This is a genomic window from Streptomyces sp. NBC_00727, assembly GCF_045161745.1.
In the GTDB taxonomy this organism is placed as follows: domain Bacteria; phylum Actinomycetota; class Actinomycetes; order Streptomycetales; family Streptomycetaceae; genus Streptomyces.
In genome coordinates this window covers 2,978,625-3,034,826 of the sequence record NZ_CP108981.1, presented here as the reverse complement: position 1 = coordinate 3,034,826, position 56,202 = coordinate 2,978,625, and the positions used below count along the sequence as shown (strand labels likewise).

General features: G+C 70.0%; 56 protein-coding genes and 1 pseudogene (2 of these 57 running past the window's edge). 32 read left to right on the top strand and 25 right to left on the bottom strand.

Going from position 1 to position 56,202, the window contains the following annotated elements:
* From hemC to OG242_RS13540, 9 genes are all read left to right on the top strand, one after another.
* Positions 1–451: the end of a hydroxymethylbilane synthase gene (gene hemC / locus OG242_RS13580; RefSeq protein WP_405898422.1), read on the top strand. It extends 512 nt beyond the left edge of the window; only the last 451 of its 963 coding nucleotides appear in the window; its start codon lies off the left edge, out of view; the stop codon is at positions 449–451.
* Complete coding sequence (locus OG242_RS13575; protein WP_405898421.1) at positions 448–2,115, top strand: uroporphyrinogen-III synthase; 1,668 nt, start codon at positions 448–450, stop codon at positions 2,113–2,115. Before hemC ends, OG242_RS13575 begins: the two co-directional genes overlap by 4 nt.
* Positions 2,116–2,226: 111 nt before the next feature.
* Complete coding sequence (hemB, locus tag OG242_RS13570; RefSeq protein ID WP_405898420.1) at positions 2,227–3,228, top strand: porphobilinogen synthase; 1,002 nt, start codon at positions 2,227–2,229, stop codon at positions 3,226–3,228.
* Between the two features lie 397 nt (positions 3,229–3,625).
* Positions 3,626–4,300, top strand: coding sequence for a hypothetical protein (locus tag OG242_RS13565; protein ID WP_405898419.1), 675 nt, complete (start codon positions 3,626–3,628; stop codon positions 4,298–4,300).
* Entirely contained in the window at positions 4,297–6,450 is a 2,154-nt protein-coding gene (locus tag OG242_RS13560) for an N-6 DNA methylase (protein WP_405898418.1), read from the top strand. The genes OG242_RS13565 and OG242_RS13560 overlap by 4 nt, the downstream gene beginning before the upstream one ends.
* A 36-nt stretch (positions 6,451–6,486) precedes the next feature.
* Entirely contained in the window at positions 6,487–8,100 is a 1,614-nt protein-coding gene (locus tag OG242_RS13555; protein WP_405898417.1) for a type I restriction-modification system subunit M, read from the top strand.
* Positions 8,097–9,314: a restriction endonuclease subunit S gene (locus OG242_RS13550; protein WP_405898416.1), complete on the top strand. Its 1,218-nt coding sequence runs from the start codon at positions 8,097–8,099 to the stop codon at positions 9,312–9,314. Before OG242_RS13555 ends, OG242_RS13550 begins: the two co-directional genes overlap by 4 nt.
* Positions 9,311–12,547, top strand: a complete 3,237-nt coding sequence (locus OG242_RS13545; protein WP_405898415.1) for a type I restriction endonuclease subunit R — start codon at positions 9,311–9,313, stop codon at positions 12,545–12,547. The genes OG242_RS13550 and OG242_RS13545 overlap by 4 nt, the downstream gene beginning before the upstream one ends.
* A 449-nt stretch (positions 12,548–12,996) precedes the next feature.
* A complete protein-coding gene (locus tag OG242_RS13540) occupies positions 12,997–13,986 on the top strand; it encodes a MarR family transcriptional regulator (protein WP_405898414.1) in 990 nt (329 codons plus the stop codon).
* A gap of 322 nt (positions 13,987–14,308) precedes the next feature.
* Here the strand turns inward: OG242_RS13540 and OG242_RS13535 are convergent, their stop codons facing one another.
* Positions 14,309–14,464, bottom strand: a complete 156-nt coding sequence (locus tag OG242_RS13535; protein ID WP_405901784.1) for a hypothetical protein — start codon at positions 14,462–14,464, stop codon at positions 14,309–14,311.
* Between OG242_RS13535 and OG242_RS13530 the strand changes: the two are divergent.
* Positions 14,424–14,570 (top strand): annotated as a pseudogene (locus OG242_RS13530) (hypothetical protein); the annotation flags it as partial. The gene OG242_RS13535 and the pseudogene OG242_RS13530 overlap by 41 nt on opposite strands.
* Here OG242_RS13530 and OG242_RS13525 read toward each other — a convergent pair.
* Positions 14,545–14,892, bottom strand: a complete 348-nt coding sequence (locus OG242_RS13525; protein ID WP_405898413.1) for a hypothetical protein — start codon at positions 14,890–14,892, stop codon at positions 14,545–14,547. The pseudogene OG242_RS13530 and the gene OG242_RS13525 sit on opposite strands and share 26 nt — an antisense overlap.
* Positions 14,893–15,009: 117 nt before the next feature.
* Between OG242_RS13525 and OG242_RS13520 the strand changes: the two genes are divergently transcribed.
* On the top strand, positions 15,010–15,798 hold the full coding sequence (locus OG242_RS13520; protein WP_405898412.1) for a DUF4253 domain-containing protein: 789 nt from the start codon (positions 15,010–15,012) through the stop codon (positions 15,796–15,798).
* Positions 15,799–15,881: 83 nt separating this feature from the next.
* Here the strand turns inward: OG242_RS13520 and OG242_RS13515 are convergent, their stop codons facing one another.
* A complete protein-coding gene (locus OG242_RS13515) occupies positions 15,882–16,121 on the bottom strand; it encodes a DUF397 domain-containing protein (protein ID WP_405898411.1) in 240 nt (79 codons plus the stop codon).
* The gene (locus OG242_RS13510; protein ID WP_405898410.1) at positions 16,118–16,942 is read right to left on the bottom strand and encodes a Scr1 family TA system antitoxin-like transcriptional regulator; all 825 of its coding nucleotides are present in this window, start codon (positions 16,940–16,942) and stop codon (positions 16,118–16,120) included. The genes OG242_RS13515 and OG242_RS13510 overlap by 4 nt, the downstream gene beginning before the upstream one ends.
* A 113-nt stretch (positions 16,943–17,055) precedes the next feature.
* Here OG242_RS13510 and OG242_RS13505 point away from each other — a divergent pair, with 113 nt between their 5' ends.
* Positions 17,056–17,484 (top strand): ATP-binding protein, encoded by a 429-nt coding sequence (locus OG242_RS13505; RefSeq protein ID WP_405898409.1) that lies wholly within the window; start codon positions 17,056–17,058, stop codon positions 17,482–17,484.
* Here the strand turns inward: OG242_RS13505 and OG242_RS13500 are convergent.
* Positions 17,459–17,806, bottom strand: coding sequence for a hypothetical protein (locus OG242_RS13500; protein ID WP_405898408.1), 348 nt, complete (start codon positions 17,804–17,806; stop codon positions 17,459–17,461). The two genes, OG242_RS13505 and OG242_RS13500, sit on opposite strands and share 26 nt — an antisense overlap.
* A gap of 90 nt (positions 17,807–17,896) precedes the next feature.
* Between OG242_RS13500 and OG242_RS13495 the strand changes: the two genes are divergently transcribed.
* A complete protein-coding gene (locus tag OG242_RS13495) occupies positions 17,897–18,310 on the top strand; it encodes a DUF3224 domain-containing protein (protein WP_405898407.1) in 414 nt (137 codons plus the stop codon).
* On the opposite strand, the gene OG242_RS13490 is transcribed toward OG242_RS13495, so the two are convergent.
* Positions 18,304–19,005 carry a DUF4232 domain-containing protein gene (locus OG242_RS13490; RefSeq protein WP_405898406.1) on the bottom strand — a complete coding sequence of 234 codons (702 nt, stop codon included), beginning with the start codon at positions 19,003–19,005 and terminating at the stop codon, positions 18,304–18,306. The two genes, OG242_RS13495 and OG242_RS13490, sit on opposite strands and share 7 nt — an antisense overlap.
* Positions 19,006–19,339: 334 nt before the next feature.
* Here OG242_RS13490 and OG242_RS13485 point away from each other — a divergent pair, with 334 nt between their 5' ends.
* The gene (locus OG242_RS13485; protein WP_405898405.1) at positions 19,340–20,671 is read left to right on the top strand and encodes a helix-turn-helix domain-containing protein; all 1,332 of its coding nucleotides are present in this window, start codon (positions 19,340–19,342) and stop codon (positions 20,669–20,671) included.
* 42 nt (positions 20,672–20,713) lie between these two features.
* Here OG242_RS13485 and OG242_RS13480 read toward each other — a convergent pair whose 3' ends face one another.
* Complete coding sequence (locus OG242_RS13480) at positions 20,714–21,979, bottom strand: choice-of-anchor A family protein (RefSeq protein WP_405898404.1); 1,266 nt, start codon at positions 21,977–21,979, stop codon at positions 20,714–20,716.
* A gap of 144 nt (positions 21,980–22,123) precedes the next feature.
* Here OG242_RS13480 and OG242_RS13475 point away from each other — a divergent pair, with 144 nt between their 5' ends.
* Positions 22,124–23,359, top strand: coding sequence for a phospholipase D-like domain-containing protein (locus OG242_RS13475; RefSeq protein WP_405898403.1), 1,236 nt, complete (start codon positions 22,124–22,126; stop codon positions 23,357–23,359).
* Positions 23,360–23,426: 67 nt separating this feature from the next.
* Here the strand turns inward: OG242_RS13475 and OG242_RS13470 are convergent, their stop codons facing one another.
* Together OG242_RS13470 and argS are read right to left on the bottom strand one after the other, a co-directional pair.
* Positions 23,427–23,840, bottom strand: a complete 414-nt coding sequence (locus OG242_RS13470) for an ATP-binding protein (RefSeq protein ID WP_405898402.1) — start codon at positions 23,838–23,840, stop codon at positions 23,427–23,429.
* A gap of 160 nt (positions 23,841–24,000) precedes the next feature.
* Complete coding sequence (gene argS, locus OG242_RS13465; RefSeq protein ID WP_405898401.1) at positions 24,001–25,779, bottom strand: arginine--tRNA ligase; 1,779 nt, start codon at positions 25,777–25,779, stop codon at positions 24,001–24,003.
* 134 nt (positions 25,780–25,913) lie between these two features.
* On the opposite strand from argS, the gene lysS reads away from it, so the two are divergent.
* On the top strand, positions 25,914–27,674 hold the full coding sequence (lysS, locus tag OG242_RS13460) for a lysine--tRNA ligase (protein ID WP_405898400.1): 1,761 nt from the start codon (positions 25,914–25,916) through the stop codon (positions 27,672–27,674).
* Positions 27,675–27,728: 54 nt separating this feature from the next.
* Here the strand turns inward: lysS and OG242_RS13455 are convergent, their stop codons facing one another.
* The 3 genes from OG242_RS13455 to OG242_RS13445 form a co-directional block, all read right to left on the bottom strand.
* Positions 27,729–29,021, bottom strand: coding sequence for a DUF2637 domain-containing protein (locus OG242_RS13455; RefSeq protein ID WP_405901598.1), 1,293 nt, complete (start codon positions 29,019–29,021; stop codon positions 27,729–27,731).
* A gap of 160 nt (positions 29,022–29,181) precedes the next feature.
* Positions 29,182–30,045, bottom strand: coding sequence for a DUF3558 domain-containing protein (locus tag OG242_RS13450; protein WP_405898399.1), 864 nt, complete (start codon positions 30,043–30,045; stop codon positions 29,182–29,184).
* 191 nt (positions 30,046–30,236) lie between these two features.
* Positions 30,237–31,124, bottom strand: a complete 888-nt coding sequence (locus OG242_RS13445; RefSeq protein ID WP_405898398.1) for a DUF3558 domain-containing protein — start codon at positions 31,122–31,124, stop codon at positions 30,237–30,239.
* Positions 31,125–31,295: 171 nt separating this feature from the next.
* Here OG242_RS13445 and OG242_RS13440 point away from each other — a divergent pair, with 171 nt between their 5' ends.
* On the top strand, positions 31,296–32,489 hold the full coding sequence (locus tag OG242_RS13440) for an RtcB family protein (RefSeq protein WP_405898397.1): 1,194 nt from the start codon (positions 31,296–31,298) through the stop codon (positions 32,487–32,489).
* A 40-nt stretch (positions 32,490–32,529) separates the two neighbouring features.
* Here OG242_RS13440 and OG242_RS13435 read toward each other — a convergent pair whose 3' ends face one another.
* The 4 genes from OG242_RS13435 to OG242_RS13420 form a co-directional block, all read right to left on the bottom strand.
* Complete coding sequence (locus OG242_RS13435) at positions 32,530–33,417, bottom strand: hypothetical protein (RefSeq protein WP_405898396.1); 888 nt, start codon at positions 33,415–33,417, stop codon at positions 32,530–32,532.
* 159 nt (positions 33,418–33,576) lie between these two features.
* Entirely contained in the window at positions 33,577–34,335 is a 759-nt protein-coding gene (locus tag OG242_RS13430) for an SDR family NAD(P)-dependent oxidoreductase (RefSeq protein WP_405898395.1), read from the bottom strand.
* Positions 34,336–34,404: 69 nt separating this feature from the next.
* Positions 34,405–34,740: a YnfA family protein gene (locus OG242_RS13425; RefSeq protein WP_405898394.1), complete on the bottom strand. Its 336-nt coding sequence runs from the start codon at positions 34,738–34,740 to the stop codon at positions 34,405–34,407.
* Positions 34,741–34,939: 199 nt separating this feature from the next.
* Entirely contained in the window at positions 34,940–36,424 is a 1,485-nt protein-coding gene (locus OG242_RS13420) for an FAD-dependent oxidoreductase (protein WP_405898393.1), read from the bottom strand.
* 142 nt (positions 36,425–36,566) lie between these two features.
* Here OG242_RS13420 and OG242_RS13415 point away from each other — a divergent pair, with 142 nt between their 5' ends.
* Both OG242_RS13415 and OG242_RS13410 read left to right on the top strand, forming a co-directional pair.
* Positions 36,567–37,142, top strand: a complete 576-nt coding sequence (locus tag OG242_RS13415) for a TetR family transcriptional regulator (RefSeq protein WP_405898392.1) — start codon at positions 36,567–36,569, stop codon at positions 37,140–37,142.
* Between the two features lie 47 nt (positions 37,143–37,189).
* Positions 37,190–37,672, top strand: coding sequence for a MarR family winged helix-turn-helix transcriptional regulator (locus OG242_RS13410; protein ID WP_405898391.1), 483 nt, complete (start codon positions 37,190–37,192; stop codon positions 37,670–37,672).
* A 13-nt stretch (positions 37,673–37,685) separates the two neighbouring features.
* On the opposite strand, the gene OG242_RS13405 is transcribed toward OG242_RS13410, so the two are convergent.
* The 6 genes from OG242_RS13405 to OG242_RS13380 form a co-directional block, all read right to left on the bottom strand.
* Positions 37,686–38,420, bottom strand: coding sequence for a Mut7-C RNAse domain-containing protein (locus tag OG242_RS13405; RefSeq protein ID WP_405898390.1), 735 nt, complete (start codon positions 38,418–38,420; stop codon positions 37,686–37,688).
* A 42-nt stretch (positions 38,421–38,462) separates the two neighbouring features.
* Entirely contained in the window at positions 38,463–39,302 is an 840-nt protein-coding gene (locus tag OG242_RS13400) for an NAD(P)H-binding protein (protein WP_405901597.1), read from the bottom strand.
* A gap of 128 nt (positions 39,303–39,430) precedes the next feature.
* The gene (locus tag OG242_RS13395) at positions 39,431–39,970 is read right to left on the bottom strand and encodes a GNAT family N-acetyltransferase (RefSeq protein WP_405898389.1); all 540 of its coding nucleotides are present in this window, start codon (positions 39,968–39,970) and stop codon (positions 39,431–39,433) included.
* Between the two features lie 37 nt (positions 39,971–40,007).
* Positions 40,008–40,829 carry a DUF6597 domain-containing transcriptional factor gene (locus OG242_RS13390; RefSeq protein WP_405898388.1) on the bottom strand — a complete coding sequence of 274 codons (822 nt, stop codon included), beginning with the start codon at positions 40,827–40,829 and terminating at the stop codon, positions 40,008–40,010.
* 11 nt (positions 40,830–40,840) lie between these two features.
* A complete protein-coding gene (locus tag OG242_RS13385; protein WP_405898387.1) occupies positions 40,841–41,107 on the bottom strand; it encodes a hypothetical protein in 267 nt (88 codons plus the stop codon).
* A 329-nt stretch (positions 41,108–41,436) separates the two neighbouring features.
* Positions 41,437–42,033, bottom strand: a complete 597-nt coding sequence (locus OG242_RS13380) for a hypothetical protein (RefSeq protein ID WP_405898386.1) — start codon at positions 42,031–42,033, stop codon at positions 41,437–41,439.
* Positions 42,034–42,163: 130 nt separating this feature from the next.
* Between OG242_RS13380 and hemL the strand changes: the two genes are divergently transcribed.
* From hemL to ccsB, 7 genes are all read left to right on the top strand, one after another.
* Positions 42,164–43,480, top strand: coding sequence for a glutamate-1-semialdehyde 2,1-aminomutase (gene hemL, locus OG242_RS13375; RefSeq protein ID WP_405898385.1), 1,317 nt, complete (start codon positions 42,164–42,166; stop codon positions 43,478–43,480).
* Entirely contained in the window at positions 43,477–44,175 is a 699-nt protein-coding gene (locus tag OG242_RS13370) for a histidine phosphatase family protein (protein WP_405898384.1), read from the top strand. The genes hemL and OG242_RS13370 overlap by 4 nt, the downstream gene beginning before the upstream one ends.
* A 180-nt stretch (positions 44,176–44,355) precedes the next feature.
* Positions 44,356–45,618 carry a hypothetical protein gene (locus OG242_RS13365; RefSeq protein WP_405898383.1) on the top strand — a complete coding sequence of 421 codons (1,263 nt, stop codon included), beginning with the start codon at positions 44,356–44,358 and terminating at the stop codon, positions 45,616–45,618.
* A 67-nt stretch (positions 45,619–45,685) separates the two neighbouring features.
* On the top strand, positions 45,686–46,294 hold the full coding sequence (locus OG242_RS13360; RefSeq protein ID WP_405898382.1) for a TlpA family protein disulfide reductase: 609 nt from the start codon (positions 45,686–45,688) through the stop codon (positions 46,292–46,294).
* A 25-nt stretch (positions 46,295–46,319) separates the two neighbouring features.
* Positions 46,320–47,060, top strand: coding sequence for a cytochrome c biogenesis CcdA family protein (locus OG242_RS13355; protein WP_405901596.1), 741 nt, complete (start codon positions 46,320–46,322; stop codon positions 47,058–47,060).
* Positions 47,061–47,066: 6 nt separating this feature from the next.
* Positions 47,067–48,788 carry a cytochrome c biogenesis protein ResB gene (locus OG242_RS13350; RefSeq protein WP_405898381.1) on the top strand — a complete coding sequence of 574 codons (1,722 nt, stop codon included), beginning with the start codon at positions 47,067–47,069 and terminating at the stop codon, positions 48,786–48,788.
* A complete protein-coding gene (gene ccsB / locus OG242_RS13345) occupies positions 48,785–49,873 on the top strand; it encodes a c-type cytochrome biogenesis protein CcsB (protein WP_405898380.1) in 1,089 nt (362 codons plus the stop codon). Before OG242_RS13350 ends, ccsB begins: the two co-directional genes overlap by 4 nt.
* 72 nt (positions 49,874–49,945) lie before the next feature.
* Here ccsB and OG242_RS13340 read toward each other — a convergent pair whose 3' ends face one another.
* Both OG242_RS13340 and OG242_RS13335 read right to left on the bottom strand, forming a co-directional pair.
* Entirely contained in the window at positions 49,946–50,329 is a 384-nt protein-coding gene (locus OG242_RS13340; RefSeq protein WP_405898379.1) for a PLD nuclease N-terminal domain-containing protein, read from the bottom strand.
* A 73-nt stretch (positions 50,330–50,402) separates the two neighbouring features.
* Positions 50,403–51,212, bottom strand: a complete 810-nt coding sequence (locus OG242_RS13335) for a class I SAM-dependent methyltransferase (protein ID WP_405898378.1) — start codon at positions 51,210–51,212, stop codon at positions 50,403–50,405.
* Positions 51,213–51,301: 89 nt separating this feature from the next.
* On the opposite strand from OG242_RS13335, the gene OG242_RS13330 reads away from it, so the two are divergent.
* From OG242_RS13330 to OG242_RS13310, 5 genes are read left to right on the top strand one after another with little or no spacing between them, the layout of a single operon-like run.
* On the top strand, positions 51,302–52,036 hold the full coding sequence (locus tag OG242_RS13330) for a GntR family transcriptional regulator (RefSeq protein WP_405898377.1): 735 nt from the start codon (positions 51,302–51,304) through the stop codon (positions 52,034–52,036).
* A 36-nt stretch (positions 52,037–52,072) separates the two neighbouring features.
* A complete protein-coding gene (locus OG242_RS13325) occupies positions 52,073–52,411 on the top strand; it encodes a hypothetical protein (RefSeq protein ID WP_405898376.1) in 339 nt (112 codons plus the stop codon).
* Positions 52,412–52,461: 50 nt separating this feature from the next.
* Entirely contained in the window at positions 52,462–53,919 is a 1,458-nt protein-coding gene (locus OG242_RS13320) for a menaquinone biosynthesis decarboxylase (protein WP_405898375.1), read from the top strand.
* Positions 53,916–54,833 carry a menaquinone biosynthesis prenyltransferase MqnP gene (mqnP, locus tag OG242_RS13315; RefSeq protein ID WP_405898374.1) on the top strand — a complete coding sequence of 306 codons (918 nt, stop codon included), beginning with the start codon at positions 53,916–53,918 and terminating at the stop codon, positions 54,831–54,833. Before OG242_RS13320 ends, mqnP begins: the two co-directional genes overlap by 4 nt.
* A gap of 42 nt (positions 54,834–54,875) precedes the next feature.
* The gene (locus tag OG242_RS13310; protein ID WP_405901595.1) at positions 54,876–55,544 is read left to right on the top strand and encodes a UbiX family flavin prenyltransferase; all 669 of its coding nucleotides are present in this window, start codon (positions 54,876–54,878) and stop codon (positions 55,542–55,544) included.
* Between the two features lie 10 nt (positions 55,545–55,554).
* Here the strand turns inward: OG242_RS13310 and OG242_RS13305 are convergent, their stop codons facing one another.
* Positions 55,555–55,692 carry a hypothetical protein gene (locus OG242_RS13305; protein ID WP_018524972.1) on the bottom strand — a complete coding sequence of 46 codons (138 nt, stop codon included), beginning with the start codon at positions 55,690–55,692 and terminating at the stop codon, positions 55,555–55,557.
* 132 nt (positions 55,693–55,824) lie between these two features.
* Between OG242_RS13305 and OG242_RS13300 the strand changes: the two genes are divergently transcribed.
* Positions 55,825–56,202 carry the 5' portion of an Lrp/AsnC family transcriptional regulator gene (locus OG242_RS13300; RefSeq protein ID WP_405898373.1) on the top strand. Its footprint extends 78 nt past the window's final position, so only the first 378 of its 456 coding nucleotides appear in the window; it begins with the start codon at positions 55,825–55,827; its stop codon lies off the right edge, out of view.

Genomic DNA, 56,202 nt, shown 5'->3' with positions numbered 1-56,202 from the left:
TCTCGCCGCGGCCGGGCTCAGCCGCCTCGGCCGCAGTGGTGAGGTGACCGACTTCCTGTCGGTCGACACCGTGCTGCCCGCTCCCGGCCAGGGAGCACTGGCGATCGAGTGCGCTGCGAGCAGCGCCGACCTCGCCGCCGCGCTCGCCGAGCTCGACGACCCGTACACCCGGGCCGCCGTGACCGCCGAGCGTGCCCTGCTCGCCGCCCTGGAAGCCGGCTGTTCCGCACCCGTGGGTGCGCTGGCCGACCTCCTCGCCGACGGTCAGGCTGTCAACGAACTGCGCCTGCGCGGTGTCGTCGGTTCCACCGACGGTGCCTCGCTGGTGCAGATGTCCACCACCGGTCCCGTTCCCACGTCGCACGACGACGCGGCGGCGATCGGTCGCGAACTCGCGGCCGAGATGCTTGCCAAGGGTGCGGCCGGTCTTATGGGGGAGCGAGCACTTTGAGCCCCACCGGCCCCGCCGCATCCGATTTCCCGGTCCAGTCCGCAGGGCACGTCACCTTCCTCGGTGCCGGTCCCGGCGATCCGGGACTGCTGACCCTGCGCGCCGTCGAGGCGCTTGCGAGCGCGGACGTTCTTGTCGCCGAACCGGATGTTCTCGGCGTCGTCCGCTGCCATGCGCGGGCAGGCGTAAGCACGCCTGAGCTGACGGTTGTTGACGCGCAGTCAACAGCCGCCGGGGTGCCCGTTCTCAGGGACGCGGCCAATCTTGTCATGGAGGCCGCGAAGGGCGGCAGGCGGGTCGTCCGTGCCGTGGCCGGCGACCCCGGCCTGGACGGGAACGCGGCCGGCGAGATGCTGGCCTGCGCCTCGGCCGGCATCCCCTTCGAGGTCGTCCCGGGCATCGCCAACGCCGTGGGGGTGCCCGCGTACGCCGGGGTGCCGCTGCGGGACGCGCAGGGCGCGGACGTACGGTTCGTCGACGCCCGTACGGCCACCGACCGCTGCTGGAGCGAGGTCGGCGCGAGCGACGCCACGTGCGTCCTCTCGACGTCGCTGGACACGGTGGCCGCCGCCGCCGGGGAGCTGGTCGCGGCGGGCCGCAAGCCCGACACCCCGCTGACCGTGACGGCCGCCGGCACGACGACGCGCCAGCGCACCTGGACGGCGACCCTCGGGACGATCGCCCAGGTCTTCAAGCAGGGCAAGGTGCTCCCGTCGCCGGAGGGGCACCAGCCGGTCATAGCCGTGGTCGGGGAGCGCAGCTCCGCCGCCCAGCGCGACCAGCTCGCGTGGTTCGAGTCCAAGCCGATGTTCGGCTGGAAGGTGCTCGTGCCGCGTACGAAGGAGCAGGCGGCGTCGCTCTCCGACCAGCTGCGTTCCTACGGTGCGGTGCCGCACGAGGTGCCGACGATCGCTGTCGAGCCGCCGCGTACGCCCCAGCAGATGGAGCGCGCGGTCAAGGGCCTGGTCACCGGCCGGTACGAGTGGATCGCCTTCACCAGCGTCAACGCCGTGAAGGCCGTCCGGGAGAAGTTCGAGGAGTACGGGCTCGACGCCCGGGCCTTCGCGGGGATCAAGGTCGCGGCCGTCGGCGAGCAGACCGCCGCCGCGCTGATCGACTTCGGTGTGAAGCCGGACCTGGTGCCCTCGGGCGAGCAGTCCGCGGCCGGGCTGCTTGAGGACTGGCCGCCGTACGACCCGGTCTTCGACCCGATCGACCGCGTCTTCCTGCCGCGCGCCGACATCGCCACGGAGACCCTGGTGGCCGGGCTGATCGAGCTGGGCTGGGAGGTCGACGACGTCACCGCGTACCGCACGGTCCGCGCCTCGCCGCCGCCGGCCGAGACCCGCGAGGCGATCAAGGGCGGCGGCTTCGACGCGGTGCTCTTCACCTCGTCCTCGACCGTCCGCAACCTGGTCGGCATCGCCGGCAAGCCGCACAACGTGACGGTCATCGCGTGCATCGGCCCCGCCACGGCGAAGACCGCCGAGGAGCACGGGCTGCGCGTGGACGTCCTGTCGCCGGAGCCCTCGGTGCACAAGCTGGCCGAGGCGCTGGCCGAGTTCGGCTCGCGGCGCCGGGACGCGGCCCGGGAGGCCGGTGATCCGGTGACCCGGCCCAGCGAGCGCCGCCCGGGTGCGCGCAGGCGGCGTACGACGACCTGATCCGGTGCTGTGACGCGGGGCCCGGCCACCTCTCCGGAGGGGGTCGGGCCCGGCTCTTTCCCGGCACTGGTGTCGGTAAGAGCGCGGGGCGCGCGGGTCTAGTCTCGAAGGATGACTGTGTACGGAAACTTCCCCGGCTCGCGGCCCCGTCGGCTGCGGACGACCCCCGCGATGCGGCGGATGGTCGCCGAGACACGGCTCGATCCGGCCAACCTGATCCTGCCCGCGTTCGTCCGCGAGGGCATCGACGCCCCGGTCGCGATCTCGGCCATGCCCGGCGTGCAGCAGCACACCCTGGACACCCTGCGGAAGGCCGCCGTCGAGGCGGTCTCGGCCGGAGTCTCGGGGATCATGCTGTTCGGCGTCCCGCTGGACGAGAAGAAGGACGGCCGGGGCACGGCGGGCACCGACCCGGACGGCATCCTCCAGGTCGCGCTGCGCGCGGTGCGCGAGGAGGTCGGCGACGACCTCATCGTCATGTCGGACCTGTGCCTGGACGAGTTCACCGACCACGGGCACTGCGGTGTACTGACCTCGGACGGCCGCGTGGACAACGACGCGACCCTGGAGCGGTACGCGGAGATGGCCCAGGTCCAGGCCGACGCGGGCGCCCATGTGGTGGGCCCCAGCGGGATGATGGACGGCCAGGTCGGCGTCATCCGCGACGCGCTCGACCAGACGGGCCACGAGGACGTCGCGGTCCTCGCGTACACCGCGAAGTACTCCTCCGCGTTCTACGGCCCGTTCCGCGAGGCCGTCGGCTCCTCGCTCAAGGGCGACCGCAAGACCTACCAGCAGGACCCGGCCAACATCCGCGAGTCCCTGCGCGAGCTGGCGCTCGACCTCGAAGAGGGCGCGGACATGGTCATGGTCAAGCCGGCGGGCCCTTACCTGGACATCCTGGCGAAGGTCGCCGAGGCGTCGGACGTACCGGTCGCGGCGTACCAGATCAGCGGCGAGTACGCGATGATCGAGGCCGCCGCCGAGAAGGGCTGGATCGACCGGGACGCGGCGATCATGGAGAGCCTGACGGGCATCCGCCGCGCGGGCGCGCAGCTGATCCTGACGTACTGGGCGACGGAGGTCGCGCAGCGGCTGGGCGCGCAGCGCTGAGAGAAATGGGGGGAATCCGGCGGCGATTGCTGCCGGGAGCGGGGCAATGCCGGAGAAATGCGCGCGAGCAATTCACTTCGGGGTTCTTCTCGTGACCTCAGTAAGCTACGAGCATCCGCCGAGAAGGGCGCTTCTCACTGGTTGCTCGCGACGAATCATGGACAGATCGTCGGGGAGTCGCTAGGGTCGTACGAAGCCGAGGCGTGATGCCTTCGGGGGCCTGAGTGCCTGCCGGTGGCGGCATGGGTGCGCCGTCGCGTGCGCCTGAATCGGACGGGCGCACACGACGGCGGTTTACCAGGCTGTGCCCCGGGCTGTGTGTCTGAGCAGTGACAGGACTCCAAGGCGTACGTCAGCGAGGCTAACACGCCCGCAGGCGGTCCGAAAGGCGGCGGCAGTGACCGGAAACGAGGCGCAGGGCGTCATCGAGGCGATTTCGCAGCAGCGCTTTCAGCCGTACCTCGACGACTGCAGGGGCGATCGGGTTGCCGCGCTGCGCCTCTACGCCTGGGACGGGGAGATCGCACGGGCGTTCCACGGTCCCCTGCGTGACCTCGAAGTGAGTTTACGTAACCGGCTGCACAGGCAACTCGTGGGCCGGTACGGAAGGGATGACTGGTGGCGTGCGCCCCGGGTACGGCTGAGTCGCGTCAGCGAGAACCAGGTTCTGGACGCCGAGGAGAGCCTGCGACGCAAGCGCGGTAACCGATTCGGGTCGGACGACATGGTGGCGAAGCTGATGTTCGGCTTCTGGGTGGGGCTCCTTGGCACTGCCAGCAACTACGAGTTTCAGTTCTGGCAGCCGGCACTGCGGCACTGTTTCCGTGGCTACGTGGGGCGACGTGGTCCGTTGCAGAGCGAGTTCGAGTCGGTCCGCTTGTTTCGTAACCGCATCGCGCACCACGAGCGGATCTGTCACCGCAGCCTGGAGGACGACTTCCGGACCGTCGTCGGACTGATTCGCTACCTCTCTCCGGAGACGGCGGCCCGGCATGAGAAGTACAGCCAGGTGCCTGAAGTGCTCGCCCGGCGAGCGCGGGTCGTGTGCGGAGACGAGGAGATGCGGTTGTGAGCGAGGGGCAGCACGGAGAGCGGGTGACGCTCGGGGAGATCAAGCAGCTGGCGGGTGTGGGCCGCCCCACCGTCAGTAACTGGCGTCGGCGGTTCGCCCAGGATGTGCTGGAGGCAGCGAACGACAAGCGTCCTGCGTTTCCGGGACCCGTCGCCGGTACCGAGGGCAAGCCACTCTTCGATGCTGAAGAGATCGCGCGTTGGCTTGATCGGCGACCGCTCCCTGACACCGACACCGAGAGGGACGGGGTTCCTCTCACCTACGGGGAGCGGTTCCGCCAGGAACTGAAGGTGAGGCGTCTGGTCGCGCTCCGGCACGAGACCCGCTCGGCGGACCGTCTCATCGCGCAGGTGCTCGCTGTTCTGGCCATGGACGCCGAGGGTGAGGCATGGGTGCCCGAGTATCTGCCCCCGACTCTTCTGCCGGACCGGGCTGCCGCCACCGCCCTTGTCCGGGACGTGGCCAGAGACCTCGCCGAGGTGCGCGGTGGCCAGGGAGCGGCTGCGGACGAGGTTCTCAACCTGGCGGGACGACTCGAGTCGGACCTGGCCATGGATGCCACCCCGCAACCTGTTGTGGACCTGGTGTCTCATCTCGTTGGGTCGCTCGGCGGTGGTACGGACGAGCAGGCCTCCGTGATCAACCTCTGTGCGGGTACGGGGGAGTTGCTCCTCGGACTCAGGGACCTGGACGGTCATGGCGACTTGGTGGCGGTCGAGGCCGACGCCTTTCGCCGCACACTGTTGATCTCCCGGTTGCTGTGCCACTGGATGGGACACGTGGATGTCTTCGCCTCCCCCTCCGACCTTGACGCCCCGCAGGAGAGGGGCCGGCCCGGGATCGGCGCCCCGTACAGGCTCTCGCACGCGGACGTCGTCGTCGCCGACCCCCCGTACGCCTCGGGCGAACGAGACCGTGACGAGGACGGCCCGCTCGGCTGGGCACTCGAAGCCGTACGCCGGCTGAACCCCCAGGGGCGCGGCTACGTCGTGGTGCCGTCGTGGACCCTGACCCGCCCCCGTACCGGCGAGTCGACGCCGACGGTACGGATGCGGGAGGAACTGTTCGAACGCGATGCCCTGGCGGCGGTCATTCAACTGCCCCGCCGTATCCATCCCTTCCGGACCGGTGCGGAGCACGCCCTGCTCGTCCTGCGCCGGGACGCTTCGCCCGAGGACAGGGGGCGGGTGCTTCTGGTCGACGCCGACAGGATCGCCAGGCGCGTGGGTGCCGACTGGACGCGTCATGTCGCCGAGATCATGAGGACCCGCACTTCGCCGGTCGCGGAGGAAGCCCGGTATGGCGCTGTGCAGGCGGGTGCCGGTGCCGAGTCGCTCGCCGACGGCCGCTCAGTCCTGCCCGCGCACCGGCTGGCCTCGCCGGAGCAGGGGCTCGACCACCTCGCCGCCACTCGGGAGGCGCGGCAGAACGCCTTCGATGTGTTGCCGGAGCTGAAGGAGTGGCTCGGCGGACTCGGAGTGCGCAAGCGTTCCGATGCGGTGCGGCATATCAAGGTCGGCGACCAGCTGAAGGCGGGTTCGCTGAAGCTGCTGACCGGTTACCGAATTCGGGAGAGCGATATCGGCGACGCCGGCGTACCAGTGGTCGGGCGGGAGGAGATGCTGGGCGCCCTTCCGATCGGTGGCCGACGCATCCTCCCCGAGCACTTGGCCGCTTACTCGAAGGCGACGGTCACCGACCGGGGTGATGTTCTCCTGCTGACTGAGCACGGGGTTCGCACGCGGGTGGACGATGCGGGGGGCTGCGTGCTGTTGGCGCCGGTGCAAGGGCTGCGGATCGCGGCGTACCGCGCGCATCTGAACGAGCGGGCGAAGAGCGGGACGCAGCCCTCCGAAAGTTTGTGGATGCGGCCCCAGGCGCTCGCTCACCTTTTGGCTGCTCCCCGGAACCAGCGACGCGGCAGCGGGTCCCTTGTGCGGCGGGTGAGCGTACAGGACACGGACCTGCCGCAGTTGCCCAGGGACGAGATCGCCGACCTGGAAGCGATCCTGGCCGAAGCCGAGCGCCACCGGGCTGAGGTACGGCGGCAGTTGGCCGCGCTGGACACCCTGGCCGAGCGGCTGGCGGCGGGCGTCGCGGACGGTGACCTGCGCCTGCGTAAGCGGTCCGATCCGGGCCCGCGGGCCTGACGGCCCTTTGTGAACGACGAGAGAAACGAGTGCCCTGTGCCACCCCGTAAGAAGCAGGCCGAACCCGCCGACATGAAGCAGATCCTGTGGCAGGCCGCGGACAAGCTGCGCGGCAGTCTGGATGCCGCCGCCTACAAGCACTTCGTGCTGGGCCTCGTCTTCCTCAAGTACGTCTCCGCCGCGATGAGCGAGAAGCGTGCACAGCTGGAGGCCGAGCTGCGGGAGGAGGGCGGCTGGAGCGAGGAGGACATCCTCGTCACGCTGGAGGAGCGGCGCGAGTACACGGGCGCGGGCATCTTCTACGTACCCCCGACCGCCCGTTGGGAGGCAGTTCTCGAGCGGGCCGGCGCGACCGTGGAAGGGCAGACGGTAGGCGAGGCGATCGACGCGGCGATGCTGGCGATCGAGGCGCAGAACCCGGCGCTGAAGAAGACCCTGCCGAAGATCTACGCCGCCGGCCGGGTCGATGATGAGCGCCTCGTCGGGCTGATCAGGCTGTTGGACCGGCTCGCCTTCCAGGAGCAGTTGGGCGACGACGGCCGCCGTAAGGGCGCGCGGGACATCATGGGGGAGGTGTACGAGTACTTCCTGGCCGAGTTCGCGCTGAAGGAGGGCCGCAAGGGCGGCGAGTACTTCACCCCAGAAAGCGTGGTGCAGCTCCTGGTGGAGGTGCTGGAGCCGAAGCCGGGGGAGCGGGTGTACGACCCGGCCTGCGGGTCGGGCGGCATGTTCGTGCAGGCGGAGAAGTTCATCGAGTCGCACGGCGGGAATCCGCTGAACGTCGCGGTTTACGGCCAGGAGCTCAACCAGACGACCTGGCAGCTGGCTCATATGAACTTGGCCATCCATGGTGTGGAAGCGAATTTGGGCGACGAACCGGCCGACACCTTCCGCAACGACCAGCATCCGGAGCTCAAGGCGGATGTGGTGATGGCCAACCCGCCGTTCAACATCTCCGACTGGGGCGGGGAGATGCTCGGTATGGACAAGCGGTGGGTGTACGGGGCTCCGCCCGTCGGCAACGCGAACTACGCGTGGCTCCAGCACATGATCAGCAAGCTCGCGCCGAGCGGCCGGGCGGGTGTCGTTCTCGCGAACGGCTCGATGAGCAGTAAGCAGTCCGGTGAGGGCGACATCCGCCGGGGCATGGTCGAGGACGACCTGGTGATGTGCATGGTGGCGTTGCCCGGACAGTTGTTCCGGTCGACGCAGATCCCGGCGTGCCTATGGTTCCTGGCGGAGGGGAAGGGGCGGCACTCGGGGTGGGTGCGAGGGCGTAGGCGCGAGGTTCTGTTCATCGACGCGCGCGAGTTCGGCGTGATGAAGAACCGGACGCTGCGGGAGCTGACGCCGGAGGAGATCGTCGGACGCATCGGTGACACGGTGCGGGCTTGGCGGGGGGCGGAGGGGGCGGGCGCGTATGAGGACGTGCCTGGGTTCTGCGCGAGCGTGGGCGTGGACGCGGTCGCGGAGCACGACTTCGTACTGACGCCGGGGCGGTACGTGGGGACGGCGGAGGTTGACGTCGACCCGGACGCGGAGCCGGTGGAGGAGAAGATCGCGCGGCTCACGGCGTTGCTGCGGGAGCAGTTCGCGGAGTCGGAGCGGTTGGCGAAGGTTGTGGATGAGCAGTTGGGGAGGGTGAAGTGAGTTTCCCTGAGGCACGCCTGAGTGATCTGTTGTCCTATCCGCTGCGCAGTGGGGTGACCGTGGCCAAGGACCGTCGAGGTTCCGGCATCCCTATGGTCAACATGGGCGAGCTTTTCAGGTATCCGCGACTAGGTGCCGTGCCTATGTCGCTAGTTGAGGTGGATTACAGCGACTTCGACAGGTACCTGCTTCGAAGGGGGGACCTTCTATTTGCTCGACGTTCCCTGACGCTGGAAGGTGCCGGAAAGTGTTGCCTTGTTATTGAGGCGGATTCTCCGACAACGTGGGAGAGCTCGATTATTCGCGCACGGTTTGACCGTGCGAAAGTTGATCCGGAGTTCCTCTACTATTATTTTCTTTCGCCTCAAGGGCGCTTGCGGATCGAGTCGATCGTTGAGCAGGTCGCTGCAGCTGGAATCCGCGTGAGTGACCTGGCGAACCTCATGGTCGCTTGTCCTCCGATCGACGTGCAGCAGGCTGTCGCCGAGGTCCTTAGTGCCTTGGACCGTAAGATCTTCGCGAATGCGCAGGCCGTCGCGACCATGGAGAAGCTCTTGCATGCCCGCTTCGCCGCGTACGGCTTCGACCGTGACGTGCGGAATTCTGAGGATGCGATTCGCGTCGACGAGGTGATCGAGTTTAATCCCAAGGTGCCGAGGCCTCAGGTGGAGGAGGCCGTCTACGTGGACATGGCTGCTCTTCCGACGGTGGATTCAGCCAGGGTGCGGCGATGGACCACGAGACCTCCGGGCGGAGGGGCGCGGTTCACAAATGGTGACACCGTCATGGCTCGCATTACTCCATGTCTGGAGAACGGCAAAACGGCTTTCGTGGATTTTATGGAGCCAGGAGAAGTCGGGATCGGCTCCACAGAGTTCATCGTCATGCGGGCTCGCCGAGGGCTCCCTGTACATTTTCCGTACATGATCGCGCGCAGTCCTCGTTTCCGTGCTCACGCAATCATGAGCATGAGCGGCTCGTCCGGAAGGCAGCGCTGCCAGGTGGATCGCCTGGTGAGCTACCTCATGCCCCGCCCGCGAACGCAGGACCTGGCGGACCTGGAAAACCATTGTGGATCCGCATTCGCCCTTGCCAGGCGGTTCGATGCAGAGTCGCGCACCCTTGCGACCCTCCGCGACACCCTCCTTCCCCAACTCATCACCGGCAAGATCCGCGTCAAGGACGCCACCCGCGTCGTAGAGGAGGCCGTGTGAGGAGCGCCCACCCTATCGGCGAGCCCCCCACCGACCGCCTCACCGAGAAGGAACTGGAGCTGCACGCCCTCGGCGTTCTCGGCGAGATCGGGTGGCAGCACGTGTCCGGGGCCGAGCTAGGGCCCGCGTACCGCGTACGGAAGGGGTGGGGGGACCTCGTCCTGTACCCCAACCTCCGCAAGGCGATCCGGCGGCGCTACCCGCAGCTGCCCGAGAGCGTGGCCGACGACGCCATACCGGCGCTCCTCGCCCAGCTCACGCAGCACGACCTCCGCGAGAACCACCGCTTCTACGAGAGGCTCACCGGCGGAATCTCCGTCCCGTACGACGACCCCGCCACGGGCGACAAGCGTCATGCGGTCATCCGGCCGGTCGACTTCGGCGATCCCCACGCCAATGACCTGATCGCGGCGAGCCAGGTCCGCATCACGAGCGTCAAGGACCGGACGTTCATATTCGACATCGTTCTGTACGTGAACGGCCTGCCGCTCGCGGTCATGGAGCTGAAGAAGGCCGACAGCAAGGACAGTGCCCGTACCGCCTACAACCAGCTGCAGCGGTACCGGAGTGAGTTGAAGCAGACCGGTACGTTCGCCACGTTCCTCGTCATGCTCGCTTCCGACGGGATCACCGCCCGCGTGGGTACGCCCTGCACGCCCTGGCAGCACATGGCCCCCTGGCACGCCGACGACCAGGACCGCATGCTGCGCAAGTACCAGCGCGAGGACGGGCGGGCGCTGGAGCGCATGCTGTACGGGGCGTTCGAGCCGGCCCGGCTCCTGGACCTGATCGGCAACTTCCTCTCGTACTCCGCCGAGAAGTCCGGCGACGTCAACACGGTCAAGCTCGCCAAGGCCCACCAGTACATCGCCGTGAACGCTGCCGTCCGGGCCACCGAGGCGGCCCTCGCGACCGACGGCCGGGCGGGTGTCGTCTGGCACACGCAGGGCGCGGGGAAGAGCGAGGAGATGCTCTTCTACGTGGGGAAGGCCGCCTCGACACCCGAGCTGTCGAGTCCGACCTTCCTCATGCTGACGGACCGGATCGACCTCGACGACCAGCTGTACCGGACGTTCGCCGCCAGTGACACCCTGCGCAAGCGGACGAAGCAGAAGAAGCCGGAGACCGCCGACGATGCCGGGACGCTGCGTGAGCTGCTCAACAGCCCGAAGAGCAACGGCGGGGTCATCTTCGCGACGCTCCAGAAGTTCCGGCTGACCGAGGCCGAGCGCAAGGCCGGTGTCCGGCATCCGCAGATCTCGCCGCGCCGTGACGTGATCGTCGTCGTCGACGAGGCACACCGCAGCCACTACGACTTCATCGACGGCTACGCCCGCAACCTGCGCGACGCTCTCCCGAACGCCACGTTCATCGCCTTCACCGGCACCCCCATCAACAACAGCACGGGCAGCACACAAGGTGTCTTTGGCGGGAACATCCACACGTACGACCTCACGCAGGCCGTCGACGACGGGGCGACCGTGCCCGTCTTCTACGAACCGCACCTCGTCAAGGTCGACATGATCAAGGACGCCGACCTCGACGACCTGAATGCCCGCGCCGAGGGGCTGATCGAAGGGCTAAGCGACGACGAGAAACGTGCCGCACGCCAGCAGTTCGGGCGGTACGAGGCGTTGATCGGCTCGTCGGCACGCATCGAGGAGCTGGCCGGACACCTGCTGGAGCACTGGGACGCCCGCAGCACGGAGATGAAGAAGCTCACGGACTACCGGGGCAAGGGCATGGTCGTCTGTGCGTCCCGAGCCATTGCTGCGCGCCTGTTCGAGGCAGTGATCCGGCGCAGGCCGGACTGGAAGGGGGAACGCGACCCGAAGACGGGGCTGCTGACCGACTCCACCGGACGCATTCGTGTCGCCTTCACCAGTAACCCGGCTACGGACACCGAAGAGGTCAGTGACTACGTCCGCACGCCCACCCAGCTGAAGAAGATCCAGGAACGGGTCACCGACCCCGAGGATGAACTGGAGCTGGTGATCGTCCAGTCCCTGTGGCTGACCGGCTTCGATGCACCGCCCCTGCACACGCTCTACCTGGACAAACGCATGCGCGGGGCCGCGCTCATGCAGGCCATCGCCCGTGTCAACCGCACTTGGCCCGGCAAGCCCTCCGGGCTGGTCGTCGACTTCCAGGGTGTCATACGGGAAATCAAGGAAGCCCTCGCCGAGTACTCCGAGCAGGACCAGGCGGACCCCATGCTGGGTGCCGATCTCGCGGGAGCGGTCCAGATTGTTCGGGAGAGCCACCAGCAGATCGTGGACCTCCTGCATGGGTGCCAGTGGAGGAAGGCGCTCGCAGTCGGCGGTGCTCGCTCCTACCGCGAGGGCCTTGTCGAAGTGCTGGAGTTCTTGATCGCCCCGGAGCCAGGGCTGGGGCCCGAACAGGCCACGCGCAAACAGCGGTTCATGTATCACTCAGGCCAGCTTCGACAGGCGTTCTCGCTCTGCCCGACCGATCAGCGCGTGCAGGATCTGCTGCCCGACATCCGGTTCTTCGAGTCCGTGCGGAAGTCGCGGGAGAAGTACACGGCGGACGAGCGACAGGAGCAGAGCGCAGCCACCGCGGCGGACTTGGAACTGCTCATCGCCCAGCTTCATGCCTCGGTCATCGCCGCCGACGGTGTCGTGGACATCTACGACGCGGCCGGTCTGAGCAAACCGGACCTGTCACATCTGGACGAGTCCCTCCTGAAGAAGCTTCAGGCGTCGAAGCATCCCAACCTGGCGATCGAGGCCCTCCGGCGGGCCTTGCTCAAGGAGATCCGGGACGCCCACCCCCGTAACCTGACCCGGCAGGAGAGCTTCACGAGCCGGGTGCAGGCGGCGATGAACCGGTACACGAACGGGCTCCTGACAGCCGCCGAGTTCATGAAGTTCCTCATCAAGCTGGCGCAAGAGGTGTCCGCCGACAGGGGGCGGGCCAAGGACCTCGGGCTGACCGAGGACGAGTTGGCCTTCTACGACGCGCTGGCAGCCGATCCCTCGGCGGTCGAGCAGATGGAGGACTCGGTCCTCGCGCGGATCGCGCATGAGCTCTACGAGCAGATCCGCAAGGACGTCACCGTCGACTGGAAGCTCAAGGAGCAGGCCAGGGACCGGATCATGGCCCGCGTGCTCCGGCTCCTGCGGAAGTACGGATATCCGCCGGGCAAGCAGCCTGCAGCGATCAAGCGGGTGCTGAAGCAGGCGGAGGACCTGGCCGAGGCGATGGCCTGAGCTGGACGACTGTCGCTGATGGAGGTGCCGGCGGAGGCGGCAGCGCCCCGGTCGGGCGCCTGCCCCCGGCGCGGGTCGCCTCCCGGAGCCCGGGTCTCGGGGCCCAGGTCTCGGGTCTCGGGACGCGAGCTTCGGAACGGCCCTGTTCCCCCTTTCGTGTGTACGGGGAGGGCGCTCCGCCCGAGTCTTGGGACCCGGGTGCCGGGCGTCGGGATTCGGGCTGCGAGATCCGAGCGATGTCGTACAACCGGTAGGTAAAAGAAGGGGTTGGGGAAAACCTCCCCACCCTCCCTACCCCGCCACGGCGAACAAGTGTGACTATTCGTGACCGACTTGCGACGCGGCGTCGCGACTGCTTACGGTGCCGCCAGACGAAGCGACCCCGACGCGGTGTGCCAACACCGGCCGGGGTCTCACCTCAAGATCGCCCAAGCGAAAGTTCCGATCCTGTGGCTACCCAAAACCTTAGCCCCGCCCTGCCGTCCCCGGCCCGTTCGGCCCCGTATCCGAAGGCCAGTCCCGGCTACGGCAAGCGGGCCGTCCCGGACCAGTGCCCGCCCCGGGCCGACGACTTCGCGCTTCTTCCGGTGCGGGAGCGGTACATCGCCGGGTACGTCGACACGCTCCCCGACGGTGCGGCGATGGGCATCAAGTCCCTGGCCAAGTGCCAGCCCCTGTACGGGCAGATGGCCGTCGGCAGTGCGCTGCGGGCCCTGGCCGTGGCGGGTCATCTGCGCCAGGTCCGGTGCGCGGTCGGTGACGGCGAGTCCATCCGCTGGGTCACCCGCACCTTCTGGTCGCGAACGGCCCGCGACAACGAGTGGTGGACCACCTTCCTCGCCACCGAGGAGACCCACTGCGCCCCACAGCCGCCCGTGGCGCCAGTGGGCCCACCGCCGCCCTGGGTTCCGGCCGAACCCGCCGCCACGGACGCCCCGCCGCCCGCCCCGGTCCTGCCGCAACAGCGCACCCGGGAGCCGCAGGGCCCCTCGCCCGCGTACCTCGCACTGGCGGAACTGGGCCGCACCGATCCCCGCCTGGTCCTGTCCGCCGCCGACTGCGCGGCGCTGGAACAGCTGGCCGCCCAGTGGTTCGCACGCGGTGCGGACGCGAACCACCTCACCCACGCCCTCACTGCCGGTCTCCCCGAAGCCGTCGACTCACCCGTCGGCTTCGTCCGCCGCCGCCTCGTCGACAAGCTCCCGCCGCAGCTCCCCGCCCCCGCCCCGCAGGCCGCTCCCGCCCGCCACCTGATGATCGAGTGCGCCGACTGCCGCACACCCGGTCCGCCCGAGGTATTCCGCGACGGCCTCTGCGGCCCCTGCCTCCGCAGCGCCCATGCACCCGCCGCCGACCCGGCACCCGAGGAGGACTCCGGCGCCGGGTGCGACGTCCAGGGCCACGTGCGACGGATCCGCGAGCAACTGAGGGCCCGCTGAACCCGCCCGCCAGGGAGTCAGGGCATCCCTCTGAGTCTTCGAGTGTTCCAGCACGCCATCGGGGCCGACTCTGAGCTGAGCGGCCCCGATGACATCCGTACGCGCTACTGGATTCACAGCATCGCGCCAGGTGCTGCTGCCAGTGCCCGGGCCGGGAGGCACCGAATGAGGAACACGCCCTGTCCTCCCTTTTGCTGACCATCTCGCTGAGGGCGGCCAGAACGGCGATGTCCACCGCCTCTTCAGGGACCTGCCAGCCGGTCAGGATCAAGCAGGCCATCGAGCGGGACCTCACCGAGGACACCGAGCCTGCGGTGACCGATCAGGTGCCCACCCCCGCGGAGCCCGAACGACCGTCCACCTCTGGACCCATGTGGTAGGCCCCAGCGGGGAGATGGACGGCCAGGTCGGTGTCGTCCGCGATGCGCTCGATCTTGATCGGCCGGGACGCGGCGATTATGGAGAGTCTGACGGGCATCCGCCGTGCGGGCGCGCAGCTGGTTCTGACATACCGGGCGACGGAGGTCGCGCAACGGCTGTGGGGCCGAGCGGGCCGGCCTACGGCCAGTCCACCAGCGCCATGAAGAACACCCACGCCAGGAAGACGGTGGCGGGTGCGGCCACTGCGAGGAATTTTGCCGCCGCCGGCCTGCGCCGGGTGAGCACCCAGCTCGCGAGCAGTACGACCAGGGCCAGCCCCACGCCGCAGCAGAGCACCGTCCAGGCCGGGTAGAAGCTGGCGCTGTAACTGCGGTTCTCCGCCTCCGAGCACGCGTCGCAGACCATCTGGGAGATCACGCTGAACGCGAGGGCGAGGAACCCGAGCACGGGTGTGATGAGCGTGGAGATCGCCGGGGGGATCCAGACCTTGCGGGGGCGGTCGTCCGGGACGGCTGGATGCGACATGCGTGCGATTCCACCAGACGCGGAGTCCCGGCACATGAGTCGTCGCACCTAGGGCGATTCGTTTAATCACTGCATGCGGGTAGCTGCGATGTCAGGGTCACGGTCTACGGTGCGGCCATGTCGTTTGTCCTGCCCGATGGTCTGCCTCCCGGCCGGTTCCTGTCTTCCGGTCCTACGCACGTGTGGGTCTCTGACGCATTTCCTCAAGACATCGATCAGCTGTGGTCTCGTCTGCTGAGCGAGCAGAAGGCCCGCGGCCTTGTTCCGCTCCTGTGCCGGCCCGATGCCTTGGGAAGGCCGCTCGGCCTGGACCACGTTGATGCCGTTCGCCTGGAGGAGGTGCTGGCCACGGACTTCGCCGAGTACCGGCGCAGAAGGCTGCCCTTCTGGATGGACCCGACACCGGCCCCGGCGGCGCCTGAGGGAGTCGAACCATGGCCACACGACCCCGGGCCGCCCTTCGAGCAGTGGCCGGGCCTGGCACCGCAGATGCCGACTGCGTCCGCAGACCCGAGGCCCGAGGAAGCGGCGGCGAGCCTGCTGTCTTGGTTCATCGAGACGGGGCAGTTCGGGCTGGACGAGTGCCGACTCGTGCTTGTCCCTGCCCATCACAGCGGCGATGCTCTGGCGTCGATCGGCTGGTCCGCGGAGGCACCGCTGCCTCTGCTGTGTGCACTCCTGCGGAGCTGGGAAGACCGCTTCGGCGCCCGGGTCGTGGCGGTGTTCGGCAGCGAGCTGCACGTATCGGTCGCGAGGCCGCCCACCGAAGCAGAGCACGCGAACCTGCTCGCTTTGGAACACGTGCTCTCGACCGCTGACAACGTCGTCGACGACCCGCCCACACCGTTTCCCGAGTACGCGATGGACCTCATAGGACGCACTTCCTGGTCGTTCTGGTGGGACTAGGCATGACGGCGGTGCTGCTCGCCGCGCACCCGGCAGCCAACAGGCGGGGGCCTGGCCGAGACGATGGCCTGGGTGTGGGCGGCTCAGGAGCCGAGGTGCGTGGCGAAGGCCGTCCAGGTGGTGGGGGTGAGGGTGAGCGTGGGGCCCTCGGGGTTCTTGGAGTCGCGGACGTGGACGGCGGCGGGGTGGGCGGCGACCTCTACGCACGCGCCGCCCTGCTCGCTGCTGTAGCTCGACTTCTGCCAGTTGTAGGCGACTTCGAGGCACTCCCCACCGTCGCTGCCGCTGTAGCTGGACTTGAACCACTTAAGTGCGGTGCTCATAATTCTCCTAGAAGCCTGTCCAGCAGGGCCCTCGTTTCCTCGGTGTTGAGAGCCTGCGTTCGCAGCATCGCATACCTCTGCGCGAGGATGCTGATCTCATCCGGATCGGAGATGAGCTGGCTGCCCCGTTGGCTTTCCGTGTAGGCGATGCGTTGGTAGTCAGGCGTCTCCAGCAGGATGAACGGTCCATCGAGACCTGCGTGATGCGTCCGAGCCAATGGCATGACCTGGAGTGAGATGCCTGGCATTCCGGCGTAGGCCCGCAGGTGGTGGAGTGTTTCGCGGTACGTCTCCTCGCCGCCGAGGCGGTCTCGGACGACGGCCTCGGAGATGACGAAGCTGGTGGTGGGCGGCACATCGCGGCGCAGGATTTCCTGGCGCTCCAGACGCTTGGCCACATGCGCGTCGATCTCGTCCCGGCTGAACGTGGGGACTCGGCTGTCGAACACGGCTCGTGCGTAGCGCTCGGTCTGGAGTAGGCCCGGCAGCACTTGATTGGCGAAGAAGCAGAGGGCGAGCGCCTCCCGCTCCAAGTCCATGTACTCCTCCGCCCAAGCCGGGATCAGGTCCACCTCCGGCAGGTTCTCCACCGCCGTCGCCAGTGCCCCCTTCGTGTCCAGGAGGCTGTCCATGCGGCGGGCCAGCGGTAGTTGGAGTGCTCGTCTGCCTTGCTCGATGGAGGCGATGGTCTCCGGCTGGGTGCACGTCTCTTCCGCCAGCTGGCGCTGGGTCAGCTCTGCCGCGACGCGGAACCGGGCGACCAGCGCTCCGACGAGTTTCATTGCCGACGCGTTCTTGCGCTGCCGCTTCCTGGGTTGCATACGGTCCTCACTTCCCGCCCGCGTTCGTACTTCACGCGCGCCCGACCCGTACAGGAAAGGTGTACGGGTCTGCGCACTGCGACAGCCTAGTCACCGAGTGTGACGCTCGTCTCATGAACGAGACGATGCAACTCCCACAGCTGCGCGAGCGGTTCTTCCGGCGGGAGCGCCGGTCGGTCCGGGCGGCCCGGGAGTTCGTACGGGAGGCGCTGGCCGACTGGGAGGTCGGTGAGGCGCGGGCGGACGACGTGGTGGTGTGCGTGAGCGAGTTGGCGACCAACGCGCTGGTGCACGGGGTGCCGCCGGGGCGTGGGTACCGGCTGATGCTGTGGCTGCGGGACGAGGGTCAGGTCCGGGTCGAGGTGCACGACAGCGGGGACGGCGAGCCCGGGGTGCGGGAGCCCGACGGGGAGTCGGGGCGGGGCCTGGTGATCGTCGACGCGCTGGCGGACCGGTGGGGGGTGGGGGAGCGGGTGCCCGGGAAGGTCGTGTGGTGTGAGTTCGGTGTTCAGGCGGTCACGGCCAGGCGAGGACGGTCATGAACGCCGCCCAGGTGAGGGCCACGACGAAGGGGGCGGCCACCGCGAGGGCGATCGCGGCCGGTGGCCTGCGTCTGGTGTGTGCCCAGCTCGCGACCACGGTGATCAGGGCCAGGAGCAGCCCGCAGCAGGACACCGCGAAGGCCGGGCCGAAAGTGGCTTCCATGCGCTTGTCGTCCGCTTCCGAGCAGGAGTCGCAGGCCATCGGCGCGAGCATGCTGTACAGCAGGGCCACGTAGACGAGCGGCAGCGTCACGATCGTGGAGAGGAGCGAGGCGATCCACGCGTGCCGGGGGCGGTTGTTCGCGACGACGGGGTGCGGCATGCGTGCGATTCCACCAGTCGGGGTGCCCCGGCACATGAGTCGTTGTACCTAGGCCCTCGACTGTCGTACCCGGCTCCTACGATCGGGCGCATGAAAGCTTCCGGAACGTTCACCGTCAACTCCTTCGTCCCGTCCGAGCTGAAGCCCGAGCCCGAGGTGGTCACCGCGCTGCCCGTCGGGGTGGCGACCATCGTGAAGACTTTCGAGGGGGAGGTGGCGGGGCGGTCGACGACCTTGTTCACCGCTGCCTTCGACCAGGAGTCGGGGGTCGGGACGTACGTCGCCATGGAGTCCTTCGAGGGGGCGCTCGCCGGGCACGAGGGCACGTTCAACTTCGTGCACTCGGCCGCGACGACCGGCAGCGACCGGGCCAACGAGTTCTTCTCGGTCGTGCCGGGGAGCGGGACCGCCGCCCTCGCCGGGATCAGCGGGGGCGGCGGACTCGCCGTCGACGAGGACGGCACGCATCGGGTCTGGTTCGACTTCGAGCTGAGTGGTCAGTAGGTGAGCGCGTCGGCCATCTCGCTCTGCCAGTAGGTGACGAAGCCGTTGTCGTCCCAGTAGGTCCCGGCGGGCAGCGTCAGCTCGGTCGACGCGGAGTTGATGGGTCCGTCGTTGCGGTCGGCGAAGGTGACGCCGAGGTGCTTGCTCGGGTACGGCTTCTGGCCGTTCGGCTCGCCCGTCAGGCCGATCGCGGCGTACGCGGACTGGCCCGGGTCCAGCGTCACGACCGCCTGCGGCTGGCTGTCCTCAAGCACCCGGAACACCGCCTGCGCGCCGTCGAAGCGGAGCATCGGCGCGTGGTACGCGTAGCAGGGGCGGTCACCCTTGTTGGTGACCGTGAGCAGCAGGTGGTTGACCGGGCGGCTCACCTTGGTGACGGTGACCTTCGTGTTCGCGCCGGTGCAGGTGACCGGGGTCTTCGGCTTGGCCTTGGGGGCCGCCGGGGCCTTCGTCTTCGGGGCTGCGGCCGGGGCCTTCGGCTTGGTGTCGGCGGCCGGTTCGGTGTCCGTCGGCGACGTCGAGTCCTTCTCGGGTGCGGTCGAGGTCTCCGGCGTCGGCGAGCCGGCGGTGTCCTGGACGGCCGCCGCCGGCTTCTTCGCGTCGGTGCCGTCCTCCCCGCCGCACGCCGTGAGCGACAGTGCGGCGAGCAGGGTGGTGGCCGCCAGGACGGTGGTGCGGATGCGGTTGCTGCGCATGGTGGTACTCCCCGTGAGTGTGCTGGGTCAGTGGTCGGTGTGCTGTGGTTCGTGTGCTGCGGTCAGTTGTGGCAGATCAGGAGCAGGACGATCGCGGTGGTCACGATCACCACCCCGATGGCCAGCGCATCGGTGAGCCCGATGCGGATGAGGGTTCGCACTGCGTCGTTCCCCTGGTCGCTGTGGTGTGGTCCGAGCTTGTGGCACGGCGGATTCCGGCCGCAACGCCCGCCGCACCATTGGGGATGCTGGAATGGCTGCGCGTACTGTGACCTGGGCAGATCGCACGTCCCTGGAACGGTGATCCGGGACGGACCAGAGGGGGAACGCCGCAGTGACGACGCCGGAGGCCGAGGAATTCGCGGCCCTGCTGAAGAAACTGAAGGGCCGTTCGGGGCGCAGTTACGGGGTGCTGGCCGGGCGCCTGCACGTCAGTACGTCGACGCTCCACCGGTACTGCAACGGGGACGCGGTCCCGGGTGAGTTCGCGCCCGTGGAACGGTTCGCCCGCCTCTGCGGGGCGACGGGCGACGAGTTGGTGGAGGTCCACCGCCGCTGGATCCTGGCCGATGCGGCGCGGGGGCGGGGGAAGGCGGAGGTCGTGGAGCCGGAGGTAGCGGAGCCGGAGGCTCCGGTTCCGGCGCAGCCCGTGGAGCCCGAGCCCGAACCCGAACCCGTACGCGCGGAGCCGGCTCCGGAGCCCGAGCCCGTACGCGTCGCCCCCGCGCCCCCCACCCGCCGGCGCCGGGTCTCCGGGCGTACGCGGGTGCTGCTCGCCGCCGCCGCGGTCGTCGCGCTCACCGTGCCCACCGCCGTGGTCATCGGCCAGATGAGGGAGACCGGGTCCGACGCGGCCGTCGGCCTGACGGACAGGCGGAGCACCGCGGAGGGGAAGGGCGCCGACGCCGTGTCCGCGTCGCCGCAGAGCCCGTCGCCGTCGGTCAGCGCCTCGAAGAGCCCGAGCCCCTCCGCGAGCGCGGGGTCCGCCAGTCCCTCCGTACGGTCGTCCCCGTCCCCCTCGCACACCACCGGCGGCCCGAAGGGCGGTACCGGGGGGCCGCCCACGGTGACCATCAGCTCGTACAACTGGGAGGAGCCGTGCGGGCAGTTCTACCTGCTCGCCCAGGACCCGAAGACCGTGCCGCCCCCGCCGCCGCCCAACAGCACCCGGGGCTGGGCGCGGGCGCTCGGCGGGGTGGACGGCGGCGGCATGAGGCTGGAGCTGACCGTGCAGGGGGCCTCCCAGCAGGCGGTCGTCCTGAACAGCCTCCGGGTCAAGGTGCTGAGCCAGCGGGCCCCCGTGCAGCAGCCCGCGTTCTCGATGGGCGAGGGGTGCGGCAGCGGCATCGAGCCCCAGTCCTTCGACGTGGACCTGGACGACAGCCGCCCCTCGCTCACCCCGGTCGCCGGGAAGCAGGGCGACGAGGTCGTGCCGGCCAAGGACTTCCCGTTCCGGGTGTCCTCCAGCGATGTGGAGGTCTTCGACCTGGACGCGCACGTGGAGGGCCACGACGTCAGCTGGTACCTGGAGCTGGAGTGGAGCAGCGGCGGCCGCACCGGCACCCTGCGCGTCGACGAGGGCGGCAAGCCGTTCCGTACGAGCAGCATCGCGGGGCGGCCTGAGTACTACTACCGCTACGACACGTCGGTGTGGGAGAAGCGCTGAGCGGTACGCGGCCCCCGGGGGACCGCGTACCGCTCAGGTGGGTCAGGCGCGCTTGCGGCGGCGCGCCACGACGACCAGGGCCGCACCGGCGGCGACGACGGCGGCGCCCCCGACGGTGATCGGGATCATGTTGCTGCTGCCGGTCGTGGCCAGGTCGCCCTCGGGCTGCGAGGGGCTGGCGGACGGGGCCGGGGCGCCCGGAGTCGCCGAGCCCGACGGGGTGCCGGACGGCGTCGCGGTGCCGGACGGGGTGGCCGGGGGCGACGGGGTGGTGGTCGCCGGGGGCGTGGTCGACGGCGTGCCGCTCGGGGTCGTACCGGGCGTCGTCGGGGTGCTGGTGCCGGGGACCTCGGGGAGGCAGCCGGTGAACGGGAAGTGGTGCGTCTCCGCGCCGCCCGAGCCGTGCAGCGAGGCGACCCAGACCGAGCCGTTGACCGGGGCGGCCGTGCCCAGCTCCAGGTGGGCGTGGGGCGCGAGCACGCTGCCGGGCCAGGCGGCCTGGCTGTTCTTGACGATCTTGTCGGCGTCCGGGAAGTTCCACAGCAGCTTGGCGCGGACCGCGCCGTCGTCCGCGCTCTGCAGCTTGTCGTCCAGGACGAAGTCCTGACCGCCCGACAGGAAGAAGCCCGTCGTGCCGGCGGCCGCCATGTCGTACGACTGGCCCGTGACGTTGACGATCGTCGTCGCGCCGGCCGGGACCTTGACGAAGACCTCCTTCGCCTTCTCCAGCTTCGACGCCTCCACGGAGAACACGTTGCGGCCGCTGTCCGTGCCGGTCAGCGTCAGCCGGTTGCCGTCGAGGCTCACCGAGGCGCCGGACGTGGCCGGTTCCTTGGCCAGTGCGTCCGAGTAGGAGCGCAGCTTGGCGAACTCGCCGTCGAAGTCGATGAGGTCGGCCTTCTTGCCGAAGGTGCCCTTGTGCATTTCGAGGGCCCGGTCCTTGACCGTGCCGCCGACGACGGCGTTGCCCTTCATCACGACGGTGGCCGAACCGCCGTTGACCAGGTCGCCGCGCACGACGAGCGACGCCCGCCCGGGCAGTGCGTCGACCTGGGCGGCCGTCAGCTCGTTGCCGACGCTGAACCCGCCGCTGAAGTCGGCGTTGCCGCCGACCGCCACGGCGCCTTCGGCGTCGGGGGAGTGGACGTCGTCCCCGAGAACGAACTCGCCGTACTTCCCGGCGATCCCGAAGGCGTCCGTGGTGCAGTCCGCGGTGGCGGGGGCGGCCTGGGCGGCCGGAGCGACGGTGAGCCCGAGAACGAGGGCACCGCCGAGCGCCGCGAGAGCGGCGGAGGTCGGTATGCGCATAGTGCGTGGTTCTCCTGCAGAGCAGTTATGAAGGTTCTGTGGGCGACTTGGGCCATGATTCTCATACTTACGGAAATTGGTCAAGACCAATGAGGGGATCTCCGGCCCGGGTTGGTCCGGGGGCACCGGGGAAGACGGTCAGCCATGACGAGCGGCACTGACGACAGACCCGAACTCTGCCCGGAGCTCCCGGAGACACCCGACGCACCCGGGGACGCGCTCCTCGACGAGCGCGCCCACCGCCTCCGACGGCGGCTGGAACGCCTCATCGGAATCGCCGCGACCGAGGGGAACGAACTGGTCCCCCTGCGGAACGGCGACGCGATCTTCGCCTCGATGCTGGCCTCCATCCGGGGCGCCGAGCACACCGTGGACATGATGACCTTCGTCTACTGGCGCGGCGACATCGCGAAGGAGTTCGCCGCCACCCTGGCCGACCGGGCCCGGGCCGGGGTCCGCGTGCGGCTGCTGCTCGACGGGTTCGGCAGCAGGCTCATAGAGAAGGACCAGCTCCGCGCCATGGAGGACGCGGGCGTCCACGTCGCCTGGTTCCGCAAGCCGCTGTACCTCTCCCCGCTGAAGCAGAACCACCGCTGCCACCGCAAGGTCCTCGTGGTGGACGAGGAGACGGCGTTCACCGGCGGCGTGGGCATCGCCGAGGAGTGGTGCGGCGACGCGCGCGACGAGAACGAGTGGCGGGACACCCATGTACGGGTGCGCGGCCCGGCCGTGGACGGCCTCGCGGCGGCCTTCGCGCAGAACTGGGCCGAGTGCCACGACGAACTCTTCGACGACCGCGACCGGTTCCGGAACATCCCGCCGCACGGCGACGCCGTGGTGCAGGTCGTGCGCGGCTCGGCGAGCGTCGGCTGGCAGGACATGCAGACGCTGCTCCGGGTCGTCCTGGAGTCCGCCGAGGAGCGCGTCAGGATCGCCACGGCCTACTTCGCACCGGACGCCTTCTTCGTGGAGTTGCTGTGCGCGGCGGCGCGGCGCGGCGTCGAGGTCGAGATCCTGCTCCCCGGCCCGCACACCGACAAGCGGGTCTGCCAGCTCGCCGGCCAGCTGTACTACGAGCAGCTGACGGAGTGCGGCGTGAAGATCTTCCAGTACCGGCCGACGATGATGCACGCCAAGGTCGTCACCGTGGACCGGGTGGCCGCGCTGACCGGGTCCACCAACATCAACCGCCGCTCCCTGGACCACGACGAGGAGGTCATGCTCGCGGTCATGGACCGGGCGTTCACCGAGACGCTGGACGGCCACTTCGAGCAGGACCTGACGGTGAGCGAGCGGATCGAGGGCCGGCGGTGGCGGCGCCGGCCGGTCCTCCAGCGGCTGCGCGAGGCGGCGGTCGTGCCCCTGCGCCGCTTCCTCTGAGTCCTGTCGAGTCTTCCGCATTCACCTGACCGCGCTTTCCTGTTAAGGCGGTCAGGTCAATGCGGGGTCAGCGCGCCATTGTCGCGAGGATGATTTTTCCCGGGCCGGTGTGATTCCGGACGGTGACTTTCCTGGCCAGCCGCAGCACCAGCGGCCAGCCGAATCCCCCGGCGGCGCCGGTCATGTCCGGGACGCGCTGCTGCGGGCGGTCCGGGCTGGGATCGGCGACCTGCACGTACAACGCCTTCTCGTCCGCGCCGAAGGCCAGCGCGGACACCGACCCCGCGTGCCGTACCGCGTTCGTCACCAGCTCCGAGACGAGCAGCAACAGGTCCTGGACGGTCGTCGGGGAGGGCGGCGGATCGAGGGCCGCCACGAATGCGGCAGCCACCGCCCGGGCCTCCGCCGCTTTCTCCGGCGGCGGCACGGTCTCCGTGATCTCGGGCGAAGGCGGGTCAGGCGCTGTGCAATGGTCACTCATCTTCCGCCCCCAGAGAATGGTTCGGTAGAACGGTCTGAATTCTTCTTTTGCCCCGGAGGCCGTTGCGTATCCGAAAGTCTTCCGGGGCAGCCGAGAAAGGCGGGGCCCGGCGGCACCGAAGTGCCGCCGGGCCCCGCAGGCTTCCGCAGGCTGCGACGTGTCAGAGCCGCTCGGGCGTCCGGATGCCGAGCAGCGCCATGCCACGGTGCAGGGTCCGGGCGGTGAGGTCGCAGAAGAACAGCCGGTTCTCGACGACCTCGGCCGTGTTGTCCTCGCTCAGGACGTGGCACTGGTCGTAGAACGTCGTGAAGAGCGACGCGAGCTGGTAGAGGTACGCGGCCAGCTTGTGCGGCTCGTAACCGGCGGCCACCTCGGCCAGTACCTCGCCGAACTCGTCCAGGTGCAGTCCGAGCGCCCGCTCCGCCGGGGCCAGCTCCAGCTCCGGGTGCGCGACCGCCTTCGCGTCGCCCGCCTGGCGCATGATCGACTGGCTGCGCGCGAACGCGTACTGGATGTACACCGACGTGTCGCCGTTCAGCGACACCATCTGGTCCAGGTCGAACTTGTAGTCCCGCACGGCGGAGGTCGACAGGTCCGCGTACTTCACGGCGCCCACGCCGACGTACCGGCCGTTCTCGACGATCTCCTCCTCGGTCAGGCCCACCTTGTCGGCCTTCCCCCGGACCACGGCCGTCGCCCGCTCGACCGCCTCGTCCAGCAGTTCTTCCAGCCGGACCGTGACGCCCTCACGGGTCTTGAACGGCTTGCCGTCCTTGCCGAGCACCGTGCCGAACGCGAGCTGGTGCGCCTTCACGTCCTCGTTCAGCCAGCCCGCCCGCCGGGCCGTCTCGAAGACCATCCTGAAGTGCAGCGCCTGCCGCGCGTCCACCACGTACAGCAGGCTGTCCGCCCTGAGGTTCCGCACCCGGTCCCGGATCGCGGAGAGGTCGGTCGCCGCGTAGCCGTAGCCGCCGTTCGTCTTCTTGACGATCAGCGGGACCTTGTTGCCGTCCGGGCCCAGCACGTCGTCGAAGAAGACGCACAGCGCACCCTCGGAGCGGACCGCGACGCCCGTCTCCTCCAGGATGCGGCAGGTCTCCTCCAGCATGTCGTTGTACCCGGACTCACCGACGATGTCGGGGTCGGAGATCTCCATGTCCAGCTTGTCGAAGACCGAGTAGAAGTAGATCTTCGACTCGTCCACGAACCGCTGCCACATGGCCAGCGTCTCCGCGTCGCCCGCCTGGAGCGCGACCACCCGGTCCCGGGAACGCGCCTTGAACTCCTCGTCCGAGTCGAACAGGACCCGCGACGCCTTGTACAGCCGGTTCAGCGAGGACATGGCGGCCTCGCCGTCCTCCCCGGCGCCCTCGTGGTCCAGCTCGTGCGGGTGCTCCACGAGGTACTGGATGAGCATGCCGAACTGGGTGCCCCAGTCACCGATGTGGTGCCGCCGGACCACGGACTCGCCCGTGAACTCCAGGATCCGCACCATCGCGTCACCGATCACCGCGGACCGCAGATGGCCGACGTGCATCTCCTTGGCCACGTTCGGCTGGGCGTAGTCGACGACGGTGGTGCCCGCCGCCGCGTTCACCGGGATGCCCAGCCGGTCGCCGTCCGCGGCGCGCGCGGCGAGCGTCCCGGTGATCGCCCGGTCGGTGAGCGTGACGTTCAGGAAGCCGGGGCCCGACACCTCGACGTCCTTGATCAGGTCCGAGGCAGGGAGCGCGCCGGTGACCTTCGCGGCCAGCTCGCGCGGGTTGCCCTTGAGCTTCTTGGCGAGCGCGAGGATGCCGTTGGCCTGGAAGTCGGCCCGGTCGCTTCGGCGCAGCAGCGGGTCGGCGGTGCCGGCCTCAGGCAGGGCTGCCGAGAGGGCGTCCGCCAGCTGCTGCTGGAGCGTGGAAGCGAGGGAATTGACCGAGCCGTGCTCAGGCATGGGACGGGCTGCCGTTTCCGTAGAGGTACAGAGGATCAGTCCAGTATTCCACGGGGCGTAAAGCCGTTTTCGTGCTGCGGCCCGCACCTGGGAGAATGGTCGGTGCCCCTACGAGTCCTACCCGAGAGAAGGACGTGCCGACCGTGGCTCAGAGTCAGAGCAGCACCGAGACCGACTGGGTCTCCCGCTTCGCGGACGATGTCATCGCCGAATCGGAGCGTCGTGCGCCTGGCAAACCGGTCGTCGTCGCCTCCGGCCTCTCCCCGTCCGGCCCGATCCACCTGGGCAACCTCCGCGAGGTCATGACCCCGCACCTGGTCGCCGACGAGATCCGCCGCCGCGGCCACACCGTGCGCCACCTGATCTCCTGGGACGACTACGACCGCTACCGCAAGGTGCCGAACGGCGTCCCCGGCATCGACGAGTCCTGGGCCGAGCACATCGGCAAGCCGCTGACCTCGGTGCCCGCCCCGGCCGGGTCCGCGTACCCGAACTGGGCCGAGCACTTCAAGGCCGCCATGACCGCGTCCCTGGACGAGCTGGGCGTCGAGTACGACGCCATCAGCCAGACGGAGCAGTACCTCGCGGGCACCTACCGCGAGCAGATCCTGCACGCCATGCGCCACCGCGCGGACATCGACGCCGTCCTCGACCGCTACCGCACCAAGAAGGACCCGGCGGCCGGCGGCAAGGGCGGCAAGAAGCCCCAGCAGAAGAAGGCCGACGAGGCCGAGCTGGAGGCCGAGGCCGGCTCCGGCGCCGCCGGCGAGGACGACGGCTCCGGCGGCGCCGGCGGCTACTTCCCGTACAAGCCCTACTGCGGCAACTGCGAGAAGGACCTCACCACCGTCACCTCGTACGACGACGACACCACCGAGCTGAACTACACCTGCACGGCCTGCGGCTTCGCCGAGACCGTCCGGCTGAACGAGTTCAACCGCGGCAAGCTGGTCTGGAAGGTCGACTGGCCCATGCGCTGGGCGTACGAGGGCGTGATCTTCGAGCCCAGCGGCGTCGACCACTCCTCGCCCGGCTCCTCATTCGTCGTCGGCGGCCAGATCGTCCGCGAGATCTTCGACGGCGTCCAGCCGATCGGCCCGATGTACGCCTTCGTCGGCATCTCCGGCATGGCCAAGATGTCCTCCAGCAAGGGCGGCGTGCCCACCCCGGCCGACGCCCTGAAGATCATGGAGGCCCCGCTGCTGCGCTGGCTCTACGCCCGCCGCAGGCCCAACCAGTCCTTCAAGATCGCCTTCGACCAGGAGATCCAGCGGCTCTACGACGAGTGGGACTCGCTGGCCCGCAAGGTCGCCGACGGCACGGTCCTCCCGGCCGACGCCGCCGCGTACGCCCGCGCGACCGGCACCGCCGCCGGTGAGCTGCCGAGCACGCCGCGCCCGCTGCCCTACCGCACGCTCGCCTCGGTCGCCGACATCACCGCCGGCGCCGAGGACCAGACGCTGCGCATCCTCAGCGAACTGGACCCGTCCAACCCGCTCGCCTCGCTGGACGAGGCCCGCCCGCGCCTCGACCGGGCGGAGAGCTGGATCACCACCCAGGTCCCGGCCGAGGCCCGCACCGTCGTCCGCGACGAGCCCGACAAGGACCTCCTCGGCTCGCTCGACGACGAGGGCCGCGAGTCGCTGCGGCTCCTCCTGGAGGGCCTGGACACGCACTGGTCCCTCGACGGCCTGACCACGCTCGTCTACGGCGTGCCGAAGGTCCTCGCGGGCCTGGAGCCCGACGCCAAGCCGACGCCCGAGCTGAAGACCGCCCAGCGGTCCTTCTTCGCCCTGCTCTACCGGCTGCTCGTCAGCCGCGACACGGGCCCGCGCCTGCCCACGCTGCTGCTCGCGGTGGGCGCGGACCGGGTGCGCAGGCTGCTGGGCGCGTAGTACCGGCGCACGAGGGGCCGCCTCCCGGTGGGGGGCGGCCCCTCGGCGTTCCGCCTACGCGATGTGTTCGGCTTCCAGCTCCGCGTGGAAGCGCTGCTTGAAGGCCGGCATCAGATGCCGGAGCAGCGCCTCGCCGCGCGGGTGGCGGACGTTGTGGCCGTCCGAGAGGTGTATGTCGAGCACCGCGACGCTCGGGTAGTCGTTGTGCTCGGCGACGAACGCGGAGAACACCTCGTACGCGATCTGCGCGAACTCCTCGTCCTCCTGCGCCCATTCATCGGCGGGTGCGGGCGAGGGCGCGGGCGGTTCCTCCTGGGCGTCCGGGCCGCCGCTGCCGACCGTGCCCACGTTGCCCAGGGGGCGGGTGCGGCCGCCCGGGCCCGTGGGGACCTGGTGCGGCGTCGGGACCTCGACCTCGAAGTCGGGGTCGTAGCCGCCCTCGTAGACCTTGGCGGTCACCCGTTCCGGGAACCAGGGGTTGTCGTCGTCGGAGGCGGGCTGCCCGGGGGCCTGGGGGTGCTCCTCCGGTACGGCGGGGGCGTCCGGGGGAGCGGTGTGGGGGAGCTCGGGGTGCTGCTGGGCGGTCTCGACCGCGGCCGGGACCGCCTGGCCCCGGGCCACCGTCTCCGGGGGCGGGGCCGTCTCCGGGGCCGGCGGCAGCAGCGCCGGTTCGATGCCGGCGGCGGCCAGGCCCGCGGGGCCGGTCTCGGCGAGCGGGACGCCGTACTTCGCGAGGCGCAGCGGCATCAGGGACTCGACGGGGGCCCGTCGGCGCCAGGCGCGGCCGTAGCGGGCCTGGAGGCGCGCCTGGTAGATCAGCCGGTCTTGTTCGAGCTTGATGACCTGCTCGTAGCTGCGGAGCTCCCACAGCTTCATCCGGCGCCAGAGCCGGAAGGTGGGGACCGGCGAGAGCAGCCAGCGGGTGAGGCGGACGCCCTCCATGTGCTTGTCGGCCGTGATGTCCGCGATCCGGCCCACCGCGTGGCGGGCGGCCTCGACGGAGACGACGAACAGGACGGGGATGACCGCGTGCATCCCGACGCCGAGCGGGTCGGGCCAGGCGGCGGCGCCGTTGAACGCGATCGTCGCGGCCGTCAGCAGCCAGGCGGTCTGGCGCAGCAGCGGGAACGGGATGCGCAGCCAGGTCAGCAGCAGGTCCAGTGCCAGCAGGACGCAGATGCCCGCGTCGATGCCGATCGGGAAGACCAGCGAGAAGTCCCCGAACCCCTTGCTCAGGGCCAGCTCGCGCACCGCCGCGTACGAACCGGCGAAGCCGATCGCGGCGATCAGCACCGCGCCGGCCACGACCAGGCCGATCAGTATTCGGTGCGTGCGCGTCAGCTGCATCGCAGCCACCCCCCATCCCCTCCCTGTTCCCTTGTCCCTCGGTGCCTTGGCGTTGTCTTGGCGCCGTCTTGGCACCGCCTTGGCTTGTTTCCGGCGGGCACAGCCTGGCACATGTGTGCGACGGGTGTCGCGGGGGGAGGGGCGGGGGCGGCCCCCGGGGTCAGTCCGAGGACTTCGACCCGGCCGACGAACTCGGCTTCTTCGACGGCTCCTTGGACGGCTTCTCGGACGGCTTCTTGGCGGAGTCGTCCGAAGCCTTCGCGGAGGACTTGCCGGTGGGCTTGCCGGAGGCCTTCGGGCTCTCGGCCGGGCCGGCGTTCGCGTCGGCCACGGCGGCGACCGCGTCCTTGACCGCCATCGTGGCGCCCTTCAGGATCGTCTCCTCGGACGGGGTCTTCGAACCCGCGTAGCCGGCGCCGTTGTAGTTGACGACCACGACGACGTTCCCCGTACGGGCCACGATCGTGGCGAACCTGAAGTCCTCGCCCGTCTTGGACTGGTCGTACGTGACCTTGGTGGCCTGGTCGCCGATGCCGCTGACGGGCTCGGTCGCGACGTTCTTCGCGCCGTCGGTCGCCTCGGTCTTCTTGACCTGCTTGGAGAGTTCGTCCCCGGCGCGGGCGGCCCCGCTGCCCAGGGTCTGGTCCGAGGCGAAGCGGGTGAAGCCGACGTCCAGCCAGCGGTACTGGGAGCCCTTGACGCCCTTGTCGGCCAGGCCGTTCCAGGAGCAGCCGCCCCGGGCGGACGCGTCGCTGGACTTGCTGCGGGTGCCCTTCTTGCTCTTGGCCGAGGGGACCAGCGACTTGACGGTCTTCGCCTCGACCGAGGAGCAGGGGTCGGGCAGCCCGGCGAACTTCGCCGCCTCGACGGCCGGTTCCGATTTCGTCGCGTCCGGCGAGGCGGAGGCGGACGCGTCCGCCTCCTTCTCGCCGTCGGAGTCCGACGAGCAGCCGGCGACGAGGAGCATCACCGGGACGGCGGCGCAGGCGAGTATGCGGGTGAGTCGCGGGGCGGATCGGTGCATGGTTCCTTCACTCGGATGACGCGGCGGTCGGGGGACGGTTGTGCGGCGGTAGCCGTACGGAGACAGGCCGCGGCGATCGGCCGCCGGTGGCTCCGGAGGGCCACGGTACGACGGACGGCGCGCGGATGCCGCCTCCGCGGGAGGGCGCGGGGAGCGGGGCGCCGGGGGTACGGGCGGGCCGGGAGGCGGTGTCAGTCGTTGAACGAATCGACCAGCTGACGGGCCAGTGCCTGGGCCTTCTCCTGGAGTTCCTTGCTGTCGGGCACCTCGGTGGTGAGGGCCGGCTGGGCCGTGTACTCGACGGTCACGATGACGTTGGATGTGCGGAACACCACGCTCACGGTGCGGTGCCGGGCCGTGGACCCGGCCTGGACGAGCGCGTCGTCCAGGAAGGCGCTGTCGCCGAGCTTGTCGAGCAGACGGGGCTGGAGGCTGTCGGCGGGACTGCCGGACGTGGTGTCGTCGGAGCTGTCGGCGGACGCGTCGTCGCTGCTGTCCGCGTCGTCGGTGTTTTCCGCGTCGTCGGTGCTGTCCGGGGAACCGCCGTCCTTCGTGCCGTCCTTGTCCTCGGTCCTGCCGGCCGTGCCGGAGTCCGCGTGCCCGGAGCCCGACGGGGAGGCGTCGGGGGTCTCGCCCGGCGGCAGGGCGGAGTCGGGGAGGTCGGCGGCGGCCTCCTTCTTCGCGTACACCCCGCGGGCGCGGTCGTCGTCGCTCACGGAGGTGTCGTAGGAGACGACGCGTTCGAAGTCGAGGTGGATGCTGCGGGTGCCCTCGGGGGCGTCGGACTTCCAGCGGCAGCCGATCCGCCGGTCGGTGTCGTACGTGACCGTGGCGGCGCCCTCGAACACCTTCTCCTGCTGGGCGTCCGGCATGTCGGCGGTGCCCGGCAGGAGGTCCTTGAGGGTGGCCAGCGGGATGGCGCGGCAGGCGTCGGGGAGGGTGCGGTACTTGCCCGGGGGTGCGGAGGAGGCGGCCAGGGTGCCCGGCTTGCTGTCGGGTGGGGAATCGCCGCTTCCGGAGTCGCTGGTGCAGCCGGCGGCGAGCGCTGCGATGAGCACGGCGCCGGTCGCGTACGCCATTCGTCGCACGGTCCTGGGCTCCCTTCGTGCGAAAAACGGTTGCCGCTCGATGGCGGCCGGTGGACACAATGTGTATCGCACGCGCCGCTGTGAACGCCGGTCGGCCGACCTCTTTGACCGATCTTGGCGCCGGTTTTGCGCTTCAGACTTTTTCGGGGGAATCGAGGGGTTATGTCGTATGTAGAGGTACCGGGTGCGAAGGTTCCCATCCGGATGTGGACCGACCCGGCGTCGGTCGAGGACGTGGCGATGCAGCAGCTGCGCAACGTCGCCACACTGCCGTGGATCAAGGGCCTGGCCGTCATGCCCGACGTCCACTTCGGCAAGGGCGCCACGGTCGGCTCCGTGATCGCGATGCACGGGGCGGTCTGCCCGGCGGCGGTCGGCGTGGACATCGGCTGCGGCATGTCCGCGGTGAAGACGTCGCTGACCGCGAACGACCTGCCCGGCGACCTCTCCCGCCTGCGCTCGAAGATCGAGCAGGCGATCCCGGTCGGCCGGGGGATGCACGACGACCCGGTGGACCCGTCCGGCCTGTACGGCCTCGCGGCGCGGGGATGGGACGACTTCTGGGAGCGGTTCGACGGGGTGGCCGAAGCGGTCAAATTCCGTCAGGAACGGGCCACGAAGCAGATGGGAACGCTCGGCGGGGGCAACCACCACATCGAGGTCTCGTTGGACGAGTCGGGAGTGGTGTGGCTCACGCTGCACTCCGGCTCGCGTGCGATCGGCAAGGAACTGGCCGACTTCCACATCGGGCGGGCGCAGCAGCTGGCGCACAATCAGGGATTGGTCGACCACGACCTGGCCGTCTTCCTCGCGGACACCGAACCGATGCGGGACTACCGCAACGACCTCTTCTGGGCGCAGGAGTACGCGAAGTACAACCGTGCGGCCATGATGGCGCTTCTGAAGAACGTGATCCGCAAGGAGTTCAAGAAGGCGAAGGTGACCTTCGAACAGGAGGTCAGCTGCCACCACAACTACGTCGCGGAAGAGCGCTACGAGGGCATGGACCTGCTGGTGACCCGCAAGGGCGCCATCCGGGCCGGTGCGGGCGAGCTGGGAATCATCCCGGGGTCCATGGGCACGGCCACGTACATCGTGAAGGGCCTCGGCAACGAGAAGGCGTTCAATTCGGCCTCGCACGGCGCGGGCCGCAGGATGAGCCGGAACGCGGCCAAGCGGCGGTTCTCGGCGCGCGACCTCGCGGCACAGACGCAGGGCGTGGAGTGCCGCAAGGACTCCGGAGTCGTGGACGAGATCCCCGCCGCGTACAAGCCGATCGAGCAGGTCATGGAGCAGCAGCGGGACCTGGTAGAGGTCGTCGCCAAGGTGAAGCAGGTCATCTGCGTCAAGGGGTGAGGGACGGGCGGGGCGTATCCGGCGCTCCGCCCGCCCTCGCTCAAGGTGAGGTCGGTGCGGGGGCGCCGGGCGCCGGGATCTGCCCCGATTTCAGCCGCCACAGACGGACCGAGCAGCTGGCCGTGGTGCGGTCGAGCTCCACCGCTGCGACTGCCGCGTCGCCCATGCGAAGCAGGAGTTCGTCCTCCCAGGGCTTCCAGCGCCGGTTCTTCGCCCGGGGCTTGAGCCCCGGCGGGCGTTGCCAGGCGGAGACAGACGCGGCGGAGGCCTGTTTACGAGGCAGCGCGAGACATCCCGGATAGTAGAAGTGCTCGGCCAGTTCTACTGCGGCCTCCATCGTGTAAAGGATGTTGTAGACGCCGTCCCGGCTGTTCCGCGCGATCGAGCGCCGGGTGCCGGTGACCTTCTTGGCGTAGAAGCAGAGGTACGCGCCCACGGCCGTGCTGGCCGTCGTGAGTGAGATGAACGGAAACCCGTGGCCCGTGTATCCCACTGGCCCATCGGCGTCGATCACACCGCGGAGGTAGTCACGCGGGGAGAAATCCACGCGAGGCGGCTTGATGCTCCGCGACTTGCGGCCGTACGGAAGGCCCAGTTCGTTGAGCACGGTCCGTGCTTCGAGAGAGCAGAGTGCCCAGGTCGCCGAGTGATGGCGGGCGGAGAAGTTGGTGGCCCGTACGCGCTCCTTGATGCTGGAGTTGTACGGGGTGAGCTGCTGGAACTCGCGGAGGATGGCGATGTCCCGCACGTTGAGTTCGACGGTGAGGCGGCCTTTTCTGCCGGTTCCGGCAGCGAGGTGCCCGTCGGCCTGGATGAAACCGAACATGTAGCTGTAATCGGGATCGGTGAGATCCATGAATCTGCCTGTGCGGGATGCCAGAAGGTCGGCGTCGAAAAGTGCGAGGGCGTTAGGGTCGTGCTCGGCCACGGGAAGCTCCACTTCCTTGGTGGTCAGGCTCTCGGCCGGGCTGCAATCCGGGCCGAGAGCCGCTCTGTATGAAGTTGTGACCGACCGTATGCCGGTGACCTGCACTGTTTCCGGCGATCGTGGAGCGTTCCCTCGGGCGGGTGACGGATCTCGGAGAGATCAGCTGGTGCGGTGCACCTTCGAGTTGGAGGCCTGGGCTCGGGGGCGGACGACCAGGAGGTCGATGTTGACGTGGCTGGGGCGGGTGACCGCCCAGTTGATCGTGTCGGCCACGTCGTCGGCGGTGAGGGGGGCCTCGACGCCCGCGTAGACCTTCGCCGCCTTCTCCGTGTCGCCCCGGAAGCGGGTGGTGGCGAACTCCTCGGTCCTGACCATGCCCGGGGCGATCTCGATCACGCGGACCGGGGTGCCGACGATCTCCAGGCGCAGGGTCTCGGCCAGGACGTGTTCGCCGTGCTTGGCGGCCACGTAACCGCCGCCGCCCTCGTAGGTGGACAGGCCGGCCGTCGAGGAGAGGATGACCACCGTGCCGTCGCCGCTCGCGGTGAGGGCGGGCAGCAGGGCCTGGGTCACGTTGAGGGTGCCGATGACGTTGGTCTCGTACATCTGCCGCCAGTCCTGCGGGTCACCCGTCGCGACGGGGTCGGCCCCGAGCGCGCCGCCCGCGTTGTTGACCAGGACGGCGAGGCTGCGGAACGCGGTCGCGAACTCGTCGACCGCGGCCCGGTCCGTGACGTCCAGCGCGTAGGCCGTCGCCTGGTGGCCGGCCTCGGTGATCTCGGCGGCGAGGGCCTCGATGCGGTCCTTGCGGCGGGCGGTGAGCACGACGCGGTAGCCGGAGGCCGCCAGCTGCCGGGCGGTCGCGGCGCCGATGCCGCTGCTCGCTCCGGTGATGACGGCGATGGGGGTTGCGGCCATGGTCGGGCTCTCCTCGGACGGCTGATCGGTATGGTCCAACGGGGCCAGGATAGGCAGGCCGGGCCGGGGTCAGTGGTTGCGGGGGGCGTACATGATCACGGCCATCCCGGCCAGGCAGATCAGCGCGCCGGTCACGTCCCAGCGGTCCGGCCGGTAGCCGTCGGCGGCCATGCCCCAGGCGATGGAGCCCGCCACGAAGACCCCGCCGTACGCCGCGAGCACCCGCCCGAACTCGCCGTCCGGCTGGAGCGTCGCCACGAAGCCGTACGTGCCGAGCGCGATGATCCCCGCGCCGATCCAGGCCCAGCCCCGGTTCTCGCGGACGCCCTGCCAGACGAGCCAGGCGCCGCCGATCTCGAAGAGCGCGGCGAGGACGAACAGGGCGGTGGAGCGGAGCACGGACATGGGGGCAGGGTGTCATGGGCGACGGACCGGGAGACGCGCGCCGGTGCCGGCCGACCTGGACGGGGTCACCGTGCGGTTGCGGGTGTCCGAGCCGCCGGCCGATCGCCGCGATCTGGCTGGCGACTGCCGCCGGGCCGACCCCCGGACCGTGCTGCGCCGGACCGGCCCGCTGCGCGCGGACGGCTCCCGGCAGCGGGGCTTACCGGGAGAGCGCGGCCCGCAGGGCCTCGGGGTCGTCGTGGTCGCTCGCCCAGCCGATGTACCCGTCGGGGCGGACCAGCAGGGTCGTGCCCCGGTCGTTCGTCCAGTGGGTGTGCAGGAGCGGGGCGACGGAGACCGGTTCGGATGTTCCGGCGGGGGTGACGAGGACGTGTGTGCCCCCGCCGAGCAGCTGGTGCAGGCGGCCCTCCGCCAGGCTGAGGTCGGGAGCCCGCTTCCCGGTCAGGCGGTGGGAGCCGCGCGGGGCCCGGTAGGTGATTCCGATGCCCGAGATCATGCCGATGGCCCGGTCGGAGACGGGCCGGACGGCGGACAGCGCGTGCGTGATCAGCGTCCTTGCCGCCCGCTGGAGCGGCGTGCGTGCCATGGCGAGGCGGACGAGGGCGCCGCTGGTGCGGAGCACCTTGGCGCCGACCGGGTGCCGCTCGGCGTGGTAACTGTCCAGGAGAGCCTCGGGGTCGGTCGTGTGTCCTCGCAGCGCCGCGGCGAGCTTCCAGGCGAGGTTGGCCGCGTCCTGGAGACCGGTGTTCATGCCCTGGCCGCCGGCGGGGGAGTGGACGTGCGCGGCGTCCCCGGCGAGGAAGACTCGTCCCGACCGGTACACGGGTACCTGGCGCTCGTCGCTGTGGAAGCGTGAGATCCACCGGGCGTCGTGCATGCCGTAGTCCGTGCCGAACGCCTGGCGCGTGATCTCCCTCAGCTCGTCCAGTTCGACCGGGTCGCTGTCGTCCGCCTGATGGGCGCGGTTCCATCCCATCACGCGGTACCAGCCGTCACCGAAGGGTGCCATGAAGGCGAAGGCGTCCCCCACTCCGTTGACGGTGAGGAGCTCGGCCGGCTCCTCGGTGAGCCGGACGTCGGCCAGGACGATGGACCGGATCACGGATTCGCCGGGGAAGGGGAGCCCGAGGGCCTGGCGGACCGAGCTGCGGACTCCGTCGGTGCCCACGGCGTACCGCGCCGCGAGGCTGGTCGGTGTGCCGTCCGCGGCCCGGAGGGAGGCGGTCACGGTGTCGGGGCTCGCCGCCCGGTCGAGCCCCGTCAGCTCCACCCCGTACCGGAAGTCCACGCCGACGGCGCGGGCGCGGCGCTCCAGCAGGCGCTCCACCTCGTACTGCGGGGTGATCAGCAGGAACGGGAAGCGCGTGCGCAGCCGGGAGAGGTCCAGGCCGAGCCGTCCGAAGAGGCGGAGGCCGGTGAGTGTGGTGCCCGTCCCGATCAGCTCGTCGGCCAGGCCGCGGGAGTCGAGCAATTCGAGCGTGCGTGCGTGCACGGCGAAGGCGCGGGTGACGTTCCCCGCCTCGTGCCTGCGGCGCTCGACCAGTGTGACCGACAGGCCCTGGGCCGCCAGGTCGCCGGCGAGCAGTAACCCGGTGGGGCCCGCGCCGACGATCAGTACGTCGACGGTGGCTTCGTGGTCGGCGTGGGCTGCGGAGCCGCGGGCGGGGGTGGGGTCGTTCGTCATGGTGGTCTCCCGGTGCCGGTGGTGGCGGCTGCCGGCCGAAGGTGCGGACCGCAGCACGTCAACGTTTGTTGGCCAACGCTTGTAGGCAAATATAGAACGCCCCTGCTGGCATGTCAACGGTTGTTGGCCTACAATTGTTGGCATGACGACGAAAGCCTCCCCGGCACCCCGCCGTTCGGACGCGACCAGGGCCGCGATCCTGGACGCCGCACGCGAGCGGTTCGCCGCCGACGGGTACGAGCGCGCCACCATCCGCTCCATCGCCCGTGACGCGGACATCGACCCGTCGATGGTGATGCGCTATTTCGGCAACAAGGAGGGTCTCTTCGCCGCCGCGTCGGCGATAGATCTGCGCATGCCGGAGCTGGGGGCCCTGCCCGGCAAGCACGCCGGGGCGGTCCTCGTCGGCCACTTCCTCGATCGCTGGGAGCGGGACGACGTGCTCACCGGCCTGCTCAGGGTCGGCGTCACGAACGAGGCGGGTGCCGAGCGGATGCGGGCCGTCTTCGCCGAGCAGCTCGGGCCGATAGCCGCAGGTCTCTGCCCCGACCCCGCCGACGCCCCGCGCCGTGCCGCGCTCACCGCCTCGCAGATCCTGGGTATGGCGCTCGCGCGGTACGTGCTGCGCATCGAGCCCGCCGTTTCCATGGATCGGGACGAGGTGATCGCCTGGCTCGCGCCCACCGTCCAGCGCTACCTGACGGCCGAAGGGCCCTGATCCGCCGCAGCACGGGTTCGTCGTGCGTCGCTTCGTACACTCTCCGCATGCCGCCCGAACCGTCCCCCCGCCGCAGCGCACTGCTGGCCGAGCTGTCCACCGTGTCGCGGCGCTACATGGCCGCCTACGCGCTGTTCAACCAGGCCGTCGCCGACCGGCTGGGGGTGCACCCCACCGACCTCCAGTGCCTGAACCTGCTCGGCATGGAGGCGGCGCCCGTCACCACGGGGCGCATCGCGGAGCTGACCGGGCTCACCACGGGCTCGGCGACCCGGCTGGTGGACCGGCTGGAGCGGGCCGGTTACGTGACGCGCGCCCGGGACACCGCGGACCGGCGGCGGGTGCTCGTGGCGACGGTGCCCGAGCGGATGGCGGAGGTCGGCGCGGTCTGGCAGCGGCTGAACGGAGGCTGGGACGGGCTGTTCGACGCGTACGACGACGAGGAGGCGGCCCTGCTCCTCACCCATATGCGGCGCACGGTGGAGCTGAGCGCGACCCAGATCGCCCGGCTGCGCGAGGGCGACGCCTGAGCGCGCGCGTCCCTCAGCCCGCCACCGGGCCGAAGTCGCGCACCGCTTCCGCGACGATCGCCTCCAGCCGGGCGTGGTGCGCGCCCCGCCAGTAGACCCGGCCGCACTCCACGCACTGCGCGAACACGTCGTACGAGCGGCGCGTGCCGTGCTCCAGGTGCGGGCCGACCGAGTCCTTGTCGGCGTCCGTCAGCGGACCGTTGCACGCGGTGCACCGGGTCCACGGGGCGAGCGGCGGCGCGAACCGCTCCAGCACGTCGCGCAGCTGCTCGTCCGGGCGGTCGCTGTAGACGTACGCGCCCGCCCAGATCTCCCGGCGGTGCAGCAGCCCCCGGTCCCGGGAGAGCAGGACGCGCCGCTCCCGTGCCGAGAGGGCGGCCAGGGCCGGGTCGCCGATGTCCTCGCTCTCGTACGCGGCGTCGACGCCGAGCAGCCGCAGCCGGCGGGCGAGCGTGCCGAGGTGGACGTCGAGCAGGAAGCGCAGGGGCGCGCCCGGGACGTGCTGCGGGCGGGGGACCGGGCGGACCTCGACGAGCTCCCCCGCCGCCGGGATGTGCGAGACGGGGGCCGGGCGGCCGTCGACGAGGAGTTCGCCCGCCTCGGTGAGCGGGATGCCCAGGGACTCGACGACATGGCCGAGCGTGGACGAGCCGTCGGTGGTCACCGGCGTCCGCCCCTGCCGGCGCCCGTGGGCCACGAAGAGCCTGAGCCCGGGGGCGACTTCGAGGTGGATCTCCGGTCCGTTCACCCGGTCAGGATGCCATCGGGGACCTCGTGCCGCCCCTGGATTTCAGGGGCGGAAGGCGGCGGCGTGCCCGGCGGCCCAGGCGGCGAACGTGCGCGCCGGGTGGCCGGTCAGCTTCTGCACCCCGTCGGCCACCTCGGCGGGGATGCCGTCGGTGGTCGCCCAGTAGGCGAGCAGCCCGTCGGCGACCTCGGCCGGCATGAAGGGGGACACCGCCTCCTTCCAGGCGGCCGGGCTCACCTCGTTGACGGCGGCCGGGGTGCCGCAGGCTTCGGCCAGGATGCGGACCTGCTCGGCGGCGCTGAGGGACTCGGGGCCGGTGAGGTGATACGCGGCGCCCTGGAGCGCGGGGTCGGTGAGGGCGGCGTAGGCGGCCTCGGCGATGTCGGTCTCGTCGATGGGGCTGCCCTCGCTGCGGGGGTGGGGCAGGTCGACGGGGCGCCCGGAGCGGAAGGAACCGGCCCACCCGTAGGCGTTGGTGGCGAAGGCGCCGGGGCGCAGCAGGGTCGCGGTGAGCGGCGAGGCGAGGAGCGCCTGCTCCACCGCGTGGTGCGAGGCGGCGATGGGGTTGGCCGCCGGGTCCGGGACGAGGACCGAGCTGGAGGACAGCAGCACGATGTGCCGTACTCCGGCCTCCTGGGCGGCGGTGAGGAAGGCGTCGATGTGCGCGGGTTCCGCGTACAGGAAGACGGAGTCGACGCCCTTCAGGGCCTCGGGGAACGTGCTCGGGTCGCCGAGGTCGCAGGTCACGGCCGGGACGCCGGGCGGCGGGGTCAGCTCGGCGGCGTTGCGCGAGGCGGCGCGGACGGGGTGGCCGCCCTGGTGCAGGAGGGCGGTGAGGGCGGAGCCGACGCGGCCGCGGCATCCGGTGACGAGCGTGAGCATGAGGTGGTCTCCCCGAAGGTTCGAATGCGTCACACAAAGACTGTGTGACGCAGGTAAATATCCAGGAGGTGGCGTCAGCCGTCAAACGCATTGACCGCCCTCATCCGTTCGCCCTCATCCGTTCGCCCTCATCCGTCCGCCCGCAGATCCAGCCGCCAGTCGTTGGTCAGGAGCGGGTGGCCCGGCGGGTACTCGATCTCGCACTCGCCGAGCAGCGTGAAGCCCACCTTGCGGCACACGCCGTTCGACGGGCCGTTCTCCACGGACGGGTAGGCGTGCAGATAGCGGTGCTTGCGCTCGGCGCGCGCCGCGTCGGCCACCGCGCGCGTCGCGGCCGACGCGATGCCCCGGCCCTGGAACTCCGGGAGGACCGTCCAGCCCGTCTCGTACACCTCCTGGTCCCGCCAGGGCCGCTCCCAGAAGCCGATGGTCCCCACGGCCTCCGCCCCGCCGGCCAGGGCGACGCGGAACATCCGGCCCCGGCCCGTCCGGTCGGCGCTCAGCGCGACATAGCGGGCATGGCGCCCCATCAGCTGCTCCTCCGTCTCGGGGCCGCCCAGATGAGCCATCAGCTCCGGTGCGTTGGCACGGCGGAGAAGGTCCAGGTCGTCCTGCGACCAGGGCTCGATCCGTACGGATGACGCTGTGGTGCGCTTCACATCGGCCATGACCGCACTGTAGGACCCGGCACTGACAGCGGGGCCCTCAGCGGGCACCCAGCGCCGTGGGCGGCACGCCGAGCGTGGCCGTGAAGTCCCTGACCAGGTGCGCCTGGTCGCTGTAGCCGAGGTCGGCGGCGAGGCCCGCCCAGTCCACGTCCGGGTCGGCCCCGGCGCGCTCCAGCGCCTCGTGGATGCGGTAGCGCAGGATGACCCACTTGGGCCCGACGCCCACGTACGCGGCGAACAGCCGTTGCAGCGAGCGGGCCGACACGCCCTCGGCGCGGGCGAGTCCGTCGACCCGCAGGATCGAGCGGTCCGTGCGCACCAGGTCCACCAGGGCCATCGCCAGGTCGGCGCGCGGGTCGGGCTCGGGGCCGAGCGCCAGCAGGTACGCGTCGAGCGCGGCGACCCGGTCGTCCTCCGCCTCCGGGTCCAGCACGGCGGCGGGCGGGGCGGGCGGTGCGAACACGTCGGCCACCGGAAGCCGCCGGCCCGTCCACCGCGACACGGGCGCCCCCGGCGCGAACGGCCGGAAGCCGCCCGGCCGGAACTGCACCCCGCACACCCGCCCGCGCCCCTCCAGCTTCTGCGTGAACAGCTCGAGGCCGATGCCCGAGACCTCGGCGTACCCCGCGTCCTCGTCGCCGCAGCCCGCGTACCGCTCGAAGACGAGGTTGACGCTGGGATGCGGGACGAGGTGGGAGGCGTACGGCTGGGAGAGGTCCCAGTCGATCAGCCAGTAGTGCTCCAGATACGGCCGCAGCTCGGGCGCGGGCTCGCGGCGCCGGAACTGTACGTGCGCGAACAGCTCGGGCGCGTCGACGATGCCCCGGGTGTCGCGCCGCGGACCTTCGTGACCGGCCATGACGGCCGATCCTAGGACGCGGCGGCCCTCGCGGGCTGCTGTTGTGCACCGGTACCGGGGTGCCGGCCGTCGTAGAGGCCGCCGAGCGTCCCGTACGCCTCGTCGACGATCCGCCCGGCGTCCGTCAGTGCCGCACGGCCGGCCAGCCGGGCGGCCTGCCGGGTGTACGGGGACGGCGGCGCGGGGTGTATGCGCCGCCACCGGGCGCTGAGCACCGCGTACAGGCCGCTGGAGAGGAGCAGTGCGGGAACGGACAGGGTCAGGAGAATGTCGCCCATGGCAGCCTCCTTCGGGGGACGGTGTCTCCTGCATCGGCAGGTCGGACGGGCCCTCTGGAGATCATTCTTCGGCCATTGAATGGCCGGATATGAAGGGCCGACATCTGTCCTTCGAGCACATGACCGCAGGTCGGCGCGGCGGGCCGGTTCAGCCGCCGCTCACCACATCCCTGACCGCGGCCAGGAAGTCCTCCGTACGCGGATGCGTGGGGTGAACGGGCCGTGCGAGGTGGACCGTGGCGGCGGGCGCGTCGGTGACCGGGACGAACCGGACGCCCGGGTGGCCGTGACTCTCGGGCCGTTCCGCCGCCCCAGGCCAACGCCCCGCGTCAGGGCCAGACCAGGCAGTACGCCTGATGCCCCGCGTCGTGCAGCCGGTGGCTGAAGTCCTGCCACTCGTGGAGGAGCTGGTACACGTTGAACGCGTCGCGCGGGCCGCCGCGGTCGGGGACCGTGGACCAGATGAAGGCGGCGGCGCCCACGGACTCCTCGCCGACGCCGCGCAGCGGGTCGACGACCGTCATCGGGAGCTTGACCACCGCGTAGTCGGGGTGCAGGACGACCAGTTCGAGCGGGGGGACCTTGTGCAGAGGTATGCCCTGTATGCCGGTGAGGACCATCGCGGCCACCGTCTCCGGCTTGATCTTGCTGAACATGCCGCCCATGCCGAGCTCGTCGCCGCCGAGCTCCTCGGGGCGCATGGAGATGGGCACGCGTGCGGCGGTGGCCCCGTCGGGGGCACCGAAATACTTGTAGGTCACCCCCACCCGGCCACCACTTCCGCTCCCGGCTCCGCCGCCTGTCCGCGCCTCACCGGCCTGTATGCCCTGCGTGTGCTCAGCCTCGCGCCGCCGGTGCCGACCCCGCCGGGCAGGCTCGGGCCCCGGGCCGTCCGTCCCTTCGCCCACTCCGCCACCGCGATGCATATCTCATCCACCCGACTACTCACTAGGAGGCACAGCCCCCGCCGCGCAACCCGATCATCGTGTCAGTGACCTCCCCCACGGGCGTGCGGTGAAACACCTGTCCGCAAAGACCGTCCGTGGCTCTGACACCATGGCATGTGTGAGCTTTCCCTATGACGCCCCAGTTTCGCAGACGCTTTTCGACCGCGCGTCCCTCGTGACGCCCGGCGGCGTGAACTCTCCTGTCCGTGCCTTCCGGGCCGTGGGCGGTACGCCCCGGTTCATGGTGTCCGGTACCGGTCCGTACCTGACCGATGCCGACGGGCGGGAGTACGTCGACCTCGTGTGCTCGTGGGGGCCGATGATTCTCGGCCACTCCCACCCCGAGGTGATCGCCGCAGTTCAGGAGGCTGTCGCCCGCGGCACCTCGTTCGGTACGCCCGGCGAGGGCGAGGTCGCGCTCGCCGAGGAGATCGTCGCGCGCGTCGAGCCGGTGGAGCAGGTGCGGCTGGTCTCGTCGGGGACCGAGGCGACCATGTCCGCGATCCGCCTCGCCCGCGGTTTCACCGGCCGGGCCAAGGTCGTGAAGTTCGCCGGCTGCTACCACGGCCACGTGGACGCCCTGCTCGCCGCGGCCGGGTCCGGCGTCGCGACCTTCGGGCTCCCGGACACCCCCGGGGTCACCGGCGCGCAGGCGGGCGACACCATCGTGCTGCCGTACAACGACCTGGAGGCCGTGCGCGCCGCGTTCGCCGCGCAGCCCGGGGAGATCGCCTGCGTGATCACCGAGGCGTCGCCCGGCAACATGGGCGTCGTCCCGCCGCTGGACGGGTTCAACGCGGGGCTCAAGGAGCTCTGTGCCGCCAACGGGGCGCTGTACATCTCCGACGAGGTGATGACCGGGTTCCGTACGTCGAAGGCCGGCTGGTTCGGCGTCGACGGGGTGCGGCCCGACCTCATGACCTTCGGCAAGGTCATGGGCGGCGGCTTCCCGGCCGCGGCGTTCGGCGGGCGCGCCGACGTGATGGCGCACCTGGCCCCGGCCGGCCCGGTCTACCAGGCGGGCACGCTGTCCGGTAACCCGGTCGCCACCGCCGCCGGGCTCGCGCAGCTGCGGCTGCTGGACGACGCCGCGTACGCGAGGGTGGACGCGGTCTCCGCCGAGATCCGGGGCCTGGTCAGCGCCGCCCTGGACAAGGAGGGCGTCGCGCACACCGTCCAGGCGGCGAGCAACATGTTCTCCGTCTTCTTCACCGACGGGCCCGTCCGCGACTACGAGGACGCCAAGCGGCAGGAAGCCTTCCGCTTCACCCCGTTCTTCCACTCGATGCTGGCGCAGGGTGTCTACCTCCCGCCGTCCGCGTTCGAGTCGTGGTTCGTCTCCACCGCCCACGACACGCAGGCCGTCGAGCGCATCGCCGCCGCCCTGCCCGCCGCCGCCCGCGCCGCCTCGGAGGCCACCGCATGAGCGAGAAGCCCACCGACACCACTGACGACATCACCGTGGTCCATCTGATGCGCCACGGCGAGGTGCACAACCCGGAGGGCGTGCTGTACGGCCGCCGGCCCGGGTACCACCTCTCCGAGCTGGGCCGGCAGATGGCCGACCGGGTCGCCGAGCACCTGGAGAAGCGCGACATCACGTACGTCGTCGCCTCCCCGCTGGAGCGCGCCCAGGAGACCGCGACGCCGATCGCCAAGTCGCACGGACTGGACCTCGCGACCGACGGCCGCCTCATCGAGGCCGCCAACGTCTTCGAGGGCAAGACCTTCGGCGTCGGCGACGGTGCGCTGCGCAAGCCGGACAACTGGAAGCACCTGACGAACCCGTTCCGCCCGTCGTGGGGCGAGCCGTACATCGAGCAGGTCGTCCGCATGATGGGCGCGCTCGACGCGGCGCGGGACGCGGCCCGGGGCCACGAGGCGGTCTGCGTCAGCCACCAGCTGCCGGTCTGGATCGTCCGCAGCTTCGTGGAGCGGCGCCGGCTGTGGCACGACCCGCGCAAGCGGCAGTGCACCCTCGCCTCGCTCACCAGCTTCACGTACCGGGGCGACAAGATCGTCTCCGTGGGCTATTCGGAGCCGGCCCGCGATCTGGTGCCGGCGCATCTGCGCGCGGGCGCGAAGCCGGTGAAGGGTGCGTCGAAGGGGTTCGGCGCGTAGCGGTCGCCCTGGAGCGGTATGGCCCCCAGCGGGGATTCGATTCTGTGTTCGGTCAACGCTGGGGGCTGGTTTCGTAAAGAACTATGTGCTATCTGGGGGAACCCCCGTGTGGCTACAACCATCTAAGCGTTTGCCAGTTTGTATGTACTTAGGGCAAAACGACCGCAGATGGGAAGCCGCATGCGTGAGATCAGCCGAAGGGGATTGCTCGGAGCCGGTCTCGGTGCCGCGGCCGTCGGAATGGCGGGGTGCAGCGTCACCGGGTCTTCCGGCGCCGGCGCCGGGGACAGCAGCCCGAGCCCGGACAACGGTTCCACCGGCCAGAAGGGCGGGACCTCGAAGGGCACCGAAAAGAAGAAGGACGTCCGCGCCATCGGCGACGGTTCCACCGCCTACACCGGGAAACAGCCCAAGCAGCCGAAGGCCCCTGAGCCGCTGGAGCCCGGACAGAAGCCCCCGCAGTTCGTGATCTTTTCCTGGGACGGGGCCGGCGAGGTCGGCAACGGGCTGTTCCCCCGCTTTCTGGAACTCGCCCGCGAACACGACGCGTCGATGACCTTCTTCCTCTCCGGCCTCTATCTGCTCCCGGAATCGAAGAAAAGGCTCTACCGCCCGCCGAACAACCCCGTAGGCGCCTCCGACATCGGCTATCTCACCGACGGCCACGTCAGGGAGACGCTCAAGAACGTCCGGCAGGCCTGGCTCGACGGCCACGAGATCGGCACCCACTTCAACGGCCATTTCTGCGCCGGCTCCGGATCGGTCGGCAACTGGACCCCCGCCCAGTGGCAGAGCGAAATCGACCAGGCGATCTCCTTCGTCACCGAATGGCGCACCAACACCGGCTGGAACGACGAGGAATCGCTCCCCTTCGATTACCGCAAGGAACTCGTCGGAGGCCGCACCCCCTGCCTGCTCGGCCAGGACAACCTGCTGCCCACCGCCAAGAAGCTCGGCTGGCGCTACGACGCCAGCTCGCCCGGCGGCACCCAGGTCTGGCCCAGCAAGCGCCAGGGCGTCTGGGACCTGCCGCTCCAGGGCATCCCCTTCCCCGGGCACACCTTCGAAGTCCTCTCCATGGACTACAACATCCTCGCCAACCAGTCGCAGAACTCCACCAAGGGAATGCCCTCGCGCTATCCCGGCTGGCGCGAACAGGCCACGCAGTCGTACCTCGGCGGATTCAAGCGCGCCTACGAGACGAACCGCGCACCCTTCTACATCGGAAACCACTTCGAGGAGTGGAACGGCGGCATCTATATGGACGCCGTCGAGGACGCGCTCAAGCACATCGCCGGGAAACCGGACGTGCGCCTCGTCTCATTCCGGCAGTTCGTCGACTGGCTCGACGTCCAGAACCCGGCCGTCCTCGCCAAGCTCCGTACACTCCAGGTCGGCGAGGCCCCCGCGGGCGGCTGGAACACCTTCTTTAAACAGGCCTGACAACGGGCTTTACGGGCACCGAGGGGGGTGCCCAAGATCCCCGGAACCGCCATGCGAAACTTTTCACATGAGCCATGGCCGCGCACCCCGACGCCGCTTCACGCTGCTCGCCGCCCCCCTGGCGGCCGCCGCGCTCGCACTGACGCTGACCGCGTGCGACTCCGGCAACCAGACCAGCGGCGGCGGCGACACCAACTTCGTCACGGCCAACGACGGAATCGCCACCGCGCCCAAGGGGGAGCGCGCCGACGCACCGAAGCTCGACGGCGAGACCGTGGACGGCAAGCAGCTCGACCTCGCCGACTACAAGGGCAAGGTCATCGTCCTCAACGCCTGGGGCTCCTGGTGCGCCCCCTGCCGGCTGGAATCGAAGTACTTCAACAAGGTGGCCAAGGAGACCAAGGACCAGGGCGTCCGGTTCGTGGGGATCAACACCCGCGACAACTCCCGGAGCAACGCCCTCAGCTTCGAGGAGGAGCACGGGGTCACCTACCCCAGCTTCTACGACCGGACCGGGAAGCTCCTGCTGCGCTTCCCCAAGGGCACCTTCCGGCTCCAGTCCATCCCGTCGACCGTCGTCATCGACCGGGACGGCAAGCTCGCCGCCCGCTTCGTGGGCCCGATGGACGACGCCGATCTGCACAAGATGCTCGACCCGCTGATCGCGGAGAAGTGATCAGGTGAGCACCCTCGCCGCCGCCATGCAGAACGACACGGTGATGAACGGCGCCCTCCTGGTCGCCCTGCCCATCGCCCTGCTCGGCGGGCTCGTCTCGTTCTTCTCGCCCTGCGTCCTGCCGCTCGTCCCCGGCTACCTCAGCTACGTCACCGGGGTCAGCGGCGCCGACCTGGCCGAGGCCCGGCGCGGCCGCATGGTCGCCGGCGCCGCGCTGTTCGTCGCCGGCTTCACCGCCGTCTTCGTCTCCGGCGGCGCCCTCTTCGGCTTCTTCGGGGACACCCTCCAGGCCAACAGCGGGCCCCTCACCAAGGTGCTCGGCGTGCTGATGATCCTCATGGGCGTCTTCTTCATGGGCCTCATGCCGTGGATGACGCAGCGCGAATTCCGTATCCACAGGAAGCCGGTGACCGGCCTGGTGGGCGCCCCGCTGCTCGGCGCGCTCTTCGGCATCGGCTGGACCCCGTGCCTCGGGCCCACGCTCAGCTCGGTGTCCATCCTCGCCATGAACCAGGGCACCGCCGGGCGCGGCGCCATACTGACCGTCGCCTACTGCATGGGCCTGGGCATCCCCTTCGTGCTCGCCGCCGTCGCCTTCCGCAAGGCACTCGGCGCGTTCGGCTGGGTCAAGCGCCACTACGCCTGGGTCATGCGCATCGGCGGCGGCATGATGATCGTGACCGGGCTGCTCCTGCTGACCGGCGCGTGGGGCAGCATGATGCAGGAACTACAGGGCTGGTCCGCCGGCTTCCAGGTGGGGATCTGAGTACGAATGAGCAACACCACGTCCAACCCCTCCCAGGAGCGGGACCAGGAGTACGAGACTGAGCTCGGCGCCGCCGGCTCCCAGCTCTCCACCGCCCCCCGCGAGGAGTCCCTCGCCAACCTCCCCGCCATGGGCGTCATCGGCTGGATCCGCTGGTTCTGGCGCCAGCTGACCTCCATGCGGGTCGCGCTGATCCTGCTCTTCCTGCTCTCGCTCGGGGCCATCCCCGGCTCGCTGATCCCGCAGAACAGCGTCGACGAGCTCAAGGTGCAGACCTTCAAGGACACGCACACCTTCGAGACGCCGATCTTCGAGAAGCTCCAGTTCTTCGACGTCTACAGCTCGGTGTGGTTCTCCGCGGTCTACATCCTGCTGTTCGTCTCGCTCATCGGCTGCATCATCCCGCGCACCGGCACCTTCGTCGGCCAGCTCCGCAGCCGCCCGCCCGGCGCCCCGAAGCACCTCACCCGGCTGCCCGCGTACACCACCTGGCGCACCGAGGCCACGCCCGAGCAGGTCCACGAGGCCGCCCTCGCCATCGTCCGCAGGCGCCGCTACCGGGCCCACCTCGCCGGTGACTCCGTCGCCGCCGAGAAGGGCTACCTCCGCGAGGCCGGCAACCTGATGTTCCACGTCGCGCTCATCGTGATGCTCGTCGCCTTCGCCTGGGGGCAGCTGTTCAAGTCCGAGGGCGCCAAACTGGTCGTCGAGGGCGACGGGTTCTCCAACACCATCACCCAGTACGACGACTTCAAGTCCGGATCGCTCTTCGACAACGACTCGCTGACCCCGTTCAGCTTCACCCTCGACGACTTCATCGGCACGTACGAACGCAAGGGCCCCCAGATCGGCACGCCGCGTACGTACGAGGCGCACGTGACGTTCTCCGACGGCGCGTACGGCAAGCCGCAGAAGAAGGTCATCAAGGTCAACGAACCCCTCGTCGTCAACGGCACGAAGGTCTACCTCAACGCCCACGGCTACGCGCCCGTCGTCTCCGTCAAGGACGGCCGGGGCAAGGAGGTCTACAAGGCCGCCGTGCCGCTGCTGCCCATCGACAACAACGTCACCTCGACCGGCGCCATCAAGGTCATGGACGGCTACCGCGACGAGAACGGCAAGAAGGACCAGCTGGGATTCCAGGCGTTCTTCGTGCCGACCTTCGCCGGCAACGGCCAGGGCACGATGTTCTCGCAGTTCCCCGCCGCCGACATGCCCGTCCTCGCCCTCAACGGTTACCACGGCTCGCTCGGCGTCGACTCCGGCATCGCGCAGAACGTGTACCAGCTCGACAAGACCAAGATGAAGGAGTTCAAGGACTCCGACGGCAAGCAGCTCAAGCAGCGCCTCCTCGTCGGCGAGACGATGAAGCTGCCCGACGGGGCCGGCTCCATCACCTTCGAGGGCATCCAGGAGTGGGCCAGCTTCCAGATCTCCGAACAGCCCGCCAGCGGCTGGGCGCTCACCGGCGCCGTCGCCGCCATCGCCGGACTCGCCGGCTCCCTCTTCATCCAGCGCCGCCGCGTCTGGGTGCGGGCCGTACGCGGCGACGACGGCACCACCGTCGTCGAGATGGCCGGACTCGGCCGCAGCGAGTCCGCGAAGCTTCCCGAGGAGCTGGCCGACCTCGCGGTCAAGCTCAACGCCGAGGCGCCCACCGCGCCCGGCACCGACAGCGACGTCGACGAGGCGTCCTCCGTAGAACCTGCCGAAGGGGCTGAGAAATGAATCTCGCCGCCGCAACCAACGAGAACCTGGCACACACCAGCAATGTGCTGATCTATTCGTCGATGGCCGTCTACACCCTGGCCTTCTTCGCGCACATCGCGGAGTGGGTGTTCGGCAGCCGCAGCAAGGTCGGCCGAACCGCCGCCGCGCTCACCACCGAGGAGGCCGCCGCGGCGGCCGGCACGGTGAAGGTCCAGGTCGCCACCAAGGGCGGGGGCACCGCGGTCCTGGAGAAGCCCAAGGTCATCACCCGGTCCGCAGCCGGCTCGCGTGACGTCCCGGACGGCCCCGGCGCCGCCGGCGGCACGTTCAAGGGCGACCTCTACGGGCGGATGGCGGTCTCGCTGACCGTCCTCGCGTTCCTGGTGGAGGCCGGTGGCGTCGTCGCCCGCGCGCTGTCCGTGCAGCGCGCGCCCTGGGGCAACATGTACGAGTTCTCCGTCACCTTCTCCACGGTGGCGGTCGGCGCGTACCTGGCCCTGCTCGCGCTGAAGAAGAACGTCCGCTGGATGGGCCTGATCCTGGTCACGGCCATCCTGCTGGACCTCGGTCTCGCGACCACGGTGCTCTACACCTCCAGCGACCAGCTGGTGCCCGCGCTGCACTCGTACTGGCTGTGGATCCACGTCTCCACCGCCATCATCTGCGGCGCCGTGTTCTTCATCGGCGGCATCGGCACCCTCATCTACCTCCTCCGCGACAGCTACGAGAACAAGCTCGCGAACGGCGAGGAGCCGGGCGCCTTCGCCCACTCCGTGCTCTCCCGGATGCCGTCCGCGTCGACCCTCGACAAGTTCTCGTACCGGATCAACGCGGCCGTCTTCCCGCTGTGGACGTTCACGATCATCGCGGGCGCGATCTGGGCGGGCGACGCCTGGGGCCGCTACTGGGGCTGGGACCCCAAGGAGGTCTGGTCCTTCATCACCTGGGTCGCCTACGCCTGCTACCTGCACGCCCGCGCCACCGCCGGCTGGAAGGGCCGCAAGGCCGCCTACCTGGCCCTGATCGCCTTCGGCTGCTGGATCTTCAACTACTACGGCGTCAACATCTTCGTCACCGGCAAGCACTCGTACGCCGGCGTCTGACGCGCCCTTCTTCGACGACGACTGCCCGCCACCCGGAGGCCCGGGGGCGGGCAGTCGTCGTACACGGTGTGGTTACAAGGCGTCCGGATCGCCCTCGCGGCGCTTCAGTTCCTCCTCGCGGCGGCGGAGGTCCGCCTCCCAGTCCTTGAGGAGCGCCTCGTCCTTCTTGCTCTCTTCCTTCAGCGACTTCAGGAAGTCCGGGTTGTCGTCCGGCGCCACCCACTCCTGGCGGTGGTTGCGGTGCCACTCGGAGGGCGTACGGCCCCCGGCGGGCGCCTGGCGGAGCTTGCCCGCGGCCAGCCAGACGATCGGGCCGACGATCCAGAACAGCAGGATGATGAAGACCCAGGCGATCTTCGGCAGGTGCTTGGCCTCGTCCTCCGGGGTGTTCAGGCAGTCGATGAACGCGAAGATCGTCAGCGCCAGCGGCAGAAGGTAGATCAGGGCCCGGAGCATGGTGGAAAGGTCCCCCCGAGGAGAGTTGGCGGGGCTTTGCCCCGCCCCGGTGACGGGCCCAGAGTAACGGGTGTCATTTGCGTCCCACGGCGAGCAGGTGGGAACTGGCGGCGAGCAGGTCCGGGTACGGTTCGGCCATGCGCGCGGCCGTCAGCGCGGAGGCGAACAGACGCGATCCGACCAGGGATTCCCCCGTGTGGCGCTCGGTCGCTTTCAGCAGGGCCCAGGTGGGGCCCTCGACGCCGTACACCCGGGTTCCGGTGAAGCCGGCCTCGCGCATCTCGGCGTCCAGCTCGGCACCCGTGTGGAAGTTAGCCTCGGTGAAGCCCTTCTTCCCGTCGTGGGATCCGGTGTCCAGGATTTTGGCGATGCCCTGCTGGAGCGAGTCGCGGTCGAGGTGGGCGAGGGCGGTGTGCTCGAAGAGGGAGGCGTAGCGGTTGATGCCGGCGGCGGCGACGAGCCCGCCGGGCCGGGCCACGCGGTACGCCTCCGCCAGGGCGGTCTTCCGGTCGGCGGCTTCCACGAGGTGGTAGAGCGGGCCGAGGACCAGGACCACGTCGTACGAGTCATCGGCCGCGCTCAGGTCCCGGGCATCCCCCAGCTCGACGCTGTACCCGGAGCCCTCGGCTTCGGCGATGTGCCGTTGCACCGGGTCCACGAGATGGACTCGGTAGCCGTCTTCGGACAGCCATCGGGCGTGGGCGCCGGGGCCGCCGCCGACATCCAGTACGGAAGCGGGTGCGGGTGGCAGGTGCCGGCGCAGCAGCTCCTGGGTGCGGACCATCTCCAGGACTCCGTCGGCGGAGCCGGAGAGGCGGTCGGACTCGTTGATGGTGGCCGTGTAGAACTCGATGATTCCTGCCGGGACTTGGTAAGCCGTCATGAGACCGTCCTGTTCCGGGCCGAAGCCGAGGCGGGTGTATCCCTCGGCTAACCTAACCGGTTGACCTGTCCAGCTACCAGGAGATCACAGTGCCGCAACTGAAGTACGAGCAGATCGCGGAGTCCCTGCGCGCAAGGATTTCGGACGGCGAGTTCGGAGCGGGCGATCTGCTGCCTTCCGGACGTGACCTGTGCGAGCAGTGGTCGGTCTCGCGCGCCACTGTCATCAAGGCGATGGACGTCTTGCGTGGTGACGGGCTCGTCGTCGCCCGGCAGGGATCGGGGTTCACTGTGGTGGAGACTCCCGTGGCCCGACCGGCCGGGCGCCGTTCCGCCGGATCGTCCCGGGTGTCCGGCGGGCGGTCGTTCAGGCGTCTGGGGCTGCCGGAGAAGGAGAAGGCGCCCACGAGGATCGCGGACGCGATGGGGCTCGGTCCCGGGCAACTCGCCCTCCGCAGGAACCGGCTGATGCTGCTCGACGACGGCTCGCCGCTGTCGCTGGTCACCGCCTGGTTCCCCGAGGAGGTGGCGGACGCCTGCCCGAGGCTGGCGCAGAAGGGGCCGATCCCGGAAGGGACCACGCACTATGTGACGCGGATGACCGGTAGGTCCCCGGTCCGTGGAACGGACGTGACCTCAGTGCGTCTCGCTTCCGAGAGCGAGGCCGTAAGCCTCGGGCTGGACGTACCGGCCGCACTCGCGGTCGTCCTCCACGTGGCGAGTGACGGCGACGGCGGTGTCCTCGTGTGCGAGGAAGGGGTGACGCCGGCTCACCTCTGGGAGCAGGTGGAGACCTACCCGATGGGTGGAAGCGTCACCGAATAGCTTGACTGGACCGGTCAACCGGTCCAGTCTCGATTCGTGAGCACTTCGGAGCACACCGACTCCCTCCACGCGCGCTTACTTCCGTGGGCCCGTCCCGACGGCAGGCCTTGCTACTTGCAGACCGACGGCCACGGCTATGTATCGCGTCTGGCGGACGAGATGGAGGCCGTGCAGCTCAGCATGGGCGCGGAAGTCCTCGACTGCGCCAAGCCGATCATCGCCGCCGCCGGATCGACGGTCGCAGAGCTGCGGTTCGCCGCTGTGCGGCTGGCCGAGTGCCTGACGGACGCGCTGCGCGTTTCGGAAAGCAAGGGCATGCGGCTGCGGTGCGGGGAGGCGGCGGCGGAGTCTGCGGGGCCGGCGGTCAACGGCTGACGCGGGGAGCCCCGGCGGCCGCCGCCGGGACGGATGTCAAACTGGTCAGCATGGCTTACGACGATCTGCGATCCCTCCTCCGGGCTCTGGAGCGCGAGGGCGAGCTCAAGCGCATCAAGGCCGAGGTCGACCCCTACCTGGAGGTCGGTGAGATCGTCGACCGGGTGAACAAGGCCGGCGGGCCCGCGCTGCTCTTCGAGAACGTCAAGGGGTCCTCGATGCCCCTGGCCATGAACGTCTTCGGGACCGACAAGCGGCTGCTCAAGGCGCTCGGGCTGAAGTCGTACGGCGAGATCAGCGAGAAGATCGGCGGGCTGCTCAGGCCCGAGCTGCCGCACGGGTTCGTCGGGGTGCGGGAGGCCTTCGGGAAGCTCGGGTCGATGGTGCACGTGCCGCCGAAGAAGGTGAAGGGCGAGAACGCGCCCGTCCAGGAGGTCGTCCTCACCGGCGACGACGTCGACCTGGACCTGCTGCCCGCGCTGTTCACCTGGCCCAAGGACGGCGGCTCCTTCTTCAACCTGGGGCTCACCCACACCAAGCACCCCGAGACCGGCATCCGCAACCTCGGGCTCTACCGCCTCCAGCGCCACGACCGGCGCACCATCGGGATGCACTGGCAGATCCACAAGGACAGCCGCAACCACTACCAGGTCGCCGCCCGGCGCGGGGAGCGGCTGCCCGTCGCCATCGCGTTCGGCGCGCCGCCCGCCGTCACGTACGCCTCCACGGCGCCGCTGCCCGAGGACATCGACGAGTACATGTTCGCCGGGTTCCTCCAGGGCAAGCGGATCGAGATGGTCGACTGCAAGACCGTGCCGCTCCAGGTCCCGGCCAACGCCGAGGTCGTCATCGAAGGGTGGCTGGAGCCCGGCAAGACGCTGCCCGAGGGGCCGTTCGGCGACCACACCGGGTTCTACACCCCGCAGGAACCGTTCCCCGCACTGACGATCGACTGCGTGACCATGCGGAAGCGGCCGCTGCTCCAGTCGATCGTGGTGGGCCGGCCGCCGACCGAGGACGGGCCGCTCGGGCGGGCCACCGAGCGGTTCTTCCTGCCGCTGCTCAAGATCATCGTCCCGGACATCGTGGACTACCACCTGCCGGAGTCGGGCGGCTTCCACAACTGCGCGATCGTCTCGATCGACAAGAAGTACCCGAAGCACGCGCAGAAGGTGATGAGCGCGATCTGGGGCGCGCACATGATGTCGCTGACGAAGCTGATCGTCGTCGTGGACTCCGACTGCGACGTCCACGACCTGCACGAGGTGTCCTGGCGGGCCCTCGGCAACACGGATTACGCCCGTGACCTGGTGGTCTCCGAGGGTCCCGTCGACCACCTCGACCACGCCTCGTACCAGCAGTTCTGGGGCGGCAAGGCGGGCATCGACGCGACGCGGAAGTGGCCCGAGGAGGGGTACACGCGGGACGGGGGCTGGCCGGACATGGTCGAGTCGGACCCGGATACGGCGACGCTGGTCGACCGCCGGTGGAAGGAGTACGGCCTGTGAGCGCCGCAGAAGCGACCCTGGGACCGGGGCCCGCGCAACCGAACAGCAAGGTGAAGGCCTTCCTGAGGCTCGTGATGATCGAGCACTCGGTCTTCGCGCTGCCCTTCGCCTACATCGCAGCCCTGACCGCGATGTTCCGGGTGGACGAGACCATCCACTGGGGCACGCTGCTGCTCGTGACGCTCGCGATGGTCGGGCTGCGGACGTTCGCGATGGCCGCGAACCGGATCATCGACCGCGAGATCGACGCCCGGAACCCGCGCACCGCGAGCCGGGAGCTGGTGACCGGTGCGGTGTCGGTGAAGTCGGCGTGGTCGGGGGCGCTCGTCGCCGTCGTCGTGTTCCTCGGGGCCGCGGCCCTGCTGAACCCGCTCTGCCTGGCGCTTGCACCGGTCGCGGTGATCCCGATGGTGGTCTACCCGTACGGCAAGCGGTTCACGAACTTCCCGCACGCGATCCTGGGGCTCGCGCAGGCCATCGGGCCGATCGGCGCCTGGCTGGCGGTGACCGGCAGCTGGTCGTGGGACGCGGTGATCCTGGGGCTCGCCGTCGGCATCTGGATCGGCGGCTTCGACCTGATCTTCGCCTGCCAGGACGTGCGGGCCGACCGGGCGCACGGGGTGCTGTCCTTCCCGGCCCGCTTCGGCATCCCGGCCGCGCTGTGGGGCGCGCGGGTGTGCCACGTGGTGACGACGGGCCTGCTCGTCTGGTTCGGCCTCGCCACGGACGCGGGGGCCTTCTACTGGATCGGCATGGTGATCGTCGCGGTGGCCTTCGTGTACGAGCACCGCGTGGTGCGGCCGCACGACCTGTCCCGGCTGAACCGGGCGTTCTTCTCGGTCAACGGCTTCATCGGCATAGCGCTGTTCGTCTGCGCGCTGCTGGATCTGGTGGTGCGCGGGCTCACGGTGTGAGCGGTGCCGGATAGGCTCGGGGGTGTGGATTCCCGGATTTCAGTGAGTCAGCAGCAGCGAATGCCTTGGATTGTCGGGGTTTCCGGCGCTTCGGGCACGCCTTTCGCCGCCGCGGTACTGCGTGGGCTGCTGGCGGCCGGGGAGAGCGTCGACCTGGTGGTGAGCCGGGCGTCGCGGCTGACGCTGCTGGACGAGACGGGGATCGCCTTCCGCGACGCGCACTGGCGCGAGGATCTGGCGGCCTGGCTGGCGCGGGGGGCGGACGGGAAGCCGGAGACCTTCGACGTGGACGTGTCGGGTGTACGGCACTGGGCGGCCGGCGATCTGGCCGCGGGCCCGTCCTCGGGGTCGTACCCGGCGAAGGGGATGCTGATCGTGCCGGCGTCGACGGCGTGTGTGGCGGGGGTGGCGCTCGGGCTGTCGAAGGACCTGTTGCAGCGGGCGGCGAGCGTGACGCTGAAGGAGCGTCGGAAGCTGGTGGTCGCGGTGCGCGAGACGCCGTTGAGCGGGGCGACGCTGAAGCAGCTGGTGGCCCTGGACGAGGCGGGCGCGGTCGTGTTGCCCGCCTCGCCGGGGTTCTACGCGGGGGCGACGCACATCCAGGATCTGGTGGACTTCGTCGCGGGGCGGGTGCTGGACGCGGCGGGGGTGCCGCATCGGCTGTACCGCCGGTGGGAGGGGGAGCTCGGTGGTGCCGGCTCCGGGGGCTGACCCGGGCGGGTCAGCGCTTCTTGGGGGCGCGCCGCGGGCCGCGGGTGCGGTCGACGCGGAGGGCGGCGGCGGGCTGGTGGGCACGCGAGCGGTTGGCCAGGTCCTGAAGCTCGCGCATTCGGGCGTAGGCCATCTCGATCGTGTACACGGTGTCGTCACTCCTGAAGATTCGTAAGCGATTTTTGATTGTGTGGGAAGATTTGCAGGCTTCAATGCCTGCACGCCTTTGATTCTACACGTAGACTTGCTGTACTGCTGAACAATGGAAGGTTTCAGTCACATGGACGCGGTGGACAGGCAGCTCATCCAGGCCCTCCGGGAGAACGGCAGGGCCTCGTACGCCGAGCTCGGGCGGCTCGTCGGGCTCTCCGGGCCCAGCGTCACCGACCGCATCAACCGGCTGGAATCCGCCGGTGTCATCACCGGTTACCGCGCCACCGTCGACGCGGCCTCGCTCGGCCTCGGGGTCACCGCCCTGATCGGTATCTCGCTCTCCGACGCCGCCGACCACGAGGACGTGGCGCACCGGCTGAAGGACCTCGCGGAGATCGAGGACGCCTGGTTCATCGCGGGCGACGACTCCTACATGCTCAAGGTGCGCGTGGGTGACGTGGACGGCCTGGAGAGGACGATCCGCCGGCTCAGCGGCACCAAGGGC

Coding starts and splice junctions, on each gene's coding strand:
- hemB (WP_405898420.1), top strand. CDS start 2,227: ATGACTGTGTACGGAAACTTCCCCGGCTCGCGGCCCCGTCGGCTGCGG.
- OG242_RS13535 (WP_405901784.1), bottom strand. CDS start 14,464: ATGCCCGTCAGACTCTCCATAATCGCCGCGTCCCGGCCGATCAAGATC.
- OG242_RS13525 (WP_405898413.1), bottom strand. CDS start 14,892: ATGTCGCATCCAGCCGTCCCGGACGACCGCCCCCGCAAGGTCTGGATC.
- OG242_RS13520 (WP_405898412.1), top strand. CDS start 15,010: ATGTCGTTTGTCCTGCCCGATGGTCTGCCTCCCGGCCGGTTCCTGTCT.
- OG242_RS13515 (WP_405898411.1), bottom strand. CDS start 16,121: ATGAGCACCGCACTTAAGTGGTTCAAGTCCAGCTACAGCGGCAGCGAC.
- OG242_RS13510 (WP_405898410.1), bottom strand. CDS start 16,942: ATGCAACCCAGGAAGCGGCAGCGCAAGAACGCGTCGGCAATGAAACTC.
- OG242_RS13505 (WP_405898409.1), top strand. CDS start 17,056: ATGAACGAGACGATGCAACTCCCACAGCTGCGCGAGCGGTTCTTCCGG.
- OG242_RS13500 (WP_405898408.1), bottom strand. CDS start 17,806: ATGCCGCACCCCGTCGTCGCGAACAACCGCCCCCGGCACGCGTGGATC.
- OG242_RS13495 (WP_405898407.1), top strand. CDS start 17,897: ATGAAAGCTTCCGGAACGTTCACCGTCAACTCCTTCGTCCCGTCCGAG.
- OG242_RS13490 (WP_405898406.1), bottom strand. CDS start 19,005: ATGCGCAGCAACCGCATCCGCACCACCGTCCTGGCGGCCACCACCCTG.
- OG242_RS13480 (WP_405898404.1), bottom strand. CDS start 21,979: ATGCGCATACCGACCTCCGCCGCTCTCGCGGCGCTCGGCGGTGCCCTC.
- OG242_RS13475 (WP_405898403.1), top strand. CDS start 22,124: ATGACGAGCGGCACTGACGACAGACCCGAACTCTGCCCGGAGCTCCCG.
- OG242_RS13470 (WP_405898402.1), bottom strand. CDS start 23,840: ATGAGTGACCATTGCACAGCGCCTGACCCGCCTTCGCCCGAGATCACG.
- argS (WP_405898401.1), bottom strand. CDS start 25,779: ATGCCTGAGCACGGCTCGGTCAATTCCCTCGCTTCCACGCTCCAGCAG.
- OG242_RS13455 (WP_405901598.1), bottom strand. CDS start 29,021: ATGCAGCTGACGCGCACGCACCGAATACTGATCGGCCTGGTCGTGGCC.
- OG242_RS13450 (WP_405898399.1), bottom strand. CDS start 30,045: ATGCACCGATCCGCCCCGCGACTCACCCGCATACTCGCCTGCGCCGCC.
- OG242_RS13445 (WP_405898398.1), bottom strand. CDS start 31,124: ATGGCGTACGCGACCGGCGCCGTGCTCATCGCAGCGCTCGCCGCCGGC.
- OG242_RS13440 (WP_405898397.1), top strand. CDS start 31,296: ATGTCGTATGTAGAGGTACCGGGTGCGAAGGTTCCCATCCGGATGTGG.
- OG242_RS13430 (WP_405898395.1), bottom strand. CDS start 34,335: ATGGCCGCAACCCCCATCGCCGTCATCACCGGAGCGAGCAGCGGCATC.
- OG242_RS13425 (WP_405898394.1), bottom strand. CDS start 34,740: ATGTCCGTGCTCCGCTCCACCGCCCTGTTCGTCCTCGCCGCGCTCTTC.
- OG242_RS13420 (WP_405898393.1), bottom strand. CDS start 36,424: ATGACGAACGACCCCACCCCCGCCCGCGGCTCCGCAGCCCACGCCGAC.
- OG242_RS13415 (WP_405898392.1), top strand. CDS start 36,567: ATGACGACGAAAGCCTCCCCGGCACCCCGCCGTTCGGACGCGACCAGG.
- OG242_RS13410 (WP_405898391.1), top strand. CDS start 37,190: ATGCCGCCCGAACCGTCCCCCCGCCGCAGCGCACTGCTGGCCGAGCTG.
- OG242_RS13400 (WP_405901597.1), bottom strand. CDS start 39,302: ATGCTCACGCTCGTCACCGGATGCCGCGGCCGCGTCGGCTCCGCCCTC.
- OG242_RS13395 (WP_405898389.1), bottom strand. CDS start 39,970: ATGGCCGATGTGAAGCGCACCACAGCGTCATCCGTACGGATCGAGCCC.
- OG242_RS13390 (WP_405898388.1), bottom strand. CDS start 40,829: ATGGCCGGTCACGAAGGTCCGCGGCGCGACACCCGGGGCATCGTCGAC.
- OG242_RS13385 (WP_405898387.1), bottom strand. CDS start 41,107: ATGGGCGACATTCTCCTGACCCTGTCCGTTCCCGCACTGCTCCTCTCC.
- OG242_RS13380 (WP_405898386.1), bottom strand. CDS start 42,033: ATGCATCGCGGTGGCGGAGTGGGCGAAGGGACGGACGGCCCGGGGCCC.
- hemL (WP_405898385.1), top strand. CDS start 42,164: ATGGCATGTGTGAGCTTTCCCTATGACGCCCCAGTTTCGCAGACGCTT.
- OG242_RS13370 (WP_405898384.1), top strand. CDS start 43,477: ATGAGCGAGAAGCCCACCGACACCACTGACGACATCACCGTGGTCCAT.
- OG242_RS13365 (WP_405898383.1), top strand. CDS start 44,356: ATGCGTGAGATCAGCCGAAGGGGATTGCTCGGAGCCGGTCTCGGTGCC.
- OG242_RS13360 (WP_405898382.1), top strand. CDS start 45,686: ATGAGCCATGGCCGCGCACCCCGACGCCGCTTCACGCTGCTCGCCGCC.
- OG242_RS13355 (WP_405901596.1), top strand. CDS start 46,320: ATGCAGAACGACACGGTGATGAACGGCGCCCTCCTGGTCGCCCTGCCC.
- OG242_RS13350 (WP_405898381.1), top strand. CDS start 47,067: ATGAGCAACACCACGTCCAACCCCTCCCAGGAGCGGGACCAGGAGTAC.
- ccsB (WP_405898380.1), top strand. CDS start 48,785: ATGAATCTCGCCGCCGCAACCAACGAGAACCTGGCACACACCAGCAAT.
- OG242_RS13340 (WP_405898379.1), bottom strand. CDS start 50,329: ATGCTCCGGGCCCTGATCTACCTTCTGCCGCTGGCGCTGACGATCTTC.
- OG242_RS13335 (WP_405898378.1), bottom strand. CDS start 51,212: ATGACGGCTTACCAAGTCCCGGCAGGAATCATCGAGTTCTACACGGCC.
- OG242_RS13320 (WP_405898375.1), top strand. CDS start 52,462: ATGGCTTACGACGATCTGCGATCCCTCCTCCGGGCTCTGGAGCGCGAG.